This is a genomic window from Streptococcus gingivalis (genome assembly GCF_035544715.1).
Lineage (GTDB): Bacteria > Bacillota > Bacilli > Lactobacillales > Streptococcaceae > Streptococcus > Streptococcus gingivalis.
In genome coordinates, this window is record NZ_JAYKTO010000002.1 from 805,471 (window position 1) to 863,141 (window position 57,671).

General features: G+C 43.5%; 57 protein-coding genes, 1 tRNA gene, 1 pseudogene and 1 riboswitch (2 of these 60 only partly in view). Of the genes and pseudogenes, 52 read left to right on the plus strand and 7 right to left on the minus strand.

Features of this window, described 5'->3' with window-relative positions:
• Positions 1-327, plus strand: the 3' portion of a protein-coding gene (locus tag SM122_RS10315) for a YiiX/YebB-like N1pC/P60 family cysteine hydrolase (protein WP_324738335.1). 186 nt of this gene lie to the left of the window's left edge; only the last 327 of its 513 coding nucleotides appear in the window; its start codon lies off the left edge, out of view; its stop codon occupies positions 325-327.
• Positions 311-961 (plus strand): DUF1803 domain-containing protein, encoded by a 651-nt coding sequence (locus tag SM122_RS10320; protein ID WP_125826904.1) that lies wholly within the window; start codon positions 311-313, stop codon positions 959-961. Before SM122_RS10315 ends, SM122_RS10320 begins: the two co-directional genes overlap by 17 nt.
• A 39-nt stretch (positions 962-1,000) precedes the next feature.
• Here the strand turns inward: SM122_RS10320 and SM122_RS10325 are convergent, their stop codons facing one another.
• Positions 1,001-2,446 carry a UDP-N-acetylmuramoyl-L-alanyl-D-glutamate--L-lysine ligase gene (locus SM122_RS10325; RefSeq protein ID WP_324738336.1) on the minus strand — a complete coding sequence of 482 codons (1,446 nt, stop codon included), beginning with the start codon at positions 2,444-2,446 and terminating at the stop codon, positions 1,001-1,003.
• 87 nt (positions 2,447-2,533) lie between these two features.
• Here SM122_RS10325 and SM122_RS10330 point away from each other — a divergent pair, with 87 nt between their 5' ends.
• The 13 genes from SM122_RS10330 (at position 2,534) to SM122_RS10390 (ending at position 17,648) form a co-directional block, all read left to right on the plus strand.
• Positions 2,534-4,162, plus strand: a complete 1,629-nt coding sequence (locus SM122_RS10330) for a putative polysaccharide biosynthesis protein (protein ID WP_195487466.1) — start codon at positions 2,534-2,536, stop codon at positions 4,160-4,162.
• A 291-nt stretch (positions 4,163-4,453) separates the two neighbouring features.
• Positions 4,454-5,551, plus strand: a complete 1,098-nt coding sequence (locus tag SM122_RS10335) for a cystathionine gamma-synthase (RefSeq protein WP_223345217.1) — start codon at positions 4,454-4,456, stop codon at positions 5,549-5,551.
• A gap of 1 nt (position 5,552) precedes the next feature.
• A complete protein-coding gene (locus SM122_RS10340; RefSeq protein WP_031576001.1) occupies positions 5,553-6,716 on the plus strand; it encodes a MalY/PatB family protein in 1,164 nt (387 codons plus the stop codon).
• A 35-nt stretch (positions 6,717-6,751) separates the two neighbouring features.
• A riboswitch (M-box (ykoK) riboswitch) is annotated at positions 6,752-6,909 on the plus strand.
• A 207-nt stretch (positions 6,910-7,116) separates the two neighbouring features.
• Positions 7,117-9,777 (plus strand): magnesium-translocating P-type ATPase, encoded by a 2,661-nt coding sequence (gene mgtA, locus SM122_RS10345; protein WP_031575989.1) that lies wholly within the window; start codon positions 7,117-7,119, stop codon positions 9,775-9,777.
• 219 nt (positions 9,778-9,996) lie between these two features.
• The gene (upp, locus tag SM122_RS10350) at positions 9,997-10,626 is read left to right on the plus strand and encodes a uracil phosphoribosyltransferase (protein WP_003005574.1); all 630 of its coding nucleotides are present in this window, start codon (positions 9,997-9,999) and stop codon (positions 10,624-10,626) included.
• A 129-nt stretch (positions 10,627-10,755) separates the two neighbouring features.
• Positions 10,756-11,346 carry an ATP-dependent Clp protease proteolytic subunit ClpP gene (gene clpP, locus SM122_RS10355; RefSeq protein WP_021153673.1) on the plus strand — a complete coding sequence of 197 codons (591 nt, stop codon included), beginning with the start codon at positions 10,756-10,758 and terminating at the stop codon, positions 11,344-11,346.
• Between the two features lie 277 nt (positions 11,347-11,623).
• The gene (locus SM122_RS10360; protein WP_003013098.1) at positions 11,624-11,902 is read left to right on the plus strand and encodes a DUF2129 domain-containing protein; all 279 of its coding nucleotides are present in this window, start codon (positions 11,624-11,626) and stop codon (positions 11,900-11,902) included.
• 107 nt (positions 11,903-12,009) lie between these two features.
• On the plus strand, positions 12,010-13,167 hold the full coding sequence (locus tag SM122_RS10365; protein ID WP_324738337.1) for an ABC transporter substrate-binding protein: 1,158 nt from the start codon (positions 12,010-12,012) through the stop codon (positions 13,165-13,167).
• A gap of 81 nt (positions 13,168-13,248) precedes the next feature.
• Complete coding sequence (locus SM122_RS10370) at positions 13,249-14,118, plus strand: branched-chain amino acid ABC transporter permease (RefSeq protein ID WP_155170044.1); 870 nt, start codon at positions 13,249-13,251, stop codon at positions 14,116-14,118.
• A gap of 3 nt (positions 14,119-14,121) precedes the next feature.
• The gene (locus SM122_RS10375; RefSeq protein WP_024056313.1) at positions 14,122-15,069 is read left to right on the plus strand and encodes a branched-chain amino acid ABC transporter permease; all 948 of its coding nucleotides are present in this window, start codon (positions 14,122-14,124) and stop codon (positions 15,067-15,069) included.
• Positions 15,069-15,833: an ABC transporter ATP-binding protein gene (locus tag SM122_RS10380; RefSeq protein ID WP_003013488.1), complete on the plus strand. Its 765-nt coding sequence runs from the start codon at positions 15,069-15,071 to the stop codon at positions 15,831-15,833. Before SM122_RS10375 ends, SM122_RS10380 begins: the two co-directional genes overlap by 1 nt.
• On the plus strand, positions 15,833-16,543 hold the full coding sequence (locus SM122_RS10385; RefSeq protein ID WP_003005434.1) for an ABC transporter ATP-binding protein: 711 nt from the start codon (positions 15,833-15,835) through the stop codon (positions 16,541-16,543). Before SM122_RS10380 ends, SM122_RS10385 begins: the two co-directional genes overlap by 1 nt.
• Positions 16,544-16,991: 448 nt before the next feature.
• Positions 16,992-17,648 (plus strand): CBS domain-containing protein, encoded by a 657-nt coding sequence (locus tag SM122_RS10390; RefSeq protein ID WP_003005183.1) that lies wholly within the window; start codon positions 16,992-16,994, stop codon positions 17,646-17,648.
• A gap of 42 nt (positions 17,649-17,690) precedes the next feature.
• Here SM122_RS10390 and SM122_RS10395 read toward each other — a convergent pair whose 3' ends face one another.
• Positions 17,691-18,578: a YitT family protein gene (locus SM122_RS10395; RefSeq protein ID WP_195326739.1), complete on the minus strand. Its 888-nt coding sequence runs from the start codon at positions 18,576-18,578 to the stop codon at positions 17,691-17,693.
• A 149-nt stretch (positions 18,579-18,727) separates the two neighbouring features.
• On the opposite strand from SM122_RS10395, the gene tmk reads away from it, so the two are divergent.
• From tmk to SM122_RS10435, 8 genes are all read left to right on the plus strand, one after another.
• Complete coding sequence (gene tmk / locus SM122_RS10400) at positions 18,728-19,366, plus strand: dTMP kinase (protein ID WP_003004942.1); 639 nt, start codon at positions 18,728-18,730, stop codon at positions 19,364-19,366.
• A complete protein-coding gene (locus SM122_RS10405; RefSeq protein ID WP_049485953.1) occupies positions 19,363-20,256 on the plus strand; it encodes a DNA polymerase III subunit delta' in 894 nt (297 codons plus the stop codon). Before tmk ends, SM122_RS10405 begins: the two co-directional genes overlap by 4 nt.
• Before the next feature lie 9 nt (positions 20,257-20,265).
• On the plus strand, positions 20,266-20,586 hold the full coding sequence (gene yabA, locus SM122_RS10410) for a DNA replication initiation control protein YabA (protein WP_003005416.1): 321 nt from the start codon (positions 20,266-20,268) through the stop codon (positions 20,584-20,586).
• 2 nt (positions 20,587-20,588) lie between these two features.
• Positions 20,589-21,446 carry a 16S rRNA (cytidine(1402)-2'-O)-methyltransferase gene (rsmI, locus tag SM122_RS10415; protein WP_195189443.1) on the plus strand — a complete coding sequence of 286 codons (858 nt, stop codon included), beginning with the start codon at positions 20,589-20,591 and terminating at the stop codon, positions 21,444-21,446.
• A 17-nt stretch (positions 21,447-21,463) separates the two neighbouring features.
• Positions 21,464-22,045, plus strand: a complete 582-nt coding sequence (locus SM122_RS10420) for a GNAT family N-acetyltransferase (RefSeq protein ID WP_195326740.1) — start codon at positions 21,464-21,466, stop codon at positions 22,043-22,045.
• Positions 22,029-22,520: a methylated-DNA--[protein]-cysteine S-methyltransferase gene (locus tag SM122_RS10425; RefSeq protein ID WP_195326741.1), complete on the plus strand. Its 492-nt coding sequence runs from the start codon at positions 22,029-22,031 to the stop codon at positions 22,518-22,520. Before SM122_RS10420 ends, SM122_RS10425 begins: the two co-directional genes overlap by 17 nt.
• Positions 22,521-22,525: 5 nt before the next feature.
• Positions 22,526-22,879, plus strand: a complete 354-nt coding sequence (locus SM122_RS10430) for an arsenate reductase family protein (protein WP_195326742.1) — start codon at positions 22,526-22,528, stop codon at positions 22,877-22,879.
• Positions 22,880-22,963: 84 nt separating this feature from the next.
• Entirely contained in the window at positions 22,964-24,505 is a 1,542-nt protein-coding gene (locus SM122_RS10435; RefSeq protein ID WP_049488524.1) for an ABC-F family ATP-binding cassette domain-containing protein, read from the plus strand.
• 299 nt (positions 24,506-24,804) lie between these two features.
• On the opposite strand, the gene SM122_RS10440 is transcribed toward SM122_RS10435, so the two are convergent.
• The gene (locus tag SM122_RS10440) at positions 24,805-25,650 is read right to left on the minus strand and encodes a peptidylprolyl isomerase (RefSeq protein WP_195326743.1); all 846 of its coding nucleotides are present in this window, start codon (positions 25,648-25,650) and stop codon (positions 24,805-24,807) included.
• A gap of 239 nt (positions 25,651-25,889) precedes the next feature.
• Here SM122_RS10440 and SM122_RS10445 point away from each other — a divergent pair, with 239 nt between their 5' ends.
• The 5 genes and pseudogenes from SM122_RS10445 to SM122_RS10465 all read left to right on the plus strand — a co-directional run bounded on the left by SM122_RS10445 (position 25,890) and on the right by SM122_RS10465 (position 32,514).
• Positions 25,890-26,654: a hypothetical protein gene (locus tag SM122_RS10445; protein ID WP_195326744.1), complete on the plus strand. Its 765-nt coding sequence runs from the start codon at positions 25,890-25,892 to the stop codon at positions 26,652-26,654.
• A gap of 63 nt (positions 26,655-26,717) precedes the next feature.
• On the plus strand, positions 26,718-27,221 hold the full coding sequence (locus SM122_RS10450; RefSeq protein ID WP_195326745.1) for a hypothetical protein: 504 nt from the start codon (positions 26,718-26,720) through the stop codon (positions 27,219-27,221).
• 1,058 nt (positions 27,222-28,279) lie between these two features.
• A pseudogene (locus tag SM122_RS10930) lies at positions 28,280-29,734 on the plus strand (DNA translocase FtsK); the annotation flags it as partial.
• 66 nt (positions 29,735-29,800) lie between these two features.
• Positions 29,801-30,187: an SMU1112c/YaeR family gloxylase I-like metalloprotein gene (gene gloA2, locus SM122_RS10460; protein WP_195326747.1), complete on the plus strand. Its 387-nt coding sequence runs from the start codon at positions 29,801-29,803 to the stop codon at positions 30,185-30,187.
• A gap of 8 nt (positions 30,188-30,195) precedes the next feature.
• Positions 30,196-32,514, plus strand: coding sequence for an HAD-IC family P-type ATPase (locus tag SM122_RS10465; RefSeq protein ID WP_195326748.1), 2,319 nt, complete (start codon positions 30,196-30,198; stop codon positions 32,512-32,514).
• A gap of 181 nt (positions 32,515-32,695) precedes the next feature.
• Here SM122_RS10465 and SM122_RS10470 read toward each other — a convergent pair whose 3' ends face one another.
• Entirely contained in the window at positions 32,696-33,040 is a 345-nt protein-coding gene (locus SM122_RS10470) for a DUF3397 family protein (protein ID WP_013903943.1), read from the minus strand.
• 160 nt (positions 33,041-33,200) lie between these two features.
• Between SM122_RS10470 and rplK the strand changes: the two genes are divergently transcribed.
• From rplK to SM122_RS10510, 8 genes are all read left to right on the plus strand, one after another.
• Positions 33,201-33,626: a 50S ribosomal protein L11 gene (rplK, locus tag SM122_RS10475; protein WP_006595850.1), complete on the plus strand. Its 426-nt coding sequence runs from the start codon at positions 33,201-33,203 to the stop codon at positions 33,624-33,626.
• 97 nt (positions 33,627-33,723) lie between these two features.
• Positions 33,724-34,413, plus strand: coding sequence for a 50S ribosomal protein L1 (gene rplA, locus SM122_RS10480; RefSeq protein ID WP_003005355.1), 690 nt, complete (start codon positions 33,724-33,726; stop codon positions 34,411-34,413).
• A 128-nt stretch (positions 34,414-34,541) separates the two neighbouring features.
• Positions 34,542-35,984, plus strand: a complete 1,443-nt coding sequence (locus tag SM122_RS10485) for an APC family permease (protein ID WP_155170025.1) — start codon at positions 34,542-34,544, stop codon at positions 35,982-35,984.
• 135 nt (positions 35,985-36,119) lie between these two features.
• On the plus strand, positions 36,120-36,851 hold the full coding sequence (gene pyrH / locus SM122_RS10490; protein WP_009731451.1) for a UMP kinase: 732 nt from the start codon (positions 36,120-36,122) through the stop codon (positions 36,849-36,851).
• A 19-nt stretch (positions 36,852-36,870) separates the two neighbouring features.
• Positions 36,871-37,428, plus strand: coding sequence for a ribosome recycling factor (frr, locus tag SM122_RS10495; protein ID WP_003005165.1), 558 nt, complete (start codon positions 36,871-36,873; stop codon positions 37,426-37,428).
• Between the two features lie 99 nt (positions 37,429-37,527).
• A complete protein-coding gene (cvfB, locus tag SM122_RS10500) occupies positions 37,528-38,382 on the plus strand; it encodes an RNA-binding virulence regulatory protein CvfB (RefSeq protein WP_003005366.1) in 855 nt (284 codons plus the stop codon).
• A gap of 10 nt (positions 38,383-38,392) precedes the next feature.
• Positions 38,393-38,608, plus strand: a complete 216-nt coding sequence (locus SM122_RS10505) for a YozE family protein (RefSeq protein ID WP_003005127.1) — start codon at positions 38,393-38,395, stop codon at positions 38,606-38,608.
• Positions 38,609-38,687: 79 nt separating this feature from the next.
• Positions 38,688-39,680, plus strand: coding sequence for a PhoH family protein (locus tag SM122_RS10510; RefSeq protein WP_324738340.1), 993 nt, complete (start codon positions 38,688-38,690; stop codon positions 39,678-39,680).
• A 47-nt stretch (positions 39,681-39,727) separates the two neighbouring features.
• Here the strand turns inward: SM122_RS10510 and ald are convergent, their stop codons facing one another.
• Positions 39,728-40,840, minus strand: a complete 1,113-nt coding sequence (gene ald, locus SM122_RS10515) for an alanine dehydrogenase (RefSeq protein ID WP_041826407.1) — start codon at positions 40,838-40,840, stop codon at positions 39,728-39,730.
• 200 nt (positions 40,841-41,040) lie between these two features.
• Here ald and SM122_RS10520 point away from each other — a divergent pair, with 200 nt between their 5' ends.
• The 15 genes from SM122_RS10520 to tehB all read left to right on the plus strand — a co-directional run bounded on the left by SM122_RS10520 (position 41,041) and on the right by tehB (position 54,463).
• The gene (locus SM122_RS10520; RefSeq protein WP_324738341.1) at positions 41,041-41,610 is read left to right on the plus strand and encodes a GNAT family N-acetyltransferase; all 570 of its coding nucleotides are present in this window, start codon (positions 41,041-41,043) and stop codon (positions 41,608-41,610) included.
• Between the two features lie 50 nt (positions 41,611-41,660).
• A tRNA-Thr gene (locus tag SM122_RS10525) sits at positions 41,661-41,733 on the plus strand.
• Between the two features lie 392 nt (positions 41,734-42,125).
• Positions 42,126-43,850 carry a tetracycline efflux ABC transporter Tet(46) subunit A gene (tetA(46), locus tag SM122_RS10530; protein ID WP_195326752.1) on the plus strand — a complete coding sequence of 575 codons (1,725 nt, stop codon included), beginning with the start codon at positions 42,126-42,128 and terminating at the stop codon, positions 43,848-43,850.
• Between the two features lies 1 nt (position 43,851).
• Entirely contained in the window at positions 43,852-45,588 is a 1,737-nt protein-coding gene (gene tetB(46) / locus SM122_RS10535) for a tetracycline efflux ABC transporter Tet(46) subunit B (protein WP_195326753.1), read from the plus strand.
• 96 nt (positions 45,589-45,684) lie between these two features.
• Positions 45,685-46,182, plus strand: a complete 498-nt coding sequence (ybeY, locus tag SM122_RS10540; RefSeq protein ID WP_003005431.1) for an rRNA maturation RNase YbeY — start codon at positions 45,685-45,687, stop codon at positions 46,180-46,182.
• On the plus strand, positions 46,163-46,561 hold the full coding sequence (locus tag SM122_RS10545) for a diacylglycerol kinase family protein (protein ID WP_003005463.1): 399 nt from the start codon (positions 46,163-46,165) through the stop codon (positions 46,559-46,561). Before ybeY ends, SM122_RS10545 begins: the two co-directional genes overlap by 20 nt.
• A 29-nt stretch (positions 46,562-46,590) precedes the next feature.
• Entirely contained in the window at positions 46,591-47,490 is a 900-nt protein-coding gene (gene era / locus SM122_RS10550; protein ID WP_070595260.1) for a GTPase Era, read from the plus strand.
• A 46-nt stretch (positions 47,491-47,536) separates the two neighbouring features.
• A complete protein-coding gene (mutM, locus tag SM122_RS10555) occupies positions 47,537-48,361 on the plus strand; it encodes a DNA-formamidopyrimidine glycosylase (RefSeq protein WP_070595258.1) in 825 nt (274 codons plus the stop codon).
• Positions 48,362-48,958: a dephospho-CoA kinase gene (gene coaE, locus SM122_RS10560; RefSeq protein ID WP_070595256.1), complete on the plus strand. Its 597-nt coding sequence runs from the start codon at positions 48,362-48,364 to the stop codon at positions 48,956-48,958.
• A gap of 16 nt (positions 48,959-48,974) precedes the next feature.
• Complete coding sequence (locus SM122_RS10565) at positions 48,975-50,174, plus strand: multidrug efflux MFS transporter (RefSeq protein ID WP_305366777.1); 1,200 nt, start codon at positions 48,975-48,977, stop codon at positions 50,172-50,174.
• Complete coding sequence (rpmG, locus tag SM122_RS10570; RefSeq protein ID WP_003005699.1) at positions 50,164-50,313, plus strand: 50S ribosomal protein L33; 150 nt, start codon at positions 50,164-50,166, stop codon at positions 50,311-50,313. The genes SM122_RS10565 and rpmG overlap by 11 nt, the downstream gene beginning before the upstream one ends.
• Positions 50,314-50,354: 41 nt before the next feature.
• Positions 50,355-50,588: a preprotein translocase subunit SecG gene (secG, locus tag SM122_RS10575; RefSeq protein WP_003008189.1), complete on the plus strand. Its 234-nt coding sequence runs from the start codon at positions 50,355-50,357 to the stop codon at positions 50,586-50,588.
• Between the two features lie 96 nt (positions 50,589-50,684).
• Entirely contained in the window at positions 50,685-53,045 is a 2,361-nt protein-coding gene (gene rnr / locus SM122_RS10580; RefSeq protein ID WP_195326754.1) for a ribonuclease R, read from the plus strand.
• Positions 53,008-53,475: an SsrA-binding protein SmpB gene (gene smpB / locus SM122_RS10585; protein ID WP_009731435.1), complete on the plus strand. Its 468-nt coding sequence runs from the start codon at positions 53,008-53,010 to the stop codon at positions 53,473-53,475. Before rnr ends, smpB begins: the two co-directional genes overlap by 38 nt.
• A gap of 127 nt (positions 53,476-53,602) precedes the next feature.
• Entirely contained in the window at positions 53,603-54,463 is an 861-nt protein-coding gene (gene tehB, locus SM122_RS10590; RefSeq protein ID WP_031576430.1) for an SAM-dependent methyltransferase TehB, read from the plus strand.
• 415 nt (positions 54,464-54,878) lie between these two features.
• On the opposite strand, the gene SM122_RS10595 is transcribed toward tehB, so the two are convergent.
• Together SM122_RS10595 and SM122_RS10600 are read right to left on the minus strand one after the other, a co-directional pair.
• Positions 54,879-55,421 (minus strand): TetR/AcrR family transcriptional regulator, encoded by a 543-nt coding sequence (locus SM122_RS10595; RefSeq protein WP_031576432.1) that lies wholly within the window; start codon positions 55,419-55,421, stop codon positions 54,879-54,881.
• 334 nt (positions 55,422-55,755) lie between these two features.
• Positions 55,756-57,102, minus strand: a complete 1,347-nt coding sequence (locus tag SM122_RS10600; RefSeq protein WP_155170010.1) for an Nramp family divalent metal transporter — start codon at positions 57,100-57,102, stop codon at positions 55,756-55,758.
• Between the two features lie 170 nt (positions 57,103-57,272).
• Between SM122_RS10600 and SM122_RS10605 the strand changes: the two genes are divergently transcribed.
• On the plus strand, positions 57,273-57,671 hold the 5' portion of the coding sequence (locus tag SM122_RS10605; protein WP_049490853.1) for an ABC transporter ATP-binding protein. The gene runs 303 nt beyond the window's last position; the window shows 399 of its 702 coding nt (coding positions 1-399); its start codon is at positions 57,273-57,275; its stop codon lies beyond the right edge, outside the window.

Here is a 57,671-nt window from a genome sequence, read left to right on the forward strand (position 1 = left end):
GACCTTTATCGCTATCCGAAAATGGATCACAAAGAGGTCAAAAAGCTGGCAGAGAGCCTTTTAGGGGCTCCCTACAATGCTTCCTTTTATCCAGATGGAGATGGTTTCTATTGTTCCCAGTTTGTAGCAGAAATTCTCCCTATTTTTGAAACCATTCCCATGAAGTTTGGAGATGAGGAAGAGGAGATTAGTCCGTTCTGGCTGGATTACTACAGAGGGCTCGGTCTAGCGGTTCCTTTAGATCAGCCCGGGACCAACCCGAGTCAGTTAGCCCAATCACCACAGCTACAGTTTAAAGAAAGGTATTTGGATGATTACAATCATTAATCCTACACGTTTGACACGTCAGCCATTTTTTAAGGACTTGATCAACTTTTTGGATCAGCACGACGATGTGATCCTGCGGCAAATCAAGGCCCAATTTCCAGATCAACCAGTGGATAAGCTGATGGAGGAGTATATCAAAGCGGGATTCATCCTTCGAGAAAATAAACGCTACACCCTCAATTTGCCTTTCTTAGAGTCAACTGATCGAGTTGAACTGGATCAAGAGGTCTTTGTTCGAGAGGACAGTGCAGTTTATCAAGAATTAAAAGCCAAGGTCTTCCAAACGGAACTCCGCAACACGACCAATGCAGCGATTCTCATAGAGGAGACGGACTTTGCGCGACATGCACAGACCCTTTCCAATTACTTTTATAAGGTAGCTCACCAATACCCATTGACGGAAGATCAAGAAAAGCTCTATGCCATCTTGGGAGATGTCAATCCCGAGTATGCTCTTAAGTATATGACCAGCTTTTTGCTCAAATTTCTCAAAAAAGAAGTAGTCCAGCAAAAGCGCAAGGACATCTTTGTCGATAGTTTAGAAATCTTAGGCTATATCCGCAAAAATGATGAAGGCAAATATGAATTAGCAGTGGACTTGGATAAGGAAAGACTGATGTTTATCAAACAATAGAAAGAGGCTAGGAAATTTTCCTAGCCTTGTTTCGTTTGATTAAAGATAACGTTCAGCGATGGCGGCGTCACCCGGATACTCTTCTTTAATGCCATTGACGATTTGGTAGCAGTCAGCTCCTTTTCCTGCGATAATGACAGCATCTTCAGGCTTGCTGGTAGTTGCCATAGCCCGTTGAATGGCTTCTTCGCGATCTGCGATTTTCTCGACAGGGCGCGTGATAAAACTACTAATCTCTTCAGCGATAGCCAAAGGATCTTCATAGTTGGGATCATCCGCTGTGAGGAAGACTTGGATTTCAGGATGGTCTTTTAAGAGTAAGCCAAAGTCTTTGCGGCGGCTCTCTCCTTTATTCCCAGTTGATCCGAGAACTAGTGAAATCGTCCCCGTTTGATGGGTTTCAACAACTGAGAGTAGTTTTTTCAAGCTATCTCCATTATGGGCATAGTCGATGAAGACCTTGGCTCCATTTTGCTGAGTCAAGACTTCCATTCGGCCAGGAACGCGCGTCTTAGCAATCCCTTTTTGGATATCCTCGAGACTCGCTCCTAGGCGAAGGCAGGCAAGCCCTGCTGCTACAGCATTTTCTTGGTTGAAATGTCCAATCAGTTGGATATCATAGTTTCCAGCTAATTTACCAGTGGCTGAGAAGCTGAAAGCTTTGGAGTTTTCAATTTGATTCTCAGACTGGCTTCCATAAAAATCGTGGTCTTGGTTCGCGACTTGGTCCGCTAAAACTTGGAAATGATCCATATCACTATTGATGACAACGGCTTGGCTATTCTTCATGAGGAGACGTTTGTGGTAGAAATAATCCTCAAAAGTTGGGTGTTCAATCGGTCCAATATGGTCTGGACTGATGTTGAGAAAAACACCAACGTCAAAGGTCAGACCGTAAACCCGTTTCACCAGATAAGCTTGACTGGAAACTTCCATAATCAAGTGGGTCCGATCATTGGCTACTGCCTGAGCCATCATGGCAAAAAGATCCAAACTCTCTGGCGTTGTCAGGGTCGATTTAAAGAAGTTTTTACCATCCAGTGTCGTATTCATGGTAGACAGCATAGCTGGTCGGTGACTTTGTTTCAAAATATGGTAAGCAAAATAGGCCGCTGTTGTCTTTCCCTTAGTCCCTGTGAAGGCCAATAGTTTTAATTGTTTCTCAGGGTGCCCATAAAACTCCATAGCAATTAAGCTCATGGCCTGCTTGATATCATTGACGAGAATGGCAGGAATACCAACTTCATAATCTTTTTCAGAGACATAAAAGCCGAGTCCATTAGAAATAGCCTGTTCCAGGTATTCTTTTTTGAAGTTGGCCCCTTTGACAAAAAAGAGGGTGCTAGCAGAAATCTTCCGGCTATCATAGCTAATAGCATCAAAACTTGTTCCTTCTAGATGGTAGTAGTATTCACCATTTACTAGAACTTCTCGGAAATTTTGGTCTTGTTTTAAAATGTTGAGGGTTTGTTCAATTGTAATCATAAAACTATTGTAAACCTAAAGTCCCTATTTTACAAGTGTCATGGAAAAGTTTATAATGAAGAGAAGAAGAAACGAAAGAGGACACCAATGAGTCACGAACAAAATGACCAGCAAGCCCAGATGCTACGCGGGACTGCCTGGATGACAGCCAGCAACTTTATCAGCCGTTTGCTAGGAGCCGCTTATATTATTCCTTGGTATATTTGGATGGGAAAATATGGGCCACAAGCCAATGGTCTTTTTACAATGGGCTACAATATCTATGCTTGGTTTCTCTTGATTTCGACAGCCGGAGTGCCTGTAGCTGTTGCCAAGCAAGTAGCCAAGTACAATACCCGGGACCAAGCCGATCATAGCTTTGCCTTGATTCGGGGCTTCTTGAAATTTATGGGAATTCTAGGCCTAGGATTTGCCATTCTCATGTATCTTTTGTCTCCTGTCTTTGCGAGTCTTTCAGGTGGGGGAAAAGAGTTGATTCCGATCATGCAGAGCCTTTCTTGGGCTGTCTTGATCTTTCCTTCGATGAGTGTCATTCGGGGATTTTTCCAAGGTTTTAACAACATGAAGCCTTACGCCATTAGCCAGATCGCTGAACAAGTGATCCGGGTCATCTGGATGTTGCTCACGACCTTCTTCATTATGAAGATTGGCTCAGGAGACTATGTGCAGGCTGTGACGCAGTCGACCTTTGCGGCCTTTATCGGTATGGGAGCGAGCCTTCTGGTGCTCTTTTATTACCTTGCAAAGACAGGCTTGCTCTCTTCTATTTTTAGAAAGCAAGAGGGAAGTGAAGGGATTGATACTCGGGCTCTCTTGATCGATACGATTCGTGAGGCCATTCCTTTTATTATCACTGGTTCCGCCATTCAGCTCTTCCAAATTGTTGACCAGATGACCTTTATCAATGTCATGTCTTGGTTCACAGATTATAGTCAAAAGCAGCTCTTGGTCATGTTTAGTTATTTCTCTGCTAATCCAAACAAAATCACCATGATCTTGATCGCAGTAGCGACTTCGATTGGGGGAGTTGGGATTCCTCTGTTGACTGAGAATTATGTCAAGGGCGACTTAAAAGCTGCAGGCAAGCTCGTACAGGATAACTTGACCATGTTGCTAGCTTTCTTGCTTCCAGCCACCTTTGGTGCAGTAGCAGTCGCAAAACCACTTTATACGGTTTTCTATGGGCAACCAGATGGCTTGGCCTTAGGACTCTTCATCGTAGCGATGTTGCAGACCGTAATTCTCGGTCTTTACACGGTCTTATCGCCAATGATTCAAGCTCTCTTTCAAAATCGCAAGGCCATTCGCTACTTCCTTTATGGTGTAGTGGTGAAATTGGTCCTACAAATTCCATTTATTTTGGTCTTTCGTTCTTATGGACCACTTTTGTCAACGACCATTGCCTTAATGGTGCCAATCGTTCTCATGTATCGAGAGATCCAAACCATCACTCAGTTTAATCGCACCATCGTCTTCAAGCGGACCTTGCTTGGTTCTATCCTGACTATGGTGATGCTACTTGGAGTCTTGATCGCTGGCTTGATTTTGGGCTGGATTTTCCCACCAAATGGTCGTGTATCGAGCATGATTTATATCATCGTCATTGGCGGATTAGGAGTTGCTATATATGGAGCCTTAGGATTATGGCTACGGTATTTTGACCGCTTTATCGGAGGGCAAGCAGCACGTCTCAGACAAAAATTCCGGATTAAATAAACCTGTGAGGCTGGGACAAAAGTCCTAGCCTCTTAATTGTTTTTGGATTGTCGAGCAAGACGCAGTGGTTGAGTGGGCTCTACTACGCTGCTTTCATCAGCTTTTACAGTCCTACTCAACTGTGCGGAGGTGGGACGACGAAATCGAATTCTAACGAATTACCGATTTCTGTCCCACTCTCTTTTCTTATAGTTTGAAACTATAGCTGGGTCTTGAAAATGGGAAAACCGCTCTCCTCATAATAGTGATAAAATAGTAAGCAGTTAGATTAATTGATTATTGGAGGGCAATATGAGTAAAAAACGCAATATCAATACGATTTTGGCACAGGCAGGAATCAAGTCAGATCAAGCGACGGGAGCTTTGACGACTCCGTTGCATTTTTCAACAACTTACCAACACCCAGAATTTGGTCAGTCTACAGGTTTTGACTATACCCGTACAAAAAATCCAACACGCGCAACAGCTGAGAAGACTTTGGCAGCTATCGAAAGTGCAGATTATGCTTTGGCGACAAGTTCTGGAATGTCAGCGATTGTGCTTGCTTTTAGCATTTTCCCCGTTGGTACAAAAGTCTTAGCCGTTCGTGACCTTTATGGAGGCTCTTTCCGCTGGTTTAACCAACAAGAGCAAGAAGGCCGCTTCTCTTTTACCTATGCCAATACAGAAGAAGAACTGCTCCAATACCTAGAAAAGGATCAAGTAGATGTCCTCTATATTGAAACACCAACTAATCCATTGATGTTGGAATTTGATATTGCTCATTTAGCGAAATTGGCCCATGCAAAAGGTGCCAAAGTCGTGGTGGATAATACCTTCTATAGCCCTATTTACCAACGCCCAATTGAAGAGGGTGCTGATATTGTTCTTCATTCAGCAACCAAGTACCTAGCTGGTCACAACGATGTCTTGGCTGGTGTTGTCGTGACAAATGATCCAGACCTGTATGACCAACTCTTTTACAATTTGAACACGACCGGTGCTGTTCTTTCCCCATTTGACAGCTATCTGTTGATCCGTGGGATCAAGACGCTTTCGATCCGGATGGAGCGCTCGACAGAGAATGCTCGCAAGGTGGTCGAATTCTTGAAAACATCTCCTCAGGTTAAAGAAGTTCTCTACACTGGAAAAGGGGGGATGGTCTCCTTTAAAATTCAAGATGAGAAAAAAATTCCTAATTTTTTAAATTCTCTTCAAGTCTTTACCTTTGCAGAAAGTCTGGGTGGAGTGGAGAGCTTGATCACTTATCCGACTACTCAGACTCATGCAGATATCCCTGCAGAGGTTCGTCATTCATACGGCTTGACAGATGACCTGCTTCGTTTGTCTATCGGAATCGAAGATGCGGATGATTTGATTGACGATTTGAAACAAGCATTGGAGGCTTAAGATGACCAAATATGATTTCACGACTTTACCGAATCGATTGACCCACCATACCTACAAGTGGAAAGAAACTGAGACAGATCCAGAAATCATTCCAGCTTGGATCGCGGACATGGATTTTAATGTCATTCCAGAAGTACGAGAAGCTGTTATCGGCTATGCAGACCAAATGGTCTATGGCTACACCTATGCATCGGATAGCCTCTACCAGTCTATCCTTGATTGGGAAAAAGAAGAGCATGGCTATTCCTTTGACAAGGAAGCTGTCGTCTTTATCGAAGGCGTTGTTCCAGCTATTTCAACAGCTATTCAAGCCTTCACCAAGGAAGGGGATGCGGTCTTAATCAATACACCGGTCTATCCTCCATTTGCCCGAAGTGTCAAACTCAATCGTCGAAAATTGATCGAAAATTCGTTAGTCGAAAAAGACGGTCTTTTCCAAATTGATTTTGATCAGCTAGAAAAAGACATTGTGGAGCAAGACGTTAAACTCTATGTTTTGTGCAATCCGCACAATCCTGGAGGCCGTGTATGGGATCGTGAAGTCTTGGAAAAAATCGGCCACCTCTGTCAAAAACATGGTGTCCTTCTCGTTTCAGATGAGATCCACCAAGATTTGGCCTTGTTTGGCCACCGTCATACCAGCTTTAACACAGTTGATCCAAGCTTTAAAGATTTCAGCTTGATCTTAACCAGTGCAACCAAGACTTTCAATATTGCAGGAACAAAAAATTCCTATGTGGTCATTGAAAATCCAAAGCTTCGTACGGCTTTTAAACAACGGCAATTGGCCAATAACCAACATGAAATCTCAGGATTGGGCTATATTGCAACAGAAGCGGCTTATCGCCATGGTAAACCTTGGTTGACAGAGCTCAAGCAAGTCTTTGAAAAACACATCGACTATGTGGTAGATGAATTGCATGCAAAGACCAAAATCCGTGTCATGAAACCCCAAGGAACCTATCTTCTTTGGTTGGACTTTTCAGCCTATCCTTATACCGATGATGAGCTGCATGCTAAAATTCATGACCAAGCCAAATTGATTTTGAACCGTGGAACAGATTTTGGAAAAGAAGGAAACTTGCATGCTCGCCTCAATGTAGCAGCCCCTTTCACCCTCATTGAAGAAATCACCAAACGCTTGGTGGAAACTTTTCTCAAATAAGTGTTGACTTTCTGTAAGTGAAGGAGTACAATAAACTCGAAATACGGTAGGTGAGGCTACCACAAGGATACGGATGACTACCGCAAAGCAGTGGAGACACTACTCGTTGGTTAACAGTCCTGATCGCAAAGGTCAAGACTAAGCTCATTTCATTGCCTTGCGGAGCTAAAGCTTGGACGGTCAGTTTTTTGAGAGTTTTGATTGAAAAATTAATGACGAGTTTCATGAGTCCTACCGATCGAGGGTAGGACTCTTTTTTATGCCTTACCAAGAAAAGAGAAAGGAGAGAGCTATGATACAAATTGACGATCATCCCGAACCGCACCGAACCAGCCAATCGCTGATTTGTGTCGTAGGGACTCCAAAAGTGATTGGCTCCTGATTGAAAAAGGAGATACCAATGCAAACAAATAAAGAAAGACTCATTGCTGCTCTTCAAGAACCACTTGAAAGCACCTTTGCCGACTACAAAACCAGTGCCCTTGGTTTAGTTGACGATCAAGTAGAAGAAAACCGCGATATTTATGGCGAAAATGTCATCACAAAAGGTCAAGAAGATTCCATGATCAAAAAGATCTATGAATCGATTATTAATCCTTTTACGGTGATTTTGTTGGTCATTGCGCTGGTTTCCTTCATCACCAATGTCTGGCTAGCAAAACCAGGTGAACAGGATCCAACGACCTCCATCATCATTGTGACCTTGGTCTTGATTTCTGGTGGGATCCGCTTCATTCAAGAATTGCGGAGCGACAAAGCTGCCAGCAACTTATCACGTATGATTGTCAATACAGCGACCGTTCTGCGTGATGGATCAGAACAAGAAATTCCGATCGATGAAATCGTTGTCGGAGATGTGATCAAACTGAGTGCCGGCGATATGATCCCAGCAGATGTGGTCTTGATTGATTCTCGTGACTTTTTTGTCCAACAATCTGGCCTCACAGGGGAAAGTGATGCTGTTGAAAAGGTTTGTCTCAGAAAAGCCGACAGTCAAAATTTAGATAGTCTCTTGGAGAGTGAAAGCTTGGCCTTTATGGGGACCAATGTCATCTCAGGGCGGGCGACAGCCTTGGTCTTGGTCGTGGGGGATGAAACCATGATGGGCGCTATTGAGCAAACCATCAACACCTATGACGAACCAACCTCATTTGAGAGAGAAATGAATACCATCTCTTGGCTCTTGATTCGGCTCATGTTAGTGATGGTGCCCGTCGTCTTTGTGATCAATGGCCTCACAGACGGTGACTGGTTAGAAGCGGGTGTCTTTGCCCTCAGCGTTGGGGTTGGTTTGACTCCTGAAATGCTGCCGATGATTATTACAGCGAGTCTTGCTAAGGGATCCATCATCATGGCCAAGGAAAAAGTCGTTATCAAAAAACTCAATGCCATTCAAGACCTCGGGGCTATTGATATTTTGTGTACAGATAAGACAGGAACCTTGACCCAAGATGAAATCGTTTTGGAGTATCCGCTTGATATCCATGGCGATTTGGATCTATCAGTCCTTCGCCGGGCTTACTTGAATTCCTATTTCCAAACCGGGCTAAAAAATTTGATGGACCGGGCGATTATCAATCGAACCCATAAAGAAGCCAAGAAACATGAAATCGTCCGCGATCTAGATCAAACCTTCCATAAGATAGATGAATTGCCCTTTGATTTTGAACGTCGTCGCATGAGTGTCATTGTCAAAGATGAAGATGGTGTGGTTAGCATGGTGACCAAGGGGGCCTTGGAAGAAATGCTCTCTGTATCGACTTATGTTGAATACAAGGGTGATATCAAACGATTAACAGACGAGGTCCGTCAAGAGGTCCTCGCTGAGGTCGCTCAATTAAATGAACAAGGTCTTCGTGTTTTGGGCGTCAGCTACAAAACCGACTTGGACGAAAATGAAATCTTTAGTGTTGAAGATGAAGGAGACATGATCCTAACCGGTTACCTGGCCTTTCTTGATCCACCAAAACCTTCTGCAGCTCCAGCGATCAAAGCTCTTGCAGAATATGGGGTTACCACTAAGATCTTAACTGGCGACAATGATAAGGTCACCCAAGCTGTCTGTGAAAAAGTAGGACTAGATGTCGAGCGGATACTTTTGGGAAGCGAAATCGATACGATGACAGACCAAGAGTTAGCACAAGTTGTGGAAACAACAACGGTCTTTGCCAAATTATCACCAGATCAAAAAGCGCGGATCATCCTCTGTCTCAAGAACAATGGCCACAAGGTGGGTTACATGGGAGATGGGATTAACGATGCTCCATCCATGAAGGTCTCAGACGTTGGGATCTCCGTGGATACCGCTGTGGATATTGCCAAGGAAACAGCAGATGTCATCCTTCTAGATAAGGACTTGATGGTTCTTGAAAAAGGCTTGGTCGAAGGCCGCAAGGTCTATGCCAATATGACCAAGTACATCAAGATGACGGTCTCTTCTAACTTCGGGAACATCTTTTCTCTGCTCTTTGCCAGCATCTTTTTGCCTTTCCTTCCAATGGCTCCCGTTCATTTGATTGTGCTCAATCTTATCTATGATCTTTCTTGTATCGCCCTTCCTTTTGACAATGTCGACAAGGAATTCCTCAAGAAACCTCGTATCTGGGAAGCAAACTCTATCATGCGTTTTATGGCCTGGATTGGTCCCATTTCATCTGTATTTGATATTATTACCTACATGCTTCTTTACTTCCTTGTTGTTCCTATGATTTTAGGTCATGGCTACAACCATGGAGCAGCAGATGCAGCAGCCTTTATCATGGTGTTCCAAACTGGATGGTTTATCGAATCCATGTGGTCTCAAACCATGGTTATCCATATGTTGCGTTCACCAAAACTGCCATTTATCCAAAGTCGTCCAGCCTTCTCAGTCGTGGTGACGACCCTAGCAGCAGCCTTCTTTGTAACCTCCCTTCCATATAGTCCTTTGGCTTCTATCTTGAAGTTGAGCCAACTAAATGGATTGTACTTTGTTCTATTGTTTGCTATTATCGTCCTTTATATGCTGAGTGTGACGGTTGTCAAACGTATCTATATTAAGAAATACAAAGAATGGTTGTAATTGATTGATAGAAAGAGTGAGTCCGAACTTAAAAAATTAAGTGTAAGGGCTCTCTTTTTTTTGTAAAATTTGGTATAATAAGAAGAATGTAAAGTTGGAAATGAAGATTTCCATGTGCTGTGAGTATCAAAGAGGGACTGAAAGAAAGAGTAGAGCTTGACTCCACTTTTATCATAGTTCTTTTTTGAAAAATAACAGCTTAGAAAGAAGGATCTCAAAATGGGAAAATTAGAAGTTATTACACATCCACTGATTCAACACAAATTGTCTATTCTCCGCCGCACGGATACCTCTACGAAGGCCTTTCGTGAATTGGTAGATGAAATTGCTATGTTGATGGGCTACGAAGTGTTGCGTGAATTGCCTCTTGAAGATGTTGAAATTGAAACTCCTATTACTAAAACCGTTCAAAAGCAAATCGCAGGGAAGAAATTGGCTATTGTCCCAATTCTTCGTGCAGGGATTGGGATGGTCGATGGTCTCTTGAGTTTGGTACCAGCTGCTAAGGTTGGCCATATCGGGATGTACCGTGATGAAGAAACCTTGAAACCAGTTGAATACTTGGTGAAATTGCCAGAAGATATTGATCAACGTCGTATCTTTGTAGTAGACCCGATGCTTGCTACGGGTGGATCCGCTATTCTAGCTATTGATTCCTTGAAAAAACGTGGCGCTAGCCATATCAAATTTGTCTGTCTAGTATCAGCGCCAGAAGGGGTGAAAGCTCTTCAAGAAGCTCACCCAGATGTTGATATCTTTACAGCAGCCCTCGATGATCATTTGAATGAACATGGCTACATTGTTCCTGGTCTTGGAGATGCAGGTGACCGTTTATTCGGTACCAAATAAAGAAACCATTCATTATAAGTTCGAAAGGTGCTTAAGATTTGACCTTTTTTGACCATTAGTTTATAATAGCACATATACTTTGAACCTCACGAATCGTGAGAATGAATGGATGCTAAAGGAGAAGAATAGATGATTCCAGTAGTTATTGAACAAACCAGTCGTGGAGAACGTTCTTACGATATTTATTCCCGTCTGTTGAAAGATCGAATTATCATGGTAACAGGACCAGTTGAGGACCAAATGGCTAACTCCATTATCGCTCAATTGCTCTTCTTGGATGCCCAAGATAATACAAAAGATATCTATATGTATATCAATACCCCAGGTGGCTCTGTCTCTGCAGGTCTTGCCATCGTAGATACCATGAACTTTATCAAGTCAGATGTCCAAACCATTGTTATGGGGATGGCAGCTTCTATGGGAACTATTATCGCTTCAAGCGGTGCGAAGGGCAAACGCTTCATGTTGCCAAATGCAGAGTACATGATTCACCAACCAATGGGTGGTACTGGTGGTGGTACCCAACAAACCGATATGGCGATTGCAGCAGAACACTTGCTCAAAACACGGAATAACTTGGAAAAAATCCTTGCGGAAAATTCAGGTCAATCCATTGAAAAAGTGCATGCTGATGCTGAACGTGACAATTGGATGAGCGCGCAAGAAACACTTGAATATGGCTTTATTGATGAAATCATGGCCAATAATAAATTGGGTTAAACCATCCTGTGGGAAGGTCCGTCAAGAGGCTGGGACAAAAGTCCTAGCCTCTCAATTATTTTTGGATTGTCGAGCAAAACGCAGTGGTTGAGTGGGCTCTACTACGCTGATTTCATCAGCTTTTACAGCCCTACTCAACTGTGCGGAGGTGGGACGACGAAATCGAATTCTAACGAATTACCGATTTCTGTCCCACTCTCTTTTTTGCTCTCATAAAAGAGTAGTTCTTTTTCTTGAAATTTGATATACTAGTAACAGAACGAGAAAGGGATTGACCATGTTTGAGAAACAAGAAAGAACAGGCTTGATTGTTAAATTGTATTACAATCGAGACGGGAAAAAATTACAATCTGTCGGAGATGTCTTGTACCATTCTAAGAAATGCCGTTATGTCCAATTGTATGTGGACAGTGACAAGGCCGATCAAGTCATGGAAGACTTAAAGAAAGAACGTTATGTCAAAAAGGTCTTGCCTTGCCATCTTAAAGATTTAGATACAGATTTTGTGGGGAGTTTGCAACGATTGGAGACCCCATCTGTGGTCACAGAAGGTTAGAAAACGCAATCATTTGATGGATTGCGTTTTTTTTATTGACAATTGTCAGATAATTCGGTATATTCTTAATGTATTTATTTTAAGATTCATTTAAGGAGATCATTTCAATGAAAAAAAAATTTGCTCTTTCATTTTTAACCATTGCAAGTGTCGCTCTTCTTGCTGCTTGTGGTGAAGTTTCTACTTCAGGTTCAAACACAACTGGTAACGAGATCGGCAAGGAACTAAAAGTCGGTTTTAACTTTGAAAAAACTGGTGAAGTAGCAGCCTACGGTAGCGCTGAACAAAAAGGTGCTCAATTGGCCGTTGATGAAATCAACGCTAAGGGTGGAGCTGACGGTAAGAAGATCGTTGTCACAGATAAAGATAACAAATCTGAAACAGCTGAAGCAGCTACAGTCACTACAAACCTTGTCACTCAATCAAAAGTGAACGCTCTTGTAGGACCTGCAACTTCAGGTGCTACTGCAGCAGCCGTTGCCAATGCTGGTAAAGCAGCTGTGCCATTGGTTACACCATCTGCAACTCAAGATGATTTGACAAAAGGTCAAGATTACCTCTTCCGTGCAACCTTCATCGATAGCTTCCAAGGAAAAATCATTGCTAAGTACACAACTGATAACTTGAAAGCAAAGAAAGTCGTTCTTTACTACGATAACTCATCTGACTATGCGAAAGGGATTGCTGAAGCCTTCAAGAAATCTTACAAAGGTGAAATCGTAGCAACAGAAACATTCCAATCTAAGGATACAGACTTCCAAGCTGCCCTTACAAAAATCAAAGATAAAGACTTCGATGCGATTGTTCTTCCAGGTTACTACACTGAAACTGGTAAGATCGTAAACCAAGCGCGTGGTATGGGAATCAAACAACCAATCATTGGTGGGGATGGATTTAGCGATGCTAAGTTCGTTGAACAAGCAACACCTGCTGCAGCTACAGACATCTACTACGTAGCTGGATTCTCTACTGAAGGTGAAATGACTGATAAAGCCAAGAAATTCGTAGAAGCATACAAAGCGAAATACAATGAAGAACCTTCAATGTTCGCAGCTCTGGCTTATGATTCAGTTTACATGGTTGCAGAAGCATCTAAAGGTGCTAAGAACTCTGTCGAATTGAAAGATAACCTTGCGAAGTTGAAAGACTTGGAAGGTGTGACTGGTACAATGTCAATTGACAAGAACCACAACCCGGTTAAATCAGCTCTTATGATTGGCTTGAAAGATGGTAAAGTCAAATCTGTTGAGTCTGTTAAACCATAATTATCATTTGTTGTTTGTACAAGAGGCTGGGAGAATGAAAATTCCTGGCCTCGCTCTTTATTGTTAGAAAGGATGGTTCAAATGCTCCAGCAATTAGTGAACGGTCTAATCTTGGGGAGTGTCTATGCACTCTTGGCCCTTGGTTATACCATGGTGTATGGAATTATCAAATTGATCAACTTTGCCCATGGGGATATCTACATGGTAGGTGCCTTTATGGGATATTTCTTATTAAATTCATTGAAAGTGAACTTCTTTGTAGCCTTGCTCCTAGCCATGGTCGGGACAGCTATTTTAGGGGTTGTAATTGAATACCTGGCTTATCGTCCGCTTCGACATTCAACTCGGATTGCAGCCTTGATCACAGCCATCGGGGTTTCCTTCTTACTCGAATACGGGATGGTCTTCTTCGTCGGTGCCAATACCCGTTCCTTCCCGCAAGTCATTGAAACGGTTCGTTACAACTTCGGTCCTATTTCAATCTCCAATATTCAGTTGATGATCTTGGGAGTGTCTGTTTTCTTGATGGTTGCTCTTCAATTTATTATTCAAAAGACAAAGATGGGGAAAGCCATGCGGGCTGTATCTGTCGATAGTGATGCCGCTCAATTGATGGGGATTAACGTAAACCGTACGATCAGCTTTACCTTTGCTTTGGGATCAGCCTTGGCTGGTGCTGGTGGTGTCTTGATTGGTTTGTATTACAACTCGATCGAGCCTTTGATGGGGATGACACCAGGGATCAAAGCCTTTGTCGCAGCCGTTCTTGGAGGAATCGGAATCATTCCAGGTGCTGCTCTAGGTGGATTTGTTATCGGTTTGTTGGAAACCTTCGCTACAGCGATCGGTCTTTCAGACTTCCGTGATGCCATTGTGTATGCCATCTTGATTGTGATCTTGCTCATCCGTCCAGCAGGTATCCTCGGTAAAAATGTGAAAGAGAAGGTGTAAGCCATGAAACAAAATTTAAAAGTGAATTTAGTCTGGCTTGGTCTTTTGGTCGCAGGTTTTGCCTTGATCCAAGTCTTGGTTGCAGCGGGTGTGCTCAACCTCTTCTATATCCAAATTTTAGAACAAATTGGAATTAATATTATCCTTGCAGTTGGCTTGAACCTCATTGTTGGTTTCTCAGGTCAATTCTCACTCGGACATGCCGGATTTATGGCGATTGGTGCCTACTCTGCAGCCATTCTCGGTTCCAAATCACCAACCTACGGGGCTTTCTTTGGCGCGATGGTTTTAGGTGCTTTGATTGCTGGTGTTGTTGCCTTGATCGTTGGGGTTCCGACTCTTCGGTTGAAAGGGGACTACCTAGCGATTGCGACACTTGGGGTTTCTGAAATCATCCGGATCTTGATCGTTAATGGTGGTACTCTAACAAATGGTGCTGCTGGGATCCTTGGTTTGCCAGCCTTTACAACTTGGCAATTGGTTTACCTCTTTGTTGTCATTACAACGATCTTTACGATTAACTTCTTACGCAGTCCAATTGGACGCTCTACCCTTTCTGTTCGTGAAGATGAAATCGCAGCAGAATCTGTTGGGATCAATACGACCAAAGTCAAAGTCATTGCCTTTGTATTTGGTGCGATCACAGCGGCGATTGCTGGATCTCTCCAAGCCGGCTTTATCGGCTCTGTTGTACCTAAAGATTACTCTTTCACCAATACTATTAATGTCTTGATCATTGTCGTATTTGGTGGTTTGGGATCAATGTCAGGAACAGTTGTGGCAGCCATCGTCTTGGGTATCTTGAACATGGTGCTTCAAGATTTCTCAAGCATCCGTATGATCATTTACTCATTGGCTTTGATTCTCGTGATGATCTTCCGTCCAGGTGGTCTTCTTGGAACATGGGAATTCAGCTTGAAAAAACTACTCTCAAAAAAGGAGGCTAACTAATGGCACTTCTTGAAGTAAAAAATTTAACAAAAAACTTTGGTGGTTTGACAGCCGTTGGGGATGTGACCATGGAACTCAATGAAGGGGAATTGGTTGGTTTGATCGGACCCAACGGTGCCGGGAAAACAACCCTCTTCAACCTCCTAACAGGGGTATATGAACCAAGTGAAGGGACCATTACCTTAGATGGTCAGTTGCTAAATGGTAAAGCACCATATAAAATCGCTGCAGGTGGTCTGGGACGTACTTTCCAAAATATTCGTCTCTTTAAAGATTTGAGCGTGTTGGACAATGTTTTGATTGCCTTTGCTAATCACCACAAACCACATGTCTTTGCGAGTCTTTTCCGCTTGCCAAGCTATTACAAGAATGAAGAAGCTTTGAAAGCGAAAGCCCTTGAATTGTTAGCGATTTTTGATTTGGAAAAAGAAGCAGATACCTTGGCCAAAAACTTAGCTTACGGACAACAACGTCACTTGGAGATCGTTCGTGCCCTTGCTACAGAGCCAAAAATCCTCTTCTTGGATGAGCCTGCTGCAGGGATGAACCCTCAAGAAACAGCAGAATTGACCCAATTGATCCGTCGCATTCAAAAAGAATTTAATATTACGATCATGCTGATCGAGCACGATATGAGCTTGGTTATGGAAGTAACAGAACGGATTTATGTATTGGAATATGGTCGCTTGATTGCCCATGGTACGCCAGATGAAATCAAGACCAACAAACGCGTAATCGAAGCATATCTAGGAGGTGAAGCCTAATGTCTATGTTAAAAGTTGAAAATCTTTCTGTACACTATGGCATGATCCAGGCTGTCCGTGATGTTAGTTTCGAGGTAAACGAAGGGGAAGTTGTTTCTCTTATCGGTGCTAACGGTGCTGGGAAAACATCCATTCTTCGTACCATTTCAGGTTTGGTGCGTCCAAGTGCTGGGAAAATCGAGTTTTTGGGTCAGGAGATTCAAAAGGTTCCGGCTCAAAAGATTGTAGCAGCAGGACTCTCTCAAGTTCCAGAAGGCCGCCACGTCTTTCCAGGCTTAACTGTTATGGAAAACTTGGAGATGGGCGCTTTCTTGAAGAAAGATCGAGAAGAAAACCAAGCTAACTTGAAGAAAGTCTTCTCCCGTTTCCCACGTTTGGAAGAACGGAAGAACCAAGATGCAGCAACCCTATCTGGTGGGGAACAACAAATGCTTGCAATGGGTCGTGCACTTATGTCAACGCCAAAACTCTTGCTTCTGGATGAACCTTCTATGGGATTGGCCCCAATCTTTATCCAAGAAATTTTTGATATCATCCAAGATATCCAAAAACAAGGGACAACTGTTCTCTTGATCGAGCAAAATGCCAACAAGGCTCTTGCCATCGCAGACCGCGGTTATGTTTTGGAAACAGGGAAAGTCGTTCTTACTGGAACAGGAAAAGAACTCTTAGCCTCAGAAGAAGTCCGCAAGGCCTACCTTGGTGGATAAGATTTCTAAAGTTTTTTGAAAGGAAAAGTTAGCTAAACCTTTCTTCGGATTGATGACAAAGATAATTTAGAAACTTTCCTTAGGTGAGTGCGGACGTCAGCGAACTTCTACGAAGTTCCATGACTTAGTTTTGAAACTAAGGTTTCAAAACTCCCGAGTGCTAGAAACAATAATGTTTCTAGCACTTTTCTCACGGCGGAAAGTTTCAATATACTCCCAAATGATTCAAAAAAAAAGCATAATTTCTATTATGAAGAAACATTAATCTCATTTTATAGGAAAAACAGTTTGAATATGTTCGAAAGAAAGGTCCTGAAGACCTTTCTTTTTTCATCTCTCTTGTTTGATTTTTCTAAATTTTGAAAACAAGAGAAAACTGCTGAAAGCGTTTGAAATCATTCTTAAAATCAAGTATAATAAAACTAATAAAAGCATAGGAGAACTTGTTATGGCTGTTAAAGATTTTATGACACGTAAAGTGGTTTACATTAGTCCAGATACTACAATTGCCCATGCGGCAGATTTGATGCGCGAACAAGGTTTGCACCGTTTGCCAGTCATTGAAAACGATAAATTGGTTGGTTTGGTGACAGAAGGTACGATTGCAGAAGCAAGTCCATCTAAAGCAACAAGCTTGTCTATTTTCGAGATGAACTATCTGTTGAACAAGACTAAGGTTAAAGATGTCATGCTTCGCGATGTCATTACCGTCTCTAAATTTGCCAGCTTAGAAGATGCGACCTACCTCATGTATAAGAACAAGGTGGGAATTCTTCCAGTCGTGGACAATGACCAAGTATCTGGTGTCATCACAGACCGTGATATTTTCCGTGCTTTCCTTGAAGTATCCGGTTATGGAGAAGAAGGAGTTCGTGTTCGCTTTGTGACAGAAGATAAGGTTGGCGTTCTCGAACAAATCATTCACTTGATTGTAGAAGAAGGATATAACATCGCCAATACAGTCAATATCCCAACAAAAGACGATCGTGTGGTTATCGAAGTCCAAATTGATGGGGTGACAGATCTAGAAGGAATCCGTAGTAAATTTGAAGCCAACGGTTTGAAAGTTGATGAAATCACTCGAACAACCGCAAAAGCTATTTAATAAAAAATCAGGCTGGATTGTCATCCAGCCTGATTTTTTCTATTAACGGGTAATGGGTTGTTTTTCTTTATCTAAAGTAAAGCCTTCGCCGAGAATTTCATGGGCTTCTGAAATGGTGATAAAGGCGAATGGATCGATCTGATTGATGATGTCTTTCATTTGTTTCATCTCATTCCGTGAAACGACACAGTAGACGATATCCAGATCTTTACGGCTGTAATAGCCCATTCCACGGATAAAGGTAATCCCGCGACCCAGATCGTCAGAAACCTTTTTGGCAATTTCTTCTGGTTTAGATGTGACGATAAGGAAGCCTTTTCCAGCAAAACCACCTTCTCCAATCAAGTCGATCACAAGAGTATCAATCAGGATAAAGAAGAGGGTATACATAGCTGTACGGACATCTTGGAAGACTACGACAACAGTTATCAGAACAATGGCATCGACAATCAACATGAGTTTTCCCATGGTGAGGGAAGTGTATTTGTTAAAGATGCGAGCGAGGATATCTGTTCCTCCAGTGGTTCCTCCAGCATTGAAGATGATCCCTAGCCCCAAACCAAGTACAACCCCTGAGGCGATACAGGCAAGCAGAATATCTCCTTTAAAGGCGTTAAAGATGAAGTGATGGTAGCGGTGGCTGAGGGGTATCGCTTCAAAAATCGCCATCCAAGCGGAAACCGAGAAAGTCCCCAGTAAGCTCAGATAAAGAGATTTCTTGCCCAGCAGTTTCCAAGCTAGAACGAAGAGAGGGATATTGATCAGCAAGTTCATTAGGGATACGGGGATTTTGAAGAGGTAATAGGTGATCAAGGTAATCCCTGTCGCTCCTCCTTCATAGAAGTGAAAGGGAATGACCAAAAAATAGATCCCAAACGAAAAAATGCCGGCCCCCAAGATGATAGCCAGAATATCTTTAAATTTAAACATGATAGGTTGTCTCCTAAAACTTTATAAGATCATTGTAACAAAAAAGTGAAAAAATGAAAATGACTTTGAAAAATTTTCTCTCCTAAAATACAAGATTTTTACCCTTATTTTTGGTAAAATAAAAAGAAGAAAACTAGAAAGAGGATACTATGGTAAACGGTACATTAATTTCATTTGAAGGTCCAGAAGGAGCGGGGAAATCATCGGTCCTAGAAGCCGTTTTGCCTCTACTTGAAGAAAAAGGAATTCCTTTTATTACAACCCGTGAACCAGGCGGTGTAGACATTGCAGAAAAGATCCGCCAAGTCATTTTAGATCCAGACCATACTAGTATGGATGCCAAGACAGAGTTGTTGCTTTATATTGCTAGTCGCCGGCAGCATTTGGTGGAACGTGTCTTGCCAGCCCTTGCAGCTGGGAAGGTTGTCTTGATGGACCGCTTTATTGATAGCTCGGTCGCTTATCAAGGTTACGGTCGCGGTCTGAGTGTGGAAGATATCGAGTGGCTCAATCAATTTGCGACAGATGGTCTTAAACCAGATCTCACCCTTTACTTTGATTTGGATGTCGAAGAAGGGCTCGCTCGAATTGCGAAAAACCAAGAGCGGGAAGTCAATCGTTTGGATTTGGAAGGATTGGAGCTTCACCAAAAAGTCAGACAGGGTTATTTGGCCTTGTATGAAAAGGAACCAGAGCGCATTGTGAAAATCGATGCCAGTCAATCCTTTGAAGCAGTCTTTGCGGATGTCTTGGCTGTTTTAGAAAATCGCTTGGGGATATTGAAATGAAGCTAGAAGAGATCCAACAGCTCCAGCCAGAATTGGTGGAGCGCTTCACCCAGATCTTAGAACACAAACAACTCAGTCATGCTTATCTTTTTACAGGCTCTTTTGCCAGTTTTGAGATGGCCCTCTTGCTAGCTCAAAGTCAGTTTTGCGAAGACTTGCAGGGAGTCTGGCCTTGTGGCAAATGCCGTTCCTGCCGCTTGATTGAAGAAGAAGAATTCTCAGACGTAAAGATCGTGCGTCCAGTCAACCAGATCATTAAGACGGACCGCATTCGTTCGCTGGTTCAAGACTTTTCTCAATCAGGATTTGAAGGAAGTCGGCAGGTCTTTATCGTCCAAGATGCGGATAAGATGCATACCAATGCGGCCAATTCTCTCTTAAAAGTCATGGAAGAACCCCAGAGTGAGATCTATCTCTTCTTGTTGACATCCGATGAAAACTTGATCTTACCGACTATCAAGAGTCGGGCCCAGCAGGTCCATTTTCCTAAAAAACAAGCCTACCTAACCGAACTGCTAGAAAAAGAAGGCTTGATTAAAACGCAGGCAAGTCTAGTAGCTCGTTTTAGTTTTAGTCTCGAAGAAGCAGAGCAACAAAAAAAGAATGCTACATTTTTTGAACTGGCAAAAGTTTGTGATCAGTTCATCGAACGTTGTCAATCCAATTTGAATCGTGCTTATTTGGAAGTGACCCGCTTAGTGAGCCTAGCAGATGATAAGGAAAAACAAAGCCAGGCCTTTCGTTTGATGGAGTTGGCTTTAGAAGAGCAGTTGCGCTTGAGTAGATCCCAGCAGTTGCTTGAGAAATTGAATCTTGCTCGCACCATGTGGAAGGCCAATGTTTCTTTTCAAAATGCTCTAGAATATATGGTTTTGAGCTTAGAAAGTTAAGGAGTCAGAATGAATAAAAAAGAATTATTTGATGCTTTAGACGGCTTTTCTCAGAATTTGTTGGTCACCTTGGCTGAAGTCGAAGCCATCAAGAAAAATTTGAAACAAGTCATCGAAGAAAATACAGCGCTTCGCTTAGAAAATGATAAATTGAGAGAGCGTTTGGGGGAAGTTGAGAAGACTTCATCCGCAAAGTCACAACACCATGGCCGTGAAAATTTGCAACGTATTTACAACGACGGTTTTCATATCTGCACATATTCCTACGGTCAACGCCGTGAGAACGATGAAGAGTGTATGTTTTGTGACGAGTTGTTATTTAGGGAGTAAGCATGCAGATCCAACGAAGTTTTAAAGGGGAAAAGAAAACAGGGGTGCTTTACCTGGTCCCAACACCGATCGGTAACCGGGAGGATATGAGTTACCGCATGGTCCAGACCTTAAAAGATGTGGACCTGATCGCAGCTGAGGATACTAGAAATACAGGCCTCTTGCTCAAGCATTTTGAGATTGCGACACCCCAGACTAGCTTTCATGAGCACAATGCCATGGAGAAAATTCCAGATCTGATCACCTATTTAGAATCCGGAAAGGATGTGGCGCAAGTCTCAGATGCAGGACTTCCTAGTATTTCTGATCCTGGTCATGATTTGGTCAAGGCAGCGATTGAACGCGAGATTCCTGTCGTAGCTGTGCCTGGTCCTAGTGCAGGTATAACGGGTTTGATTGCCAGTGGCCTAGCCCCTCAACCTCATATTTTTTATGGATTTCTGCCTCGCAAAGAGGGGCAACAAAAGGCCTTTTTCCAAGAAAAAGTGGCCTATCCTGAGACCCAGATCTTTTATGAATCTCCCCATCGAGTGAAGGCAACCCTAGAGAATATGTTGGCTGTCTATGGGGATCGTCCTGTCGTATTGGTTCGTGAATTAACCAAGATCTACGAGGAATATACTCGCGGCAGTATTTCTGAGTTAGTCGCATTTCTGGAAGAAAATCCTCTTAAAGGGGAGTGCCTCTTGATTGTCGAAGGAGCCAAGGAAGAAGAGCTAGACCTAGAAGAGGTCGACTTGATCCAAGAGATCGATACCTTGGTCCAAGAGGGTATGAAGAAAAATCAAGCAATTAAACAGGTCGCCAAACAATACGGCCTGCAAAAGAGTGAGCTCTATGCTCGTTACCATCAAGACTAGGAAAGGTTGGAAGCAGGATGGAAATTAGAATGGCTTATCCCAATGAGATCAAGCGAATTATGGAAATCATCCAAGATGCCAAGGAAAGCCTGGCTCAAAGACAGGTCGACCAGTGGCAGGATGGCTATCCAGATGAAGAGATCATTTTTGAGGATATTCTAGAAAGTCGAGGCTATGTGGCCGTTGAAGATCAGGAAGTTGTCGCCTATGCAGCTGTCTACAAGGGCAACGAAGCGGCCTATAATGAGATTTACGATGGCAAGTGGGAGCATGACAACTATATGTATGTCACTTTTCACCGTGTCGCTGTAGCCAAAGAAGCTGCTGGCAAAGGGGTGGCTCAGACCTTCCTTCAAGGTTTAATCGAAGGAGAAAAAGGCCCAGATTTCCGTTGCGATACGCACCCGAATAATCTGGTCATGCAACATTTGCTTGAAAAATTGGGCTACCATTATTGTGGAAAGGTCCCTATTGATGGAGTCCGTCTGGCTTATCAAAAGATCAAACGAAAAGCAGAAACTAGTCTATTCCAAGTGGTCTCAGAAGAGGACCGCTGGGACCAAAGAGCGGAAGCAGCCTACAATGACTCTCTATCTTAAACAATTTTATGAAAGCCCTATGGGGCTTCTTTCGATCGTTGTCAGTGAAGAAGGCCTTGTTGAGCTTGATTTTTATGATCCGAAAGAGGAGGCGCCTGATCCCTATGGGGCGCTGGAACAGGTCCATCCCTACCATGAGAAGGTGAAGGAGTGGTTGGACCACTATTTTGCTGGGGATCCAATCGCTATCAGCTTTCCATTAGCACCGCAAGGGACAGCCTTTCAAGAGCGGGTGTGGCGGTTATTGCGAGAGATCCCATATGGTGAGACCAAGACCTATGGCCAGCTTGCCCAGGATCTTTCTTGTGGTTCAGCCCAAGCCGTAGGACAGGCTGTTGGACGCAATCCCTTGACGATCTTAGTCCCTTGCCACCGTGTGATGGGAAAAGATGGACAACTGACGGGCTATGCGTCTGGACTTGATCGCAAACGCTGGCTTTTAAAACACGAAGGAATTACCTGGAAGGAGAAATAAAATCGATGTATACATTTATTGAATACCCAAAATGTTCGACTTGTCGAAAAGCTAAATCAGAATTGGACGGTCTCCAATGTGAGTTCCAAAGCCAAAACATCGTCACAGAAACACCGACTAGCCAAGAATTGCAAGAATGGATGACAGCTTCTGGGCTACCGATCAAGTCTTTCTTCAATACTAGCGGAATGAAATACCGAGAACTCGGTTTGAAAGATAAGGTGGATCAACTGACAGTGAAAGAAGTGGCGGATCTCCTTGCTTCAGACGGTATGCTGATCAAGCGGCCTCTCCTTGTCAAAGACGGAAAAGTTGTTCAAGTGGGCTACCGAAAACCATACGCAGACTTAGGTTTATAAAAGAAAAGGGAGTTGGGCTCCCTTTTCATTTTGCAGTGAAGATGATATAATCATACGAGTGAAATCAATGAAAGAGAGTCAAGCATGAGTATTTTAGAAGTGAAAAATTTGAGTCATGGTTTTGGGGACCGTGCGATTTTTGAGGATGTGTCCTTCCGTTTGTTAAAGGGAGAGCATATTGGTCTTGTCGGGGCCAATGGTGAGGGGAAATCGACCTTCATGAGCATCGTGACTGGTAAGATGCAACCTGACGAAGGCAAGGTGGAGTGGTCTAAGTATGTGACGGCAGGTTACCTGGATCAGCATTCGGTCTTAGAAGAAGGACAAACGGTTCGCGATGTCTTACGGACCGCTTTTGATGAGTTGTTCACAGCTGAAGCTCGCATCAATGACCTCTATATGGCCATGGCGGAAGAGGGAGCCGATGTTGATGCTCTGATGGAAGAGGTTGGAGAACTCCAAGAGCGTCTAGAAAGTCGTGATTTTTATACCTTGGATGCCAAGATTGATGAAGTGGCGCGTGCTCTTGGGGTCATGGACTTTGGCATGGACACGGATGTGACCTCCTTGTCAGGTGGGCAACGGACCAAGGTCCTCTTGGCCAAATTGCTCCTTGAAAAACCAGATATCCTTCTCTTGGACGAGCCGACCAACTACTTGGATGCAGAGCACATCGATTGGCTCAAACGCTATTTGCAAAATTATGAAAATGCCTTTGTCCTTATTTCCCACGATATTCCTTTCTTGAACGATGTGATCAATATCGTCTACCATGTGGAAAATCAGCAGTTAACCCGCTATTCTGGAGACTACTACCAATTCCTTGAAGTCTATGAAATGAAGAAATCGCAATTGGAAGCGGCTTATGAGCGTCAGCAAAAAGAGATTGCTGATTTGAAAGATTTCGTAGCCCGCAATAAGGCGCGTGTGGCTACACGGAATATGGCCATGTCTCGTCAGAAGAAGCTAGACAAAATGGAACTCATTGAGCTGCAAAGTGAGAAACCAAAGCCATCCTTTGAATTTAAAAATGCCCGGACTCCAGGCCGTTTTATCTTCCAGGCCAAGGATCTCCAGATTGGCTATGACCGTCCTTTGACCAAGCCTTTGAATCTAACATTTGAACGCAATCAAAAGGTAGCCATCATCGGAGCTAACGGGATCGGGAAAACCACTCTCTTGAAGAGCTTGCTAGGAATCATCCCACCGATTGCTGGAGAAGTAGAGCGGGGAGATTACCTAGAACTTGGCTACTTTGAGCAAGAGGTCGAAGGGGGTAATCGTCAGACACCACTTGAAGCAGTCTGGAATGCCTTTCCGGCTCTCAACCAAGCAGAAGTCCGTGCCGCCCTTGCTCGCTGTGGTTTGACCACCAAACATATCGAGAGCCAAATCCAGGTGCTATCCGGTGGAGAGCAAGCCAAGGTACGCTTCTGTCTCTTGATGAACCGTGAAAACAATGTCTTGGTACTAGATGAGCCGACCAACCACTTGGATGTGGATGCCAAAGATGAATTGAAACGGGCTCTGAAAGAGTACAAGGGATCGATTCTCATGGTTTGCCACGAGCCAGATTTCTATGAAGGCTGGATGGACCAAATCTGGGACTTTAATGAATTGACGTAAAGACAAAAAGAGAACCGTTTGGTTCTCTTTTCAGATTCTTCTTAGAAACTTTCCTTAGGTGAGTACGGACGTCAGCGAACTTCTGAGAAGTTCCATGACTAATTATTGAGCCTAAGGTCTCAATAATTCCGTGTGCCTGAAACAAATCTGTTTCAGGCACTTTTCTCACGGCGGAAAGTTTCAGTAGATGAATGACATAAATAATTAGAATTCATTTTTTTACCAATGAATCTATTAGCTAATTTTATGTAAAATGTTTATCAATATCTTAAAAAGAGAACCTCTCGGTTCTCTTTTCATTATTTCTTGAAATTGTAGTCTTTTAAGATCTCGATTTTTTCAATCTTGATGTCTGCTTTTGGTTTGTCCTTATCATCGGTTTCGGCAGAGGCGATTTTATCGACCACATCCATGCCATCGATCACTTGGCCAAAGACAGTGTAGTTACCACCATCGAGGGTTGGATTTCCACCATTTTTATAAGCATCGATGATCTTAGCTGGGAAGCGGTCAGTTGGGAGTTTACTTGAAATATCATCCTTATTTTGGTTGATATAGAATTGACTACCATTGGTATTTGGACCAGAATTGGCCATAGCAAGGGCTCCACGAAGGTTGTAAAGGTATGGAGAATACTCATTCTCAAAACCAGTACCTGAATCTTTGGATTTGTCTTTGCCCTTCCAGATGGATTCGCCACCAGTACCATCTCCTTTAGGATCCCCAGTTTGGATCATAAAGTTGTTAATGACACGGTGGAAAAGTAAGCCATTGTAGTAGCCTTCTTTTGCATGGGTCAAGAAGTTTTCAACTGCAAGTGGGGCATATTTAGGGAAGAGCTTCACAGTGATATCGCCTTCAGTTGTTGTGATTTTAACCTCTGCTTCGTCTTCAGCCACTTCATTTGAGAGTTGTGGGAAGACGGCATTTTCATTGGTCATGGCATCGTTAAAATCTTTGCGCAGTTGTTCTAATTTCTTTTGTTCTTCTTCAATTTTCTTTTGATCTTTTTCACTAGAGCTAGAAGTTGCTGTCTGCTCTGTCTTTTCTTTACTTGAGCTTGAAGAGTTAGCGTCTGTTTTATTGGACGAACAAGCTGTTAAAGCCAAGCCGGAAAATAATAGTAATGCGATTAATTTTTTCATATTCTTCCTTTCCAACATAATTGTCTTTCTCTATTGTACCTTAATTTTGCGATACTTTCAAATCTGGACGGGATTCTCTATTTTCTGAGGTTGTTTCAAGACCGATAATATTTGATAAATCACTAATTAAGAAGTAAGTTGCGTATAGATGGAAAATTCGGTATGATGGGAGATATGTTAATTTGTTTGAAAATGAACGAATTCCCTCAAAAACCGTATCATGAATAGGAGGCTACAAATTGGATTATAAAACTCTACGCAAAAACTATAGACTCTATATTAGATCTGCTGGCATGTTGGCTATGCTTCTGATTTTTTGCATTGGGTTAGTGGTCAGAGATACCCTTCTTCAGACTACTGGCGTCTTATTGGTCCTTGCAGGCTTGGTTTTATTCATCCAATTGCTCAAGAAGAGCTATACCAACAAGTGCAACACCTTGCTCCATGTAGACTTAGATTTAGCTTTTTGGCAGCAATACCTTCAGTTGAACAAGAATGTGAAAAAAGCTATTTCACAGATAGATATGAAGTTAACATCGGTCGCCTATTCGTTTATGATGGGAGATTTTGATATTGTCATAATGGAAGCTAGAGAAGCACTCAGTCAGACGGATTGTCCGCAGAAATATAAGAACTTTTTTGAGAGTTATCTTATTCGTTCGATCGTGCTGACAGATCCTGATTTGTCTAGAGAAGAGCTGGAGGGTCGGTTGAATGAATTGACTATCACAGAACCTACACTAGCTGAGAAAACAAAAAAAGTCTGTCTCGCTCTTTATGATTTAACCATTGCGCAGCAAAGCAATGACTATTTCGAAGATTTAAGCAATGATTTCAAGTACCAGCAGATGGAAATTATCTACTACCAAGCCTTGAATGCCACTCTTAAAGGTGATCAGCACAGAGCCAATGATCTCTTTCACAAGTTAGTCTCAGAAGATGAGTCGCTCTATATCGTTCGAAAGGCTAAACAATACTTGAAGGATGAAGGCAGTCATCTGTAAATCCTCCAATCAAAATAGAGATTAATTGAAAGAGCCTGAAAAAACACAAGGAGTTATTGGAGAATGAATAAGAATTTTAACCAGATGTCATTTGATGAATTGAAATGCTACCGTAGGGAAGGTCTATGGAGATCTTTGGGCTTATTACTGGTCATTACTTTAGTGATTACGGGAATGGTCTTGATGGAAGTGAACCATGTTTCTCCGTCCAATCAGAATCGTTTTCGGGTGATTGGGTTGACAACGGTCATTGCGCTCTTTGGCTACCTGAAGCCTCTGATGGCGGTAAATCGTGTCATGCGAGACCATCCGGATTGGATTAAGAAATCAGGTTTCGGAGCAAAAATTCCCTTGCCTATGGCTTGGCATGTCAAAAGACTTTGCGTCCTTGGAGCGAGTCTACTGGTGATTGGAGTAGGATTTACCTCACTATATAAACCACAAGTCCAACAAACAAATGTACAAGATCAAATCGATATTATTCAAATGGATCATGACTTGGAAAGAGAGCAAAAATTCGACCAAGTTCTAGATACCATCACACCGGAGGATAAAAAATCTGAGTAAGAACCATTTTGGAATTTGAACATCATTGAATATCGTTCTAAACAGCTCTAAAGAACAGTGCCCACTCGGTGCTGTTTTTCTGCTTTCTGCTACAAATTTGTGGAAGAGATTTTACTAGAGAACTAGCTTGGAAATGTGATATAATAAAGGTTATGGCAAACAATAATCAATCAAAAAAAACACGGTCGACAAGACGACTGTCCAAAGCAGAATTAGAAAGAAAAAAAGCAATTCATCGCATGATTGTGACCATTCTGATTAGTCTGGTCTTAATTTTTGCGGCCTTGAAATTGGGGGCAGTAGGGGTCTTAGCCTATAATTTGATCCGTCTTTTTGTCGGAAGTTTGGCTTATTTGGCTATTTTAGCGACCTTCTTCTACCTTTATGCCTTTAAATGGCTGGATAAACACGAAGGGGTGATTTCAGGATTCCTATGCTTCTTTGTTGGGGTTCTTTTGATGTTTCAGGCCTTCTTTGTATCCTCCCTTCATTTAGACAATAATGGAATCAAGGTCACTTTTTCAAGAATCATGGCAGACTTGATTCATCTGCGGGTGGAGAGTTTTGCCGGTGGTGGTATGATCGGTGCCCTTCTTTATGCTCCGATTTCCTTCCTGTTTTCAAATATTGGCTCTTATTTTATCGGTCTTCTCTTTATCGGATTGGGGATCCTCTTGATAAGCCCTTACTCCATCTATGATTTGTTTGAAAAGGGGTCCGAAGCTTTCCATGCTTCTATGGAAAAACGCAAAGAACGTCGCGAGCAGAAATTCCTTGAAAAGGAAGCGAGAGCTGCTGAGGAAGCTGCTGCAGCTGAAAGAGAGCAAGAAGAAGCAAGAGCTGCTCTTCCAACTCCCCTTTCTATGGAAGGGCACCCTGTAGATCCTGAAACAGGAGAAGTGTTGGCGGAAGAGCCCTTTACAGAGTCCTTCCCAGAAGCTGAGATTGTTGCACCAGCAACACCAGAAATCTACCTGCCAGATGAAGAATGGCCGGAAGAGCCTGAAGAATATGAAGAGCTTCCGGTAGCCGAAGAATTCGAAGACGATGGGGAAGAAGTTCAAGTGGATTTTACACCTAAGGAATTGCTCCAGTACAAGCTTCCAACCATTGATCTCTTCGCACCTGACAAGCCCAAAAATCAATCCAAAGAGAAAAACATCGTTCGTCAGAATATCCGCATTTTGGAAGAGACCTTTGCAAGCTTCAATATCAAGGCGACAGTGGAGCGGGCAGAAATCGGTCCTTCTGTTACCAAGTATGAAGTCAAGCCAGCTGTCGGTGTGCGGGTCAACCGCATTTCGAACCTAGCAGATGATTTGGCCTTGGCCCTAGCTGCTAAGGATGTGCGGATTGAAGCACCGATTCCAGGGAAGTCTCTGGTCGGGATTGAAGTGCCTAACTCAGAGATTGCGACCGTTTCTTTCCGTGAATTGTGGGAGCAGTCCAAAACAGATCCAGCTAAACTCCTTGAGATTCCTCTTGGGAAGGCTGTAGATGGCTCGGCACGAACCTTTGATTTGGCTCGGATGCCCCACCTCTTGGTAGCGGGTTCTACCGGATCTGGTAAGTCGGTAGCGGTCAATGGGATTATTTCGAGTATCTTGATGAAGGCCCGTCCGGACGAAGTCAAGTTTATGATGGTCGATCCAAAGATGGTGGAGCTTTCTGTCTACAATGATATTCCTCACCTCTTGATTCCAGTGGTGACCAACCCACGCAAGGCCAGTCGGGCCCTGCAGAAGGTCGTTGATGAGATGGAAAATCGCTATGAGCTCTTCTCGAAAGTGGGTGCTCGTAATATTGCTGGCTTTAATGCCAAGGTGGTGGAGCACAATGCCCAGTCTGAGATGAAGCAAGTGCCCCTTCCATTGATTGTGGTCATTGTCGATGAGTTGGCAGACTTGATGATGGTCGCAAGTAAAGAAGTGGAAGATGCCATTATCCGCCTTGGACAAAAGGCGCGTGCGGCTGGGATCCACATGATTCTTGCGACTCAACGGCCATCGGTTGACGTTATCTCAGGTTTGATCAAGGCCAATGTGCCTTCCCGTGTCGCTTTTGCGGTATCATCTGGGACCGACTCACGGACCATCTTGGATGAAAATGGAGCGGAGAAATTGCTCGGTCGCGGAGACATGCTCTTTAAACCGATCGATGAAAACCACCCGATTCGTCTGCAAGGATCCTTTATCTCAGATGACGATGTCGAGCGGATTGTCAACTTTATCAAGGAGCAGGCAGAAGCCGATTATGATGATGCCTTTGATCCAGGCGAAGTGTCGGAATCGGACTTTGACGGAGGCATGGGTGGCTCTGATGAAGGCGATCCTCTCTTTGAAGAGGCCAAGGCGCTCGTGGTTGAAACTCAAAAAGCCAGTGCTTCGATGATTCAGCGCCGCTTATCCGTTGGCTTTAACCGAGCGACTCGCCTCATGGAAGAGTTGGAAGCAGCCGGTGTGATTGGACCTGCTGAAGGAACCAAGCCTCGGAAAGTATTGCAACAATCATAAGGATAGGGAAAAAGGGCGCTTGTCCCACTCCCTTTTCTTTTTATAGGAAATAGAAAGTAGGACCAGATGAAGTTAGACACCATTCATCATATTGCCATCATTGGACGGGATCGCGACGCCATGTTGCATTTCTATGTGGACCAGTTGGGCTTTGCGATTGTCAGTGAATATGACCGTCCTGAACGCGGAGATATCTTGATCAATCTCCGTCAGGGCCAGCTGACGTTAGAACTCTTTATCAAACCGACGGCCCCAGACCGGCCTAAGCTCCCCTTGCCCGAGCATGCGGGACTGCGTCATCTGGCCTTTCAAGTGGACGATGTAGAGACCTATCTAGCTAGATTGGATCAGCTAGGTATTGAGAATACAGGCCTTCGCTATGATGATTTTGATGGCAAGAAGATGGCATTTTTCTTCGATCCAGAAGGATTGCCCTTGGAAATACATGAGTGAGGAAAGCAATGGTTAGATTAGAAGGACTCAGTCAGGAAGAAGTAGCGAAAAAGATCCAAGAGGGCAAGCAAAATAAGGTCACGATCAAGACAGAAAAAAGCCTAGGACAGATCATTCGAGACAATGTCTTTACCTACTTTAATCTGATATTTTTGATTTTGGCTATTTTGCTGGTAGCAGTGAAATCTTGGAACAATCTCTTGTTTGTCCCGATTGTCGTGGTCAACTCCTTAGTTGGTATTGTACAGGAAGTCCGTTCTAGACGGATCTTGCGTCAGATGCAATTTCTACACATGAGTGAGGCGATCGCTCTTCGTGAAGGTAAAGAAGTCGCTCTACCTATCGATCAGCTGGTGGAGGGTGATCTCGTTCGCTTTCAAGCTGGAGACCAGATCTATGCGGATGGGGTCTTGCTGGAGGGCGAGCTAAAAGTCGATGAGTCGCAATTGACAGGTGAAGCTGATGAGGTCAAAAAAGGAGCGCAAGATGCGCTCATGTCAGGTAGCTTTGTGATTGCTGGTCAAGGACTGGCACGATTGGAAAAAGTGGGGAATGACTCCTACATCAACCAATTGAGCTTGGAAGCCAAGCAGGTCAAGTCCCATGAGGAGTCTGATATGGTTCATGCAGTTAACCGCATCGTAGGGATCATTGGTCTCCTTATCATTCCTCTAGGCTCGCTCCTTTTTCTTCGTAGCTATATCAGCCTAGGCGATAGCCTAAAGCTCAGTGTGACTTCAACAGTCGGGGCCTTGATTGGGATGATTCCAGAAGGTTTGTACCTCTTGATGACCTTGGCACTGGCTCTTGGTGCTGTCAGATTGGCCAAGGAAAAGGTTCTGCTCAATAGCATGAAGGGGATTGAGACCTTATCGCGCGTGGATGTCCTTTGTGTCGATAAGACAGGGACCATTACAGAGCCTGGTATGGAAGTGACAGAGATTCGTCCAGCTAAAGACGCTCAAGACTTGGAAGCTCTAGCTCAGTATGTCAAGGCTAGTATGGATCAAAATGACACCATGGATGCGATCCGAAAATTTCACAAGACACCAGTTAGCCGGCCTTGGAAGACTCTTGAAATACTGCCCTTTACGTCCAAGAAAAAGTATGGGGCCATTGCCTTTGAAACTGGGATCTATGTATTAGGCGCACCAGAATTTGTCTTAAGAGAAGACTTCTCTGAGCTTGAAAAAGAGATCGCCCCTGCTACGCAGGCAGGCCATCGGGTCTTGGCCTTTGGAAAATATAGAGGAGAAGACCTTAGAGAGACGTTAGAGGCTCCTGTAGATTTGGTAGCCTGGATTATTCTCTCCAATCCTTTGAGAAAAAATGCCAAAGAAACCTTTGCTTACTTTAAGAAACAAGGAGTGAGCATCAAGGTTATTTCAGGAGACAACCCAGCTACTGTCTCTGCTATTGCACAAAAAGCAGGCATTGAAGGAGCAGAAGACCTGATTGATGCCAGAACCTTGCAGACGGAAGAAGACTTGCACCAAGCGGCGAGCCAGTATACAGTCTTTGGTCGGGTGACCCCAGAGCAAAAGAAAAGCCTTGTAGAAGGCTTGCAGGCAAAAGGACACAAGGTCGCTATGACAGGAGATGGCGTCAACGATATTTTAGCCTTAAAAACAGCGGATTGTAGTATTGCGATGGAATCTGGAAATGATGCGACCAAAAAGATGGCGCAAGTGGTCTTACTGGATTCTGACTTTGGGAAGATGCCGTCTATCGTGGCAGAAGGTCGTCGGGTGGTCAATAACATTCAGCGATCAGCTAGTCTCTTTTTGATCAAGAATATCTTCTCCATTTTGTTGGCTATCTCAGTGACGCTCTTAGCCTTTACCTATCCGATCATGCCGTCGCAGATGTCTTTGATCAGTGGTTTTACAATTGGGATTCCAGGATTCTTCCTAGCGCTTGAGCCCAATAGCGAGCGCATCAAAGGACGCTTTATTGAAACGGTCTTTAAAAATGCGCTACCTGCTGCCTTGACGGATTTTATACTGATCTTCAGTCTGGTATTGCTCTCTTCAACATTTGGCATGAGTTCTGAAGAGCTCTCGAGTGCAGCCATCTGCTTGATGGCCTTCGTCGGTTTTACCATCATCTACCAAGAATCCCAGCCTCTCAATCACTACAAGAGACTGGTTCTCCTAGGAAATATCCTAGCTTTTCTGGTTTCAAGTAGTATCCTAGGGAAATTCTTTAACATGAGCCCCTTGAGGCTTCAAACGCTGCTTATCTGCGCCATCATGGCGGTTCTCGCTCTCATCTTGATTCAACTCTTCAAGAAGTTAGTGGGTTGGTTCTTTCATCGGAAGAAATAAAAGAAAGTGAGTGGGACAGAAATCGGTAATTCGTTAGAATTCGATTTCGTCGTCCCACCTCCGCACAGTTGAGTAGGGCTGTAAAAGCTGATGAAATCAGCGTAGTAGAGCCCACTCAACCACTGCGTCTTGCTCGACAACAAAAAGAGGCTAGGACTTTTGTCCTAGCCTCTTTTTGGCATTAGATAAATAAACTAGCGGTTAGGATCAGATAGAGCAAGAAGGTGACTAGAAATCCCGCACGCCAGAAGTATTTGATAAATTTCGGATAATAAAAACTCTTTTTCTTTTTTAAGAAATAAATCGTTAGCCCCAAGGCTAAAAGCGAAAGGCTTAAAGCTAGCAGCGGTAAGAGGCTGTGATAAAAGGCGCTGTCTGAGATCAGGTAGTACTCTAGGGCAAATAAAGGAAAGGCAATATCGGTGGATCGCCATCCTCTTTTTTGAAGCTTAAAGAGGTGAACAATGATACCACTCAGAATCAGCGTTAAAAAAATAAATAATACAGAAGCAACTTTGATTAACATAGCTTCATTCTATCATAAAACGAAAAAAAAGTTTACTATATTTTAATTTTTTCTTGCAAAAAAAGAGAAATCGTGTATAATAGAAAGGTATGCACAAAGCATACTTGTGGGAGGTAAAAATCTGTAATTACCGCCAAAACCACAAAGGAGGATTTAAGAAATGGCTAAAAAAGTCGAAAAACTTGTAAAATTGCAAATCCCTGCTGGTAAAGCTACTCCAGCTCCACCGGTTGGACCAGCACTTGGTCAAGCAGGTATCAATATCATGGGATTCACTAAAGAGTTTAACGCTCGTACGGCTGACCAAGCTGGTATGATCATCCCAGTTGTGATCACTGTTTATGAAGATAAATCATTTGATTTCGTTACAAAAACACCACCAGCTGCTGTTCTTTTGAAAAAAGCTGCAGGTGTTGAAAAAGGATCAGGTACACCGAACAAAACGAAAGTTGCAACAGTTACTCGTGCACAAGTACAAGAAATTGCTGAAACTAAGATGCCAGATTTGAACGCTGCAAACATTGAGTCTGCAATGCGTATGATCGAAGGTACTGCTCGTTCTATGGGATTCACTGTTACTGACTAATTGTAACAATCCTATTTGCCCGCAATACACTTGATCAAATGACGAGTGACGTGGGAGATGAAAATCGATATGACCACATTACAAGGAGAAAGATAAAATGGCTAAAAAAAGCAAACAACTTCGTGCTGCTCTTGAAAAAATCGACAGCACAAAAGTCTACAGCGTAGAAGAAGCTGTAGCTCTTGCAAAAGAAACTAACTTTGCAAAATTTGACGCAACTGTAGAAGTTGCATACAACTTGAACATCGACGTGAAAAAAGCTGACCAACAAATCCGTGGTGCAATGGTATTGCCAAACGGAACTGGTAAAACTGCTCGCGTTCTTGTATTTGCACGTGGTGCAAAAGCTGAAGAAGCAAAAGCTGCTGGTGCAGACTTCGTAGGTGAAGATGACCTTGTTGCGAAAATCAACGATGGTTGGTTGGACTTCGACGTAGTTATCGCTACACCTGACATGATGGCTCTTGTTGGACGTCTTGGACGTGTCCTTGGACCACGTAACTTGATGCCAAACCCTAAAACTGGTACAGTAACAATGGATGTTGCGAAAGCAGTTGAAGAGTCTAAAGGTGGTAAAATCACTTACCGTGCTGATAAAGCAGGTATCGTTCAAGCGATCATCGGTAAAGTTTCATTCGATGATACTAAATTGGTTGAAAACTTTAAAGCTTTCAACGACACAATCCAAAAAGCAAAACCAGCTACAGCTAAGGGTACTTATGTAACTAGCTTGACTTTGACTACAACTCAAGGTCCTGGTATCAAAGTGGACGTTAACTCACTTTAATTGAAATGAAAAAGCTACCTTCGGGTAGCTTTTTTCTTTTAAAAAATTTCAACAAATGTTAGAGAAAACGCTTACAAATCAAAAGTAAAATGATATACTAGATCTATTAAAAAATAAGGAGATCTATTATGAAGAAAGATCACAACCAATTAAATTGGCTCATGGTCTCACTCATTGCTTTTAATATGGTGTGGGGATTGGGAAATGTCGTGAATAACTATTCGACCCAAGGCATTTCTGTTATTGTTTCCTGGATCCTGATCTTGGCAATTTATTTCATTCCCTATGCTTTGATCGTTGGCCAATTGGGCTCAACCTTTAAAGAAAGTGGGGGTGGTGTCAGTGAGTGGGTTGAAAAGACATCTACAAAACGTCTCGCCTATTTTGCGGCCTGGACCTACTGGGTTGTACATATTCCCTATTTAGCTCAAAAACCTCAGCGAATTCTGATTTCTCTAGGTTGGGTTCTTCAAGGGAATGACAAATTTGTGAGTGGCTTAAGCATCCAATGGGTGGTTATCCTTTGCTTGATTATTTTTGGAATTTTTCTCTATCTCTCTACCAAAGGTTTGATGACCTTGAAAGTCATTGGTGGTTTGGCTGGTAGTGCCATGCTGATCATGTCCTTCCTTTTTGTCTTATTAGCAGTTGGAGTTCCTTTCATCAATCCGGGTATGCAATTTGCGACCCAACATATGGAACAGGTGAGCACCTATATTCCAAACTTTGACTTCTCTTATTTTACTACCATTTCTCTCTTAGTCTTTGCGGTAGGTGGAGCTGAGAAGATCTCTCCTTATGTCAACCAAACCCGTAATCCTGCGCGTGAATTTCCGAAAGGAATGATTGTCATGGCAATCATGGTTGGACTTTCTGCCATTCTTGGTTCCTTGGCTATGGGGATGCTCTTTGACAGTGGACATATTCCAGAAGATTTGATGCGAAATGGAGCCTTCCAAGCTTTCCAAATTCTTGGAAAACACTGGGGAGTTGGGAATGTCTTAGTGATTATCTATGCTTTGACAGACATGATTGGACAAATCGCAGCCCTGGCCTTTTCGATTGATGCTCCGCTTCAAATCTTGCTCCATAATGCAGACGATGAATATATTCCTTCTTGGCTTCGCAAACGTAGCAAGAAAGGCGTCTTGACCAATGGTTACCTCCTGACAGGGATTTTGGTCAGTCTTCTTATCGTCGTTCCCCTCTTTGGGATTCAAGAAATCGATGGGTTAGTAAAATGGATGACCAACCTGAATTCTGTTGTGATGCCAATGCGTTACCTCTGGGTCTTCTTTGCCTATATCATGCTCAATCGTGCTTGGAAGAAGTACAAAGATGCAGAATACAAGATGACCAAGAGTCCAAAACTAGGCTTTATTATTGGAGCTTGGTGCTTCCTGTTCACGGCCTTTGCCTGTATTTTAGGGATGGTGCCAAAAGTGGACTTTAAGGTGGACCCAGTCGCTTGGCAATTCTCTCTATTGACCAATATATTGACTCCGCTTGTCTTGATTGCATTAGGCATTATTTTGCCATGGATTGCCCGTCGCGAAAAGAAAAAAGTCTAATGGTAAATCCTAGTCCTCGGACTGGGATTTTTCCTTGTTAGACAGCTTTTTGAAAATAAAAAATTTTGATGGATATGACTATATAAAAAACGTAATTTATGGTAAAATAATACAGATCAAAAAAGGAGAGAGAAAATGGTAGAACCTAAGTATAAACGTATCTTAATCAAGCTATCTGGTGAAGCCCTTGCCGGCGAACGTGGTGTCGGAATCGATATCAAAACTGTCCAAAAAATGGCTCAAGAAATCAAGGAAGTTCACGAACTTGGAATTGAAATTGCCTTGGTTATCGGAGGTGGAAATCTTTGGCGTGGAGAACCTGCTGCTGAAGCAGGGATGGATCGTGTCCAAGCAGACTACACAGGGATGCTCGGAACTGTCATGAATGCTCTTGTGATGGCAGATTCGCTTCAACAAGTTGGTGTGGATACCCGTGTTCAAACAGCGATTGCCATGCAACAAGTCGCAGAACCTTATATCCGTGGTCGTGCCCTTCGTCACCTTGAAAAAGATCGGATCGTGATCTTTGGTGCCGGGATTGGTTCTCCTTACTTCTCAACAGATACGACCGCAGCCCTTCGTGCAGCTGAAATTGAAGCAGATGCCATTCTTATGGCCAAAAATGGGGTGGATGGTGTTTACAATGCCGACCCGAAAAAAGATGCTTCAGCTGTGAAATTTGAGGAATTGACCCACCGTGATGTCATCAACAAAGGTCTTCGCATCATGGACTCAACAGCCTCCACTCTCTCCATGGACAACGACATTGACTTGGTTGTCTTTAATATGAATGAACCAGGCAATATCAAACGCGTTGTCTTTGGTGAAAATATCGGTACAACTGTATCAAATAACGTAGAAAAATAATAGAAAATAGAGGAAAATTATGGCAAACCCAATCGTAGAAAAAGCAAAAGAAAGAATGACTCAGTCTCACCAAAGTTTGGGACGTGAATTTGGTAGCATCCGTGCTGGACGTGCAAATGCAAGTCTTTTGGATCGTATTTTCGTAGAATACTACGGAGTAGAGACACCATTGAACCAATTGGCATCTATCACCATTCCAGAAGCGCGTGTCTTGTTGATCACTCCATTTGATAAATCATCTTTGAAAGACATCGAGCACAGCATCAATGCTTCTGACCTTGGCATCACTCCAGCCAACGATGGATCTGTTATCCGCTTGGTTATCCCAGCTTTGACAGAAGAAACTCGTCGTGACTTGGCAAAAGAAGTGAAAAAAGTGGGTGAAAATGCTAAAGTAGCGATCCGTAACATCCGTCGTGATGCTATGGATGAAGCGAAGAAACAAGAAAAAGCAAAAGAAATCACAGAAGATGAATTGAAAGGTCTTGAAAAAGAGATTCAAAAAGTTACGGATGACGCTGTTAAGCATGTAGATGAAATGACAGCGCACAAAGAAAAAGAATTGATGGAAGTTTAATCTATCCCAACCATTACAGGAAAGAAAGACTCAGTTGGCACTGCTGGCTGGGTTTTATTTCCATTATTCTTGTGAAGAGGCAAGAGGAAAGAAGGAAACATGAATACGAATCTAGCAAGCTACATCATGGGAATGGTCATTGATGAAAATGATCACTTCTATTTTGTTCAAAAAGATGGCCAGACCTACGCGCTTGATAAAGCAGAAGGCCCACACCAAGTCGGAGAAAGTGTCAAGGGCTTTGCCTATACAGATATGAAGCAAAAACTACGACTCACGACACTTGAAGTCACTGCAACTCAAGAAAGCTTTGGCTGGGGAACGGTCACGGAAGTGCGCAAGGATTTGGGAGTCTTCGTGGATACAGGGCTTCCAGATAAGCAGATTGTTGTCTCACTAGATATCCTACCGGAGATCAAAGATCTATGGCCTAAAAAGGGCGATCGTCTCTATATTCGTTTAGAAGTCGATAAGAAAGATCGGATTTGGGGGATCTTAGCCTACCAGGAAGATTTCCAGCGTTTGGCTCGTCCTGCTTACAACAATATGCAAAACCAAAACTGGCCAGCCATTGTCTACCGCTTGAAATTGTCTGGAACCTTTGTTTACCTTCCAGAGAACAATATGCTGGGCTTTATCCACCCAAGTGAGCGCTATGCAGAACCACGTTTGGGAGAGGTCTTAAATGCTCGCGTCATCGGTTTTCGTGAAGTGGATCGGACCTTGAACTTGTCGCTGAAGCCACGCTCTTTTGAAATGCTTGAAAACGATGCCCAAATGATTCTGACCTATTTGGAAGCCAATGGAGGCTTTATGACCCTGAATGATAAGTCATCTCCAGAAGAGATCAAGGCAACCTTTGGGATTTCAAAAGGGCAGTTCAAAAAGGCTTTGGGGGGGCTGATGAAGGCCAAAAAAATCAAGCAAGACCAGTTTGGAACAGAGTTGATCTAAGAGGAGGCTTATGCGAAAATCATTTTATACTTGGTTGATGACGGAGCGCAATCCTAAAAGCAATGCTCCTAAGGCCATTTTAGCGGATCTTGCATTTCATGAGTCCGCTTTTCCCAAGCATACAGATGACTTCGACGAGGTTAGTCGCTATCTAGAAGAGCATGCGAGCTTTTCCTTTAATCTTGGCGATTTTGATGCGATTTGGGAAGAATACCAAGCCCACTAGAAAAGGACAGGTCGAGGATGGTTTTTTCTCGGCCTCTTTGTTATAATAATAGAAAAACACAGGTAGAGAGGTTCTTTATTTGCAAGAACATTCAGTTGAAATTACATTAACGCATCCAGACGATCTCTTTCATTTGTTTGGATCCAACGAACGCCATCTTCGTTTGATGGAGAAAGAATTTGGGGTAACTATTCATGCCCGGACAGAAATCGTCCAAATCATTGGGGAAGAAGAAACCTGCGAGCAAGTTCGTCAAGTCATCCAGGCTCTCTTGGTCCTCGTCAACCGTGGCATGACCATTGGAACGCCAGATGTGGTGACCGCCATTACCATGGTAAGAAATGGAGAATTGGATAAGTTCATCGCTCTCTATGAAGAAGAGATTATCAAGGATAGTTACGGCAAGCCCATTCGGGTTAAAACGCTTGGTCAAAAGATCTATGTCGATAGTGTCAAGAACCATGATGTCACTTTTGGGATTGGACCAGCGGGGACTGGGAAAACCTTCCTGGCAGTGACCTTGGCTGTGACTGCCCTCAAGCGTGGTCAAGTCAAGCGGATCATTTTGACGCGTCCTGCTGTTGAAGCTGGAGAGAGCCTTGGTTTCCTACCAGGGGATCTCAAAGAAAAAGTGGACCCTTATCTACGACCGGTCTATGATGCTCTATACCAGATTTTAGGGAAAGACCAAACAACTCGGATGATGGAGCGGGAGATTATCGAGATTGCGCCTTTGGCTTATATGCGGGGGCGGACCTTGGACGATGCCTTTGTCATCCTCGATGAAGCGCAAAATACCACCATCATGCAGATGAAGATGTTTTTGACCCGTCTTGGTTTTAACTCTAAGATGATTGTCAATGGAGATACTAGCCAGATTGACCTTCCTCGAAATGTCAAATCCGGCTTGATTGATGCTCAGGAGAAATTGAAGAACATTTCTCAAATTGACTTTGTGCATTTCTCTGCTAAGGATGTCGTTCGTCATCCTGTAGTAGCAGAAATTATCCGGGCCTACGAGCCCATCCCAAATTCAGTGCTCAAAGAAGAATCGGATGTGGAAGAAGAATAAAAGAAAAGGCAAAGATCATCGGATCTTTGCCTTTTGAATGTTAGATATTAAACCAATTCATCAATTGGTGTGAAGTCACGCTCTAAACCGGTAGCAACGGGTTGGCTAGTGATGTGACCTTGGTAAGTGGTGACCCCTTGGCGCAGGCCTTCGTCGAGGGAAATTGCCTTGTGGAAGCCATTGTCAGCTAGGGATTCGACATAAGGAAGGGTCACATTGGTAAGGGCGATAGTAGAGGTACGAGCGACAGCCCCTGGGATATTGGCAACGGCATAGTGGAGTACGCCATGTTTTTCGTAAACTGGCTCCGTATGCGTTGTGACACGGTCTGCTGTTTCGATAACACCACCTTGATCAACGGCCACATCGACGATGACTGAACCGGGACGCATTTGTTTAACCATATCGTCTGTTACTAATTTAGGAGCTTTCGCACCAGGAATCAAGACAGCACCGATGACAACATCGGCATCACGGACGCTGGCTTCAATGTTAAATGGGTTGGACATAAGGGTTTGGATTTGGTGACCAAAGACATCTTCCAGAACTGCCAAACGCTTAGCGCTGATATCTAAGATAGTCACTTGGGCACCGAGTCCAAGGGCGATCCGAGCTGCATGGGTTCCAACGACCCCGCCTCCTATGATGGTGACTTTCCCTTTGGGAACACCTGGCACCCCACCTAGGAGGACACCAGACCCACCTTCTTGTTTGGTTAAAAAGTGAGCACCGATTTGCACGGCCATCCGTCCAGCAACCTCACTCATTGGCACCAAGAGAGGCAATTGTCCATCTAAGTCACGCACCGTTTCGTAGGCCACCCCAGTTGTCTTGGCTGCGACCATAGCGTCTGCTAATTCAGGTGCGGCGGCCATATGCAAGTAAGTGAAGAGCAAGAGGTCTTCGCGAAGGAAGCCATATTCTTCAGCGAGGGGTTCTTTGACTTTGACCACCATCTCAGCTGCCCAAGCTTCTGCAGCAGTTGCAACGATGGTTGCCCCTTGCTTCGTGTAATCTTCATCCGCAAAGCCAGAACCAAGTCCAGCATTTGTTTCTACCAAAACGTGATGACCTTTCTTCACCAAGCTTTGTACACCTGCAGGTGTCAAACCGACCCGATTTTCGTTGTTTTTAATTTCTTTAGGAATTCCAATGAGCATTTTTGCCTCCTTGCTCAGATTTAGGTGTAAAAAGGCCATTGGTGTGAGATGGCTCTCTTGACTCAATGACCTTTTCACTCCTTATCTGATTGTTTTGATTGATTTTATTGTATAGAAAAGTGGGTTAAAAAGCAAGAAAAATTTGAGCTTGCCTTCCTTTAGGTTATTTGCTAAACTAATCCCTAAAGAAGGAGTGTCAAATGGAAAATTTATATGTGAAGTTAGCGGCTTATCGAGAAATAGAGACTGAGCGCTTGCACTTGCGTCCGGTCACTCTTGAAGATGCACCGGCTATGTTTGAGTATGCTTCTGATGAAACAGTTACGCGCTACACTTTTCCAACCAATCAAAGTCTAGAAGAGACGCGTAATAATATTGCCCTCTTTTACCTAGCGAGCCCACTTGGAAGATGGGGGATCGAGCTCAAAGAAAATGGAAAATTTATCGGGACGATTGATTTACTGGATTTGGATCTTTGTCTGAAGAAGGGGAGTATCGGCTATGTTCTGAATAAAGACTATTGGAACCAAGGTCTTGCGACAGAGGCTACCAAGGCAGTCATTGCTCTGGCTTTTGAACAGTTAGGGATGAACAAGCTCATTGCCGTTCATGATAAGGACAACCCAGCTTCTGGACGGGTGATGGCAAAATCAGGAATGAAATATTCTCACGAGGAGCCCTACGCGATGCTAGACTTGCATGAAGAAGGGAGAATGGTGACGAGAGTTCATTATATCCTCACTAAGGAAGAATATTTGGCAGAAAAATGAGTCAGGATATTGACAAAAGACCTATCTCCATGATATAGTAGATAGGTACTGCTGGTTTAGCTCAGTCGGTAGAGCGCATCCATGGTAAGGATGAGGTCGCCGGTTCAATCCCGGCAACTAGCATAGCAGAAGAGAGAAGCTTAGAGAAGATCTAGGCTTCTTTTTTTGCGACTCCATCTTAAAAATTTTGCTTTTTTCAACAATTTTCAAAAAAACGTTGACAAGCAAGGAAATACGTGGTAAAGTTAGAACAACAAAGAGAAAGGAGAAAACCATCATGAACAAAGTAGATGTTTTGATGACACAATTGAATACACAGCTTCTCCAATCTCAGTTGAGTTCGATGTAAACTATAAATGGAACCCAAGATGGAGGAGTCTGTCTTGGGTTTTTTGTATGCATTTTTACCTGCCTTAACTGAATTGGTGATAGGTATCAGAAGGCCCAAGTGTGGACTGAGACTGCTCTCAGCTCCTTGCTTGGGTTTTTCTGTGCCATTTTGAAAAGGAGAATATATGATCAGAGCTATTTGGGAGTATATCAGGGAACGCAAGTGGCGATATGTGAAGATCGCTATGGTCCTGATTCTTTATGATTACACCTTATTGATCCCGACGCAAGTTATCCAGCGTTTAGTGGATCATTTGAGTCAGCAGACGCTGACGCAATCGAACTTTGTATGGGATATGGTCCTCTTGGTAGGATCAGCCATCCTCAATTACCTGACGGCTTTTTATTGGCAGTTGCGCCTCTTTCAGTCGTCAGTCCATTTCAAGGCGACCCTTCAGGGACAAGCGTTTCGTAAGCTAGTAGCTATGCGGCGTCCCTTTTTTGAGAAATTCCGTTCAGGAGATCTCTTGACGCGCTTTACGACAGATGTGGATGGGATGGCCGATATGGCTGGTTACGGGATGATGGTGCTCCTGTTTGGCGGTGGCTTGTTTGCCTTTATTATTCCGACCATGTTTTTCATTTCTTGGCAATTAACCTTGATTTCCTTTATTCCCATGATCTTCCTCGTCGTCTCTACCTATTTTTTGAGTAGAAAGCAGGAGGAGTATGTTGAGCAAAACCGGGAAGCAGTCGCTCAGTTGAACGATGAGGTCTTGGAGTCGATCGAAGGGATCCGGGTCATGCGGGCCTATAGTAGACGGGACCAGCAGGTCAAACAGTTTCAGAAAAAAACAGCCAGTCTATCCAAAACAGGGGACAAAATTGCCTCTATCCAGTATTCTTTTGGACCTTTAGCCCTGTTGTTTATTGGATTCTCGACGGTCTTGCTCCTGCTATTTGGAGGCCAGTCCCTGGCAAGCGGGCAGTTGAGCCTTGGTAAGTTATTGGCTTTACAGCTGTATTTGGTCTTTTTAATTGAGCCTATGTGGATGATGGCAGACTTAATCTTGGTCTACCAGACAGGGCAAATGTCCTATAAAAAATTAAAAGAAGTGATTGATGAAACAGATGATCTGGAGCCGGATGGTCCTCACTACCTAGAGCAGATTGATTTGGTGCAGTTTAAGGACTATTCTTTCAGCTATCCTGGTGCTGAGCGAAAGAGCCTGTCAGGCATTGATTGGACTATTCAGAAAGGACAGACGGTTGGAATTGTTGGTCGTACCGGAGCAGGAAAGACTACCCTTGTTCGACAATTCTTGCGGCAGTACCCAGTTGGTGAGGGAGAGTTTTTGATCAACCAGCAACCGATCGTCGACTATCAGCGACACTCGATTGAAGAAAAAATTGGTTATGTTTCCCAAGAACATATTTTATTTTCTAAGTCTATCCATGAGAATATAGCGCTTGGTAAAAAAGGAGCCAGCCAAGATGACTTGGTGGAAGCAGTAGCCCAGGCTGCTTTTGCGGATGATCTCGAGCGGATGTCTCATGGAATGGACACCCTGATCGGTGAGAAAGGGGTTTCTGTATCAGGAGGTCAAAAACAACGGATCTCTTTGGCGCGTGCCTTCTTAAGAGATGCAGAGCTCTTGCTGTTAGATGATTCCCTTTCGGCGGTGGATGCGAAGACTGAACAGGCCATTATTGACACGATTCAAAAAGAACGAAAAGACAAGACGACCATCATTGTTTCCCATCGCTTGTCGGCTGTTCATCAGGCTGATTGGATCATCGTCTTGGATCAAGGGCAAATTGTAGAAGAAGGCAGGGCTAGTGATTTATTAGCTCAAGAGGGCTGGTATTATGAACAATACCAACGGCAACAAAAACAGGAAGGAGAATAAGATGAAAGTTTTGAAACGATTATTATCTAGGATCACGCTTTATCCAACTGTCTTTCTTGCTGGCTTTATTTGCCTCTTACTAGCCACCATTTTTTCTGAATTGTCTCCCTTTTTTCTCCAAAAGATAATCGATGGGCCTTTGACCGCACTGACCCATGGTGGTGGGCAAGGTGACTTGCTTCAGATGGGGGGATTCTATCTCTTGGTCTTGAGCCTAGGACAGCTGATTAGCTACATGGGCAATCGGATCTTGCTACACGGAAGTAATCAAGTAACCGCTAGTCTGAGAGACCAAGCCTTTCAAGTCATGCAAGGGCTGCCTATTTCTTATTTTGATGATAAGCCGGCTGGGAAGATCGCGACAAGAATTGTCAATGATACGGAGACCTTGCGGACCCAGTTTTATAACTCTTGTATGATTTTAGTCATCTATTTGGTACGCTTTCTCTTTATCCTAGGGATTCTCTTTTACCTGAGTCCTATGATGGGTCTTCTCTTGTGTTTGGTCTTTCCGATTTTTTATGGGATCCAGTATCTCTACAAGGTCATGACGGACCAGCCTATGAAGGATTTCTTTGATGCGAGAAGCGAGGTCAATACCCAGGTCAATGAACTCTTGCATGGTGCCAGTATGATTCAACTCTATCATCAAGAGCCTGGTGTGGTGGAGGAGTTTGAAGCCACTACCCAGAAGATGTTAGGAGCCAATGATCGAATCCTCCTGGCTGATTCTATCGCTTCTTGGACCTTGACGGAATTGCTCAAGTTTTTAGTGATTGCAGGCATTTTGACCATCGCTGGGATTTCTTTCCTAGAGGGTAATATCGGTGTGACGGCTGGTTTCTTATTTATCAATATTAACTATGTGATTAATCTATTTGATCTCATGGCCAATCTCAGTCGTCAATTTCCGAATATTCGGCGATCCTTAGAAACGGGGAGCCGCGTCCTTGCTTTCTTAGATCAACCGTTAGAAGACGATGGTGCATCGGAACTGAAGATAGAAAAAGCTCAAGTCGTGTTTGACGATGTTCAATTTGCCTATGAAGAAGGCAAGCCAGTTCTGAGAGATATTGCCTTTCAGGCTAGTCCAGGTCAAACCATCGCTCTTGTGGGCCATACTGGATCAGGTAAGTCTTCGATTATGAATCTACTCTATCGTTTTTATGATCCTCAAGAAGGAGCGATTTTGATCGATGGTCAAGATATTCGCCAAGTCTCTCGTGAGAGCCTACGAAGCCACATGGGGATTGTCCTGCAGGATCCTTATCTATTTACAGGGACCATTGCTAGTAATGTGGCAATGAGTCAGGATCACATTGATCGGGAGGCGGTCCAAGATGCCTTGAAAAAAGTCGGGGCTTGGCCCTTTGTAGAGCGCCTTGAAAAGGGAATCGACCATCCAGTCGTAGAAAAAGGATCCGCCTTTTCAAGTGGTGAGCGCCAATTGATATCCTTTGCGCGGACGCTCTATATGAATCCGCAAATTCTGATTTTGGATGAGGCAACCTCTCACATCGATACGGAAACAGAAGAAATCATCCAGAAGGCTATGGCAGTCCTGCAAAAGGGCCGGACCACCTTTATCATTGCCCATCGCTTGTCCACTATTCAAGATGCGGATCAGATCTTAGTCTTATCTGAAGGACGCATTGTGGAACGTGGTAGACACGAGGAACTGGTTGCACAAGGCGGGATTTATGCCCAGATGAATGCCATCCAGCAAACAGTGGTGTAAGATTGTCCTGCAAAGAAAAAGATTGAAAACCAGCCTGTATCTAGTATATAGGCTGGTTTTATGCTATAATGAAGTGATAATAGTGAGGTGATCCAGATGTATATTGAAATGGTAGATGAGACTGGTCAAGTCTCTGACGAAATCTTAAAACAAACGCAAGAAATTTTAGAATTTGCTGCTCAAAAAATTGGGAAAGAAGACAAGGAAATGGCTGTGACTTTTGTAACCAATGAACGCAGTCATGAACTAAATCTTGAATACCGTGATACGGATCGTCCGACGGATGTCATCAGTTTAGAATACAAGCCAGAGATGGAGATTTCTTTTGATGAGGAAGACCTTGCAGAAAATCCAGAATTGGCAGAGATGATGGCAGAATTCGATACCTATATTGGTGAGCTCTTTATTTCAATTGACAAAGCGCGTGAGCAAGCCGAAGAATATGGCCACAGCTTTGAGCGCGAAATGGGATTTTTGGCAGTACATGGTTTTCTTCACATCAATGGCTATGATCACTATACGCCGGAAGAAGAAAAGGAAATGTTTGGCTTACAGGAAGAGATTTTGACAGCCTATGGACTCACAAGACAATAAGCGAAAATGGAAAAATCGGGACTTCACTTCAAGCCTGGAGTTTGCGATAACAGGAATTTTCACGTCGATCAAAGAAGAGCGCAATATGCGCAAGCATGCCTTATCAGCCCTTGTAGCAATTCTTGCTGGTTTGGTATTTAGGATTTCTGCGACAGAGTGGCTCTTTTTGTTGCTCAGCATCACCTTGGTGATTGCTTTTGAGATTATGAATTCAGCCATTGAAAATGTGGTGGATTTAGCTAGTAACTACCATTTCTCCATGTTGGCAAAGAATGCCAAAGACATGGCAGCTGGAGCAGTCCTCGTCGTATCAGGCTTTGCCCTACTAACAGGACTGGTGATTTTTGTGCCCAAATTCTGGGCCTTGGTATTTGGATAAGAGGGAGTATGCCCTCGTGAAAGGATAATATGACATTTAAATCAGGCTTTGTAGCCATTTTAGGACGTCCCAATGTTGGGAAGTCAACTTTTTTGAACCACGTTATGGGGCAAAAAATTGCCATCATGAGTGACAAGGCGCAGACAACGCGCAATAAGATTATGGGGATTTATACGACGGATAAGGAACAGATCGTCTTTATCGATACCCCAGGGATTCACAAACCAAAGACAGCCCTTGGAGACTTCATGGTGGAGTCGGCCTATAGCACCCTTCGAGAAGTGGATACCGTTCTCTTTATGGTGCCAGCAGATGAACCGCGTGGGAAGGGCGATGACATGATTATCGAACGCCTCAAGGCTGCTAAGGTGCCGGTTATTCTGGTGGTCAATAAGATCGACAAGGTGCACCCTGACCAACTTTTGGCGCAAATCGATGACTTCCGTAGTCAGATGGATTTCAAGGAAATCGTGCCGATTTCAGCCCTCCAAGGAAACAATGTTTCGCGTTTGATTGATATTTTGAGCGAAAACTTAGAAGAAGGTTTCCAATATTTCCCTGCTGACCAAATTACTGACCACCCAGAGCGTTTCTTGGTCTCTGAAATGATCCGTGAAAAGGTCTTGTACTTGACGCGGGAAGAAATTCCCCACTCTGTTGCCGTGGTCGTGGATTCTATGAATCGGGATGAAGAAACCGATAAGGTCCATATTCGTGCAACCATCATGGTTGAGCGCGATAGCCAAAAAGGGATTATCATCGGAAAAGGCGGCGCCATGCTTAAGAAGATCGGAACCCTTGCGCGTAAGGATATTGAGCTCATGCTAGGGGACAAGGTCTTCCTAGAAACCTGGGTGAAAGTCAAGAAAAATTGGCGGGATAAGAAATTGGATCTTGCCGATTTCGGATACAACGAAAAAGAATATTAAGAAGAGGTGGGCAGAAGGCCTGCTTCTTGTTTTTGAAAGGAGTTCTATGCCTGAATTACCAGAAGTAGAGACCGTTCGACGAGGTCTTGAGAAATTAATTCTTGGGAAAACCATCCAGTCAGTGGAAGTAAAGTATCCAAAGATGATTCAGACGGATCGGGATGCTTTTCGTCAAGATCTCCCGGGGCAAGAAATTCGGGCCATGGGGCGCCGCGGGAAATACCTCTTGTTTTATCTGACGGATCTGGTCCTCATCTCGCATTTGCGGATGGAAGGCAAGTATTTCTTTTATCCAGACGAAGTCCCTCTTCGCAAGCACGCCCATGTCTTCTTTCATTTTACAGATGGCAGCACCCTGGTTTATGAAGATGTCCGTAAGTTTGGGACCATGGAAGTCCTCATACCTGAGCTTGTCGACAGCTATTTTTTGGCGAAAAAAATTGGTCCAGAGCCGACAGAAGCGGATTTTAAAGCACCAGCCTTCCAAGCAACTCTTAAAAAATCAAAGAAACCCATTAAATCAGCTCTTTTAGACCAAAAATTAGTGGCTGGTCTGGGCAATATCTATGTGGATGAGGTCCTTTATCGAGCCAAGGTTCATCCAGCCCGTTTGGGTCAAAGCTTGACTGCTAGAGAAGCTAAAGCAATCCGCAAAGAAACGATTGCTGTGCTTGCTCAGGCTGTTGAAAAGGGTGGCTCCACCATTCGCTCCTACAGCAATGCTTTTGGGGAAGATGGCACCATGCAGGAAGAACACCAGGTCTATGGGAAAACAGGCCAGCCTTGTTTGCGTTGCGGGACACCGATTGAGAAAATCCAGCTGGGGGGACGCGGAACCCATTTTTGCCCCCACTGTCAAAAGGAGAACTAGATGGCGAGAATCATCGGATTAACAGGAGGGATTGCTTCAGGAAAGTCCACTGTCACCTCCTATCTGAGAGAAAAAGGGTATCCTGTCATTGATGCTGATCAAGTGGTTCATGATTTGCAAGCACCAGGAGGAGCCCTCTACCGTGTCCTAGTGGATCATTTTGGTAGAGAGATCCTTACCAAAGAAGGAGAGCTGGATCGCCTAGCTTTGGGTCAGCGGATCTTTTCAGACCTTAGTGAACGAGACTGGTCCAATCGCGTTCAAGGCAGGCTTATTCGTGAGGCTCTAGCTGAGGTAAGAGATAGACAAGCTGCACAATCCGATCTCTTTTTTATGGATATTCCTCTCTTAATCGAGCAGCACTATGAAGAGTGGTTTGAATCTGTCTGGTTGGTAGCTGTATCAAAAGAAACCCAGCTCAAACGTCTGATGGAACGCAACCACTTATCAGAACTGCAGGCCCAAGAACGCATCGCGTCTCAAATGCCGCTAGATGAAAAAAGAGTCCATGCAGATCTGGTCTTAGACAATAATGACGATCTAACGGCCCTCTATGCCCAATTAGATGCAGCCCTACAACAATTAGAAAGAAGATGATTTTATCACAAGAGAAATCAATTGGCGTAAAAATCTATATATTGCCTGGATCGGGTGCTTTTTCATCGGAGCCAGCCTTTCTTTAGTCGTCCCATTTATGGCCCTCTTTGTGGAAGAGTTGGGTGTTACGGGCAAGGCTGTTCCCCTTTATGCTGGGATTGCCGTCTCAAGTTCTTCTGTAACCTCTGCGATCATGTCTCCCATCTGGGGGAGCCTGGCCGACCGCTATGGTCGAAAACCCATGATGCTTAGAGCTTCCATTGCCATGACGCTGACTATGGGAGGTATTGCCTTTGTCCCATCCGTCTTTTGGCTCTTGGTCCTGCGCTTGCTCAATGGGGTCTTTTCAGGCTTTGTCCCTAATAGTACGGCGCTGATTGCCAGTCAAGTTCCCAAGGACCAATCCGGCTATGCCCTAGGGACTTTGTCGACTGGTGTCGTAGCTGGAACCTTGATGGGCCCTTTGATTGGGGGACTCATTGCTGAAAATCTGGGAATGCGCAATGTCTTTCTCTTGGTGGGCTTCTTCTTATTTTTGGTTTCCCTCTTAACCTTCTGGGGCATTGAGGAAGACTATGAGCCCCTTCCAAAAGAAGAACAAAAATCCAGCTGGGAGTTGCTCAAGTCCATTCAGCAGAAGGATATTCTCTTGGGCCTCTTTTTGACCAGCATGACCATTCAAATGATCGCCCAATCTATTTCTCCGATCCTGCCTCTTTATGTGCGAGCTTTGGGACAAAGAGATAACCTGATCTTTGTATCGGGGATGATTGTTTCAGCTATGGGAGTCTCTAGTATGCTTTTTTCAGGTTGGATGGGAAAACTGGGAGACCGAATCGGGAATCACCGGCTCTTATTAATCGCCCTTCTCTATAGTGGCTGTCTCTATATCCTTTGTGCCCAAGCGCAAACACCCCTGCAATTAGGGATTTTACGCTTCCTCTTTGGGATCGGGACAGGAGCCCTACTACCTGGAGTTTCCGCATTATTGAATCGTTTAACCCCTCCTGAAGGGATTTCTCGGATCTTTAGCTACAACCAGCTCTTTTATTACTTAGGTGGTGTATTAGGGCCAATGATGGGATCGAGTATTTTCATGCATTTTGGCTATCATTGGGTATTTTACGGTACAGCCCTTTTGGCCTTTACCGATTTGATGTTCCTCTTATTCTTATTTAGAAAGTATTTGAAAGTGAGAGACGTACGTGCGAATTAAAGTTCAATTGACCTGCACCAGCTGTGGGAGTCAGAATTATTTGACCAGTAAAAATACCAAAACCCATCCCGAAAAGATCGAGGTCTTGAAGTATTGTCCTAAGGAAAGAAAAGTAACCTTACATATTGAATCAAAATGATTTTCATGGTATAATAGTGAGGATTTTAAGGAGTTTTGAATATGAGCGGAGCATTAACAACTATTTTACTAGTATTATCAGTATTGATTATTATCGCAATTTTTATGCAACCAACAAAAAACCAATCGAGCAACGTCTTTGACGCAAGTTCAAATGACTTGTTTGAACGTTCAAAAGCGCGCGGGTTTGAAGCCGTGATGCAGCGTTTAACAGCTATTATGATCTTCTTTTGGTTATTGATCGCGATGATCTTAATGGTACTTTCTAGTAGATAAGATAGGCTCAGACAATGTCTTTGCCTATTTTTATTTTGTAAAACAAAGACACAAGTAGATAGAAAAAAGGAGGCTGGATAACCAGCAAATAAATCAATGAAAACAAGTATTAAAGAATATTTACAAGAGCATGACAAAGCCCAGATCAATGATCTGGCAGCAGCTCTAGGAAAGGAAGGGTCTAAGGATTTCCGTGACTTGGTCAAAACCATCTCTCTGATGGAACGCCGTCATGAGTTGAAATTCGAAGATGATGGCTCTCTTCGTTTGGCTCAAAAGAAGGCCCCAGCTATTACCCTCAAGGGGATCTTTCATGCGCATAAGAATGGCTTTGGCTTTGTCAGTTTAGAAGGCGAAGAAGAAGACCTCTTTGTTGGCCGAAATGATGTCAACCACGCTATCGATGGGGACACCGTTGAGATCGTCATTACCAAGGTAGCAGACCGAAACAAAGGAACGGCAGCAGAAGCTAAGATTATTGATGTCTTGGAACATAGCATCAAAACGGTAGTTGGACAAATTGTCCTGGATGAGGAAAAACCTAAATATGCCGGCTACATTCGTTCGAAAAATCAAAAGATCAGCCAGCTGATCTATGTGAAGAAGCTAGCCATCCAATTGGAAGGGACCGAAATCCTCAAGGTCGAAATTGATCAATACCCGAGCCGCAAGCACAATTATTTTGTGGCGACGGTGCGGGATGTGGTCGGTCATGCAACAGATCCAGGAATCGATGTCTTGGAAGTGTTAGAATCCATGGATATCGTCTCAGAATTTCCAGAAGAAGTGCTGAAAGAGGCTGAGCAGGTTCCAGATGCACCGTCTGCAAAGGATTTAGAGGGGCGGTTGGATCTGCGAGAGGAGATTACCTTTACGATCGACGGAGCGGATGCCAAAGACTTGGACGATGCGGTCCATATCAAGCCACTCAAGAACGGCAATTTTGAGCTGGGGGTTCACATCGCAGATGTCTCTTATTACGTTACAGAAGGCTCAGCACTTGATAAGGAAGCTCTAAATCGTGCAACTTCTGTCTATGTGACCGACCGAGTAGTACCCATGCTTCCAGAACGCTTGTCCAATGGGATCTGTTCTTTAAATCCGAATGTGGACCGCCTGACCCAGTCTGCCATCATGGAGATTGATCCCCATGGAAAGGTTGTCAAGCACACCATTACCCAAACGGTCATCAATACGACCTTCCGAATGACCTATAGTGACGTCAATGATATCTTAGCAGGCGACGAAGAAAAGGCTCAAGAGTTTAAGAAAATTGTCCCAAGTATTCATCAAATGGCCACCCTGCATGGTATTCTAGAAAGCATGCGGATTCGCCGAGGAGCCCTCAATTTTGATACCAATGAGGCTAAAATCCTAGTCAATAAAGAAGGAAAACCGGTCGACATTGTCCTCCGTCAAAGAGGAATTGCGGAGCGGATGATTGAGTCCTTTATGCTGATTGCTAATGAGACAGTGGCGGAGCACTTTACACGAATGAAACTGCCATTCATCTACCGGATCCACGAAGATCCAAAGGCAGAAAAAGTACAGAAGTTTATCGATTATGCTTCTAGCTTTGGGATCCAGATCTACGGAACGGCTAGTGACATGAGCCAAGAAGCCCTGCAAGAAATTATGCGCAAGGTTGAAGGAGAACCTTATGCAGATGTCCTTTCGATGATGTTGTTGCGCTCGATGCAACAGGCCCGTTACTCAGAGCACAACCATGGCCACTATGGGCTTGCTGCGGAGTATTATACCCATTTTACTAGTCCCATCCGCCGGTATCCGGACTTGATGGTTCATCGAATGGTGCGCGAATACGGTAAATCCCAAGAAGTGGCAGAACACTTTGAACAAGTCCTTCCAGACATTGCCAGCCAATCCTCTAGTCGAGAGCGCCGGGCTATTGACGCCGAGCGCGAAGTAGAGGCTATGAAAAAGGCCGAATATATGGAAGACTATGTTGGGGAAGAGTACGATGCCGTGGTTTCCAGTGTAGTGAAATTTGGCCTCTTTGTGGAGTTGCCAAATACAGTCGAAGGGTTGATCCATATTACTAATCTTCCTGAATTCTACCATTTTAATGAACGGGATCTAACCCTTCGCGGGGAGAAATCGGGGGTGACTTTCCGTGTCGGTCAGCAAATCCGGATCAAGGTCGAAAGAGCTGACAAGATGACCGGAGAGATTGATTTCTCTTATATTCCAAGTGAATGGGATATCGTTGAAAAAGGCCTCAAGGCTAAAGGACGTGACCGAGATGGCAATCGCAGGGATCGCAGACGCAAAGACAAAAAAGTTTCTAAGGGTTCAACCGTTAGAAGAGATGACAAACGGAAAGATTCTTCATCTAAATCCAAAAAGAAAAAAGGGAAGAAACCATTTTACAAGGAAGTAGCAAAGAAAGGAGCCAACCATGGCAAAGGGCGAAGGAAAGGTAGTCGCACAAAATAAAAAGGCGAGACATGACTACACCATCGTGGATACAATAGAAGCAGGGATGGTGCTGACAGGTACAGAGATCAAAAGTGTCCGTGCAGCACGCATTAACTTGAAAGATGGTTTTGCACAAGTTAAAAATGGAGAAGTTTGGCTCAGCAACGTCCATATTGCCCCTTATGAGGAAGGCAATATCTGGAACCAAGATCCAGACCGTCGTCGCAAGCTTCTTCTTCATAAAAAGCAAATCCAAAAGCTGGACCAAGAAACCAAAGGGACAGGAATGACCCTGGTGCCTTTAAAGGTCTATCTCAAGGATGGCTATGCCAAATTGCTTTTGGGACTCGCTAAAGGGAAACATGATTATGACAAGCGTGAATCCATCAAACGTCGGGAACAAAACCGGGATATCGCACGGGTCATGAAACAATACAATACACGTTAAACTAAAAAGGCAATTCTGAAACTTGTTTCAGAATTGCTTTTTTCTCGGATAGGAGCCTTTTTTCTAACTTGTAAAAAGGGGCTTTTTCCTGTATGATAAGGGTACTGAAAGAATAAGGAGAAGCCACATGACACAAAAATTGATCGCTTACAAGCGCATGCCTATCTGGACCAAGGATACCATGCCAGAAGCTCTTCAAAGAAAGCACAATACCAAGGTAGGAACCTGGGGGAAGATTACGGTTCTAAAAGGTCAGTTAAGATTTATTGAATTGACAGCAGAGGGAGAAGAAATCGCCAGCCACCTTTTTGAAGCAGGAGCAGAGAACCCCATGGCCGAGCCCCAGGCCTGGCACCGAGTCGAAGCGGCGACTGATGATGTGGAGTGGTACTTAGAATTTTACTGTGAGCCAAAAGACTATTTTCCTAAAAAGTACAATACCAACCCTGTCCATTCAGAGGTGCTAGAAGCAGTGGGAATTGTCCCAGCTGGAAAGGCGCTGGATCTAGGATGTGGGCAAGGACGCAATGCTCTCTTTTTGGCCCAACATGGCTTTGATGTGACAGCAGTAGATCAAAATGAATTGGCTCTTGAGATCTTACAAAGTATTGTCGCTGAGGAAGATATGGACATGCCAGTAGGACTTTATGATATCAATGCTGCTGCACTCACCAAAAACTATGATTTCATCGTGTCAACTGTGGTCCTTATGTTTTTAGAGGCAGAGCGGATCCCAGCGATCATTCGCAATATGCAAGAGCATACCAACCCAGGTGGCTACAATCTCATTGTCTGTGCCATGGATACAGAAGATTATCCTTGTCAGATGCCCTTCTCGTTTACCTTTAAAGAAGGAGAATTGGCGGAGTATTACAAGGATTGGGAATTGGTCAAATACAATGAAAATCCTGGCCACCTCCATCGTCGAGATGAGAATGGAAATCGAATTCAACTTCGATTTGCAACCATGTTGGCAAAGAAAAAATAAAGAAAAAGCAGGATGTTAAGATCCTGCCTTCAGATTGAAGACAAAGTCATATAAAAAACTTTCCTTAGGTGAGTACGGACGTCAGCGAACTTCTTCGAAGTTCCAAGACTTAGTTTTGAGCCTAGGGTCTCAAAACTCCCGAGTGCCTGAAACGTTATTGTTTCAGGCACTTTTCTCACAGCGGAAAGTTTCGGTATTTTCTTGAATCGATTTAAAAATTGGAATTCATTTTTATTTTTTTTGCAAAATCGCTTAACTTATTTTACTTTAAAGTAGTTTGTCTACATTCTAAAAGCAGGATGTTAGGATCCTGCCTTTTTGCTTTCTTACAAACAAGTTGAACAAGGTGATCAGTTCTTTTTTCATTTGCCAAAAGAAAAACCTTCTCCAGAAGGGTAGGAAAAGGTTGGGGGATTTAGTTCCAGCTAGCAAAGTCGCAGACACTGAGAATGATCGTTCCAATTTCAATGGGGTCCTCTTTCGCACCCGATTCTAACCAGGTAACAATTACAGATTCGATCGTAGCGATGAAAATTTCTAGACCATACTTGTATGGAACTTGAAAGTCTGAAATGATGTGTTCTTTAGCGTGGGGAGTATCGTCCAGTGCATGAAGGGTAAAACTTCTTACCAATTTACTAAAGTCCGAGCAACAGGATTGTGACAATGCATATATAAAATCATAATTCTCTTTAATAGCGGTCAACACATTGAGAAAGTTTACCTTGACAGGACTTCCTTCAACGAAGAGGCTATCCAATTCTTGCATCATGTCCATTTTCATTTGCTCAAACATGTCGTATTTATCGACATAATGCAGATAGAAGGTCCCGCGGTTAATTCCAGCGGTTTCGGTTAATTGTCGAATAGTGATGCTGTCAAAAGGTTGTTGTAAGAGCAGTTTCGAGAGTGCATTCCGTAAGTCTGACTTGGTTGTTGTTTGTCTTTGGCGTACCATATGTTCCTTTCTATAGTTGTATAAATCTGTTTCTATTTGTTTGAAGTTGAAATAATTTATAGGTTAAATAATTTCACGACACTAACAAATAGCATTATACTCCAAAAATATAAATTAAACAATAATTCTAATTTTTGTACAGATAACGAAAAGTGTACAAAAATTTTACAAATTTATGTATGACGGGCATTGACAAGATTTTGTGAAAATCTCACAATAATTAGTGATTTAAATTAATTCCCTCCTAAAAAAATGGTCAGGAAATTTTTAGGAAAAGGAGGAACAAGATAGAGTGACGAACAAAAAACCAGCACGATTTAAAGTGCTGGTTTCTTTATTTGATAAAAGTCGTCACAATCAAATTGAAATTCAAGATGGTTAAGACAATCGCAACGAGGTAGCCTAAGAAAGTATTCCATTTCGCATTGACATGCTCTCCCATGATTTCTTTGTTGGAGGTGAAATAAACCAGAGGGAAGATAGAAAAAGGAAGAGCCGCTGATAGGAAGACTTGAGAATAAACCAGAAGGTCATCGAGGACATGTTCTTGGTCACCGAATATAATTGCGACAATGATAACGGGAAGGAGGGCAATGATCCGAGTCATGAGACGCACCACCCATTGTGGTAGTCTAAATCGCAAGAAACCTTCCATAACGATTTGACCGGTTAGGGTCCCAGTAATGGTTGAATTTTGACCACTAGCTAACAAAGCGATGGCAAAGAGAGTGGACAAGAAAGGACTTGCGATGGCACCAGCAATATGGTTATCCTTGAGGGCATTGTACATGCTAGAGAAAGCACCGATCTTATCCCCGTGACCGAAGAAGAGGGCCGCTCCAAGAATCAAGAGGAGGGAGTTGACGACGAAGGCCAAACTCAATTCAATATTTGAATCCCAGGTCATAAAGCGCACTGCCCGTTTGATATCTGCTGGATCTTTGTAATCGACCTTACGCGTTTGCGAAATGGAAGAGTGGAGATAGAGGTTGTGGGGCATCACCGTTGCTCCGATGATTCCAAGCGCCAGGGTTAAGGCTTCATTTCCTTTTGGTAGCCCAATTCCTAGCACCTCTTTTTGAGGGAGGAAGCCAGCGAAGATTCCCCCGATATCTGGCTTCGAAAGAAAGACGAGATAACCAAAAATCGCAAGGATCGTGAGGATCAAGGTTGATACGATGGCCTCGATCTTTCGAAATCCTAGATGCATGAGCCCCAATAAGAGGAAGACATCAAAGATGGTGATCAGAATGGAAAAAAGCAAGGGCCAGCCAAAAAGAAGGTGGAGGGCAATCCCTGATCCGATGACTTCTGCTAAATCTGTCGCCATCAGGGCAAGCTCGATCACAATCCAAAGGGTATAGCGAAGCCATTTTGGCAAGTGATGGGCGGTTGTTTGGGCCAGGTCCTTACGATGGACAATTCCTAGTTTACCAGCCATTTGTTGCAACTGCATGGCGATTAAAGAGGAGAGAAGAACCACTGATAAGAGGAGGTAGCGGTATTGTGCCCCTCCGACCACACTGGTAATCCAGTTTCCCGGGTCCATATAGCCGACAGCTACCAGACTTCCTGGTCCTGAAAAGAGTAGAAGAGTCTTCCAAAAGGGGATGCCTTTTGGCACGTCAATAGACTGGTTGATTTCTTGAAGAGATTTCCTTTCAAACTGTTGTAAACTCATGATGAGCCTTCTTTCTAAGAATAAATCAAATTTCTCTCTAATTATAGCATAAAATTTATAATAGTTCATGATAATGAGGAAGAATCACTATTGGTGATGCCTCGATTTCTTTGTAATCTATACGAAAAGGACTATAATATAGATAGGAAATAGGAGGGAGGAGAGAAAAAATGGCCTACATCGAAATGCAGCACTGTTACAAGCGATACACTAGTGGAGAAACGGAGATTCTCGCTAATCAGGATGTTTCTTTTGAGATTGAAAAAGGCGAATTGGTCATTATTTTAGGGGCGTCAGGAGCTGGAAAATCAACAGTTCTCAATATCTTAGGAGGGATGGACACGAATGACGAAGGACAGGTCCTGATTGATGGGGTGGATATTTCTAAGCTCAATTCCCATCAACGAACGGATTATCGACGAGATGACGTTGGCTTTGTCTTTCAATTTTATAATTTAGTAGCCAATCTGACAGCCAAGGAAAATGTCGAATTGGCTTCAGAAATCGTCTCTGATGCCTTGGATCCGGAAGCCGTTTTAAGAGAAGTAGGACTTGGCAATCGTCTTGAT

Bases quoted from the DNA above. Each gene is read 5' to 3' on its own strand.
- SM122_RS10320 (WP_125826904.1), top strand. From the start codon at position 311: ATGATTACAATCATTAATCCTACACGTTTGACACGTCAGCCATTTTTT.
- SM122_RS10325 (WP_324738336.1), bottom strand. From the start codon at position 2,446: ATGATTACAATTGAACAAACCCTCAACATTTTAAAACAAGACCAAAAT.
- SM122_RS10330 (WP_195487466.1), top strand. From the start codon at position 2,534: ATGAGTCACGAACAAAATGACCAGCAAGCCCAGATGCTACGCGGGACT.
- SM122_RS10335 (WP_223345217.1), top strand. From the start codon at position 4,454: ATGAGTAAAAAACGCAATATCAATACGATTTTGGCACAGGCAGGAATC.
- SM122_RS10340 (WP_031576001.1), top strand. From the start codon at position 5,553: ATGACCAAATATGATTTCACGACTTTACCGAATCGATTGACCCACCAT.
- mgtA (WP_031575989.1), top strand. From the start codon at position 7,117: ATGCAAACAAATAAAGAAAGACTCATTGCTGCTCTTCAAGAACCACTT.
- upp (WP_003005574.1), top strand. From the start codon at position 9,997: ATGGGAAAATTAGAAGTTATTACACATCCACTGATTCAACACAAATTG.
- clpP (WP_021153673.1), top strand. From the start codon at position 10,756: ATGATTCCAGTAGTTATTGAACAAACCAGTCGTGGAGAACGTTCTTAC.
- SM122_RS10360 (WP_003013098.1), top strand. From the start codon at position 11,624: ATGTTTGAGAAACAAGAAAGAACAGGCTTGATTGTTAAATTGTATTAC.
- SM122_RS10365 (WP_324738337.1), top strand. From the start codon at position 12,010: ATGAAAAAAAAATTTGCTCTTTCATTTTTAACCATTGCAAGTGTCGCT.
- SM122_RS10370 (WP_155170044.1), top strand. From the start codon at position 13,249: ATGCTCCAGCAATTAGTGAACGGTCTAATCTTGGGGAGTGTCTATGCA.
- SM122_RS10375 (WP_024056313.1), top strand. From the start codon at position 14,122: ATGAAACAAAATTTAAAAGTGAATTTAGTCTGGCTTGGTCTTTTGGTC.
- SM122_RS10380 (WP_003013488.1), top strand. From the start codon at position 15,069: ATGGCACTTCTTGAAGTAAAAAATTTAACAAAAAACTTTGGTGGTTTG.
- SM122_RS10385 (WP_003005434.1), top strand. From the start codon at position 15,833: ATGTCTATGTTAAAAGTTGAAAATCTTTCTGTACACTATGGCATGATC.
- SM122_RS10390 (WP_003005183.1), top strand. From the start codon at position 16,992: ATGGCTGTTAAAGATTTTATGACACGTAAAGTGGTTTACATTAGTCCA.
- SM122_RS10395 (WP_195326739.1), bottom strand. From the start codon at position 18,578: ATGTTTAAATTTAAAGATATTCTGGCTATCATCTTGGGGGCCGGCATT.
- tmk (WP_003004942.1), top strand. From the start codon at position 18,728: ATGGTAAACGGTACATTAATTTCATTTGAAGGTCCAGAAGGAGCGGGG.
- SM122_RS10405 (WP_049485953.1), top strand. From the start codon at position 19,363: ATGAAGCTAGAAGAGATCCAACAGCTCCAGCCAGAATTGGTGGAGCGC.
- yabA (WP_003005416.1), top strand. From the start codon at position 20,266: ATGAATAAAAAAGAATTATTTGATGCTTTAGACGGCTTTTCTCAGAAT.
- rsmI (WP_195189443.1), top strand. From the start codon at position 20,589: ATGCAGATCCAACGAAGTTTTAAAGGGGAAAAGAAAACAGGGGTGCTT.
- SM122_RS10420 (WP_195326740.1), top strand. From the start codon at position 21,464: ATGGAAATTAGAATGGCTTATCCCAATGAGATCAAGCGAATTATGGAA.
- SM122_RS10425 (WP_195326741.1), top strand. From the start codon at position 22,029: ATGACTCTCTATCTTAAACAATTTTATGAAAGCCCTATGGGGCTTCTT.
- SM122_RS10430 (WP_195326742.1), top strand. From the start codon at position 22,526: ATGTATACATTTATTGAATACCCAAAATGTTCGACTTGTCGAAAAGCT.
- SM122_RS10435 (WP_049488524.1), top strand. From the start codon at position 22,964: ATGAGTATTTTAGAAGTGAAAAATTTGAGTCATGGTTTTGGGGACCGT.
- SM122_RS10440 (WP_195326743.1), bottom strand. From the start codon at position 25,650: ATGAAAAAATTAATCGCATTACTATTATTTTCCGGCTTGGCTTTAACA.
- SM122_RS10450 (WP_195326745.1), top strand. From the start codon at position 26,718: ATGAATAAGAATTTTAACCAGATGTCATTTGATGAATTGAAATGCTAC.
- gloA2 (WP_195326747.1), top strand. From the start codon at position 29,801: ATGAAGTTAGACACCATTCATCATATTGCCATCATTGGACGGGATCGC.
- SM122_RS10465 (WP_195326748.1), top strand. From the start codon at position 30,196: ATGGTTAGATTAGAAGGACTCAGTCAGGAAGAAGTAGCGAAAAAGATC.
- SM122_RS10470 (WP_013903943.1), bottom strand. From the start codon at position 33,040: ATGTTAATCAAAGTTGCTTCTGTATTATTTATTTTTTTAACGCTGATT.
- rplK (WP_006595850.1), top strand. From the start codon at position 33,201: ATGGCTAAAAAAGTCGAAAAACTTGTAAAATTGCAAATCCCTGCTGGT.
- rplA (WP_003005355.1), top strand. From the start codon at position 33,724: ATGGCTAAAAAAAGCAAACAACTTCGTGCTGCTCTTGAAAAAATCGAC.
- SM122_RS10485 (WP_155170025.1), top strand. From the start codon at position 34,542: ATGAAGAAAGATCACAACCAATTAAATTGGCTCATGGTCTCACTCATT.
- pyrH (WP_009731451.1), top strand. From the start codon at position 36,120: ATGGTAGAACCTAAGTATAAACGTATCTTAATCAAGCTATCTGGTGAA.
- frr (WP_003005165.1), top strand. From the start codon at position 36,871: ATGGCAAACCCAATCGTAGAAAAAGCAAAAGAAAGAATGACTCAGTCT.
- cvfB (WP_003005366.1), top strand. From the start codon at position 37,528: ATGAATACGAATCTAGCAAGCTACATCATGGGAATGGTCATTGATGAA.
- SM122_RS10505 (WP_003005127.1), top strand. From the start codon at position 38,393: ATGCGAAAATCATTTTATACTTGGTTGATGACGGAGCGCAATCCTAAA.
- ald (WP_041826407.1), bottom strand. From the start codon at position 40,840: ATGCTCATTGGAATTCCTAAAGAAATTAAAAACAACGAAAATCGGGTC.
- SM122_RS10520 (WP_324738341.1), top strand. From the start codon at position 41,041: ATGGAAAATTTATATGTGAAGTTAGCGGCTTATCGAGAAATAGAGACT.
- ybeY (WP_003005431.1), top strand. From the start codon at position 45,685: ATGTATATTGAAATGGTAGATGAGACTGGTCAAGTCTCTGACGAAATC.
- SM122_RS10545 (WP_003005463.1), top strand. From the start codon at position 46,163: ATGGACTCACAAGACAATAAGCGAAAATGGAAAAATCGGGACTTCACT.
- era (WP_070595260.1), top strand. From the start codon at position 46,591: ATGACATTTAAATCAGGCTTTGTAGCCATTTTAGGACGTCCCAATGTT.
- mutM (WP_070595258.1), top strand. From the start codon at position 47,537: ATGCCTGAATTACCAGAAGTAGAGACCGTTCGACGAGGTCTTGAGAAA.
- coaE (WP_070595256.1), top strand. From the start codon at position 48,362: ATGGCGAGAATCATCGGATTAACAGGAGGGATTGCTTCAGGAAAGTCC.
- secG (WP_003008189.1), top strand. From the start codon at position 50,355: ATGAGCGGAGCATTAACAACTATTTTACTAGTATTATCAGTATTGATT.
- rnr (WP_195326754.1), top strand. From the start codon at position 50,685: ATGAAAACAAGTATTAAAGAATATTTACAAGAGCATGACAAAGCCCAG.
- smpB (WP_009731435.1), top strand. From the start codon at position 53,008: ATGGCAAAGGGCGAAGGAAAGGTAGTCGCACAAAATAAAAAGGCGAGA.
- tehB (WP_031576430.1), top strand. From the start codon at position 53,603: ATGACACAAAAATTGATCGCTTACAAGCGCATGCCTATCTGGACCAAG.
- SM122_RS10595 (WP_031576432.1), bottom strand. From the start codon at position 55,421: ATGGTACGCCAAAGACAAACAACAACCAAGTCAGACTTACGGAATGCA.
- SM122_RS10600 (WP_155170010.1), bottom strand. From the start codon at position 57,102: ATGAGTTTACAACAGTTTGAAAGGAAATCTCTTCAAGAAATCAACCAG.